Source organism: Brevibacillus sp. DP1.3A, from assembly GCF_013284245.2.
In the GTDB taxonomy this organism is placed as follows: Bacteria; Bacillota; Bacilli; order Brevibacillales; family Brevibacillaceae; genus Brevibacillus.
The window spans coordinates 6432501-6490171 of the sequence record NZ_CP085876.1 but is presented as its reverse complement, the minus strand read 5'-3'; the positions used below and the strand labels follow the sequence as shown (position 1 = coordinate 6490171).

The following is a 57671-nucleotide window of genomic DNA, read 5'->3' as shown; positions in this document are numbered from 1 at the left end:
CTTCGGCGAGTTTCTCGACAAACGCCGGGTAAAAATGGCCCGAGCAATGTTGGATGAAACAGCTCTGTCCATTCAGGAGGTAGCTGAGCGAGTCGGTCTTCCTGACGCGAAATACTTCAGCAAATGGTTTAAAAAGTGGACAGGGATGACCCCGAGCCACTACCGTTTCAAACAAAAGGAGGAGTCCAGTCGAACAATCGTACACTCCACCGCACAAACCTGAACAAAGCGAAAAAAAGGAAACAAATTCACACACTATTGCGAACAGTTAGCGGTTTCACCGTTTTTTTCCCTTCATTAAAATAAAGAAAAATGAGGGGCAAATCTAGGGGGGATCACAGATGAAAAAGGTTGCGTCAAAATGGATGGCAGCTGGCATGGCACTTCTTTTGGCCGTCGTAGCTGGTTGTTCACAAGCCCAGCCAGCAGGAACAGACGGCACGTCTAGTAACACAGGTGCGACAACGCCAGCATCGTCTGATAAAAAGGAAACGGTTACATTGCGTTTCGCGACATGGGATACGGACCAAATGCTGAAGATCCAACAAGATATCGCGAAACAATTCGAACAGAAAAATCCGGGTGTGAAGGTACAAGTCGAGGCATATGCAGATGGTTTTGATCAGAAGCTGGTAGCGGCATTCGGAGCGAAAAACCCGCCAGATGTCATGTACATGTGGGATTTCCCGACGTACAACGCTTCGCTCGAGCCATTGGATGAGTACGTAAAGAAGGACCCCTCAGTGGCAATCGACGACTTTTACCAAGGCCTCTTAAACTATAATCGATTCGATGGAAAATTGTTTGGTCTCCCAGCGGGCTTCTCGACGCGGGTCGTCTTCTACAATAAAAAGCTGTTTAACGAAGCAAATGTACCGCTTCCGACAGACGACTGGACGTGGGAGGATTTCAAATCAGCAGCCAAACAGCTGACCGTTCGCGAGAAGAAGCAGTACGGCTTCGCTGTTCGTTCGGAGCCGGATACGTACGATTTGCAGCAGTTCGTGTGGAGCAATGGGAGCAGCTTCATCAGCCCTGACGGAAAAACCATCGAAGGCTACATGAACAGCAAGGAAACAGCAGAGGCCCTGCAAATTTTCAGTGATTTGGCGAAGGACAAGAGCGCTTTGCTCGTCGGTGGCAAAAACCAGCAGAGCGGAAACGACTTGTTCAAAGCAAGCAAGCTCGCGATGTATGACAACGGGGTATGGTCGCTCGAGTCGTACAAGAAGGCGAATGTCGACTTTGGTACGGTCGTAATGCCGCAATTCCCTGGCAAGCCTGGTAAGGGTGTCATTGCAACCTCCTCTGTATCGATCGCCAAGGATTCCAAAAACAAAGAACTGGCTTGGGAGTTTTTGAAGTTCTTCGTTTCCAGTGATGCGATCAAGATGCGTACATCTGACTTACCTGTGCGTATTAGTGTCGTACAAGAGAAGAAGCTCGATCAGGACCCGCTCTACGCGCCGTTCTATAAGACATTGGAGCAATCGACTGACACACCAGCATTCCTGTTGAATCCACACTGGAACGAAATCAATCGGAACCTTTCCGCAGCGGTCAATGCGATCATGATGGGACAAAATGCCGAGGAATTACTGAACAAGGCAGTCAAAGACTCCCAGAAGTTTTTAGAAAAATAACGGGAAGGGGTCAGGGAATTGAATACAGAGAGTGTCGTGACACATAAACAGCCTGCCATGACCGTTCAACCGAAAAAACTCAAGGGAAGGGCGTTTCTTACGCCCTATCTTTTTATCTTGCCTTGGATTCTCGGCTTTCTCGCTTTTACGCTGGGACCGATGTTATTTTCGCTCGTCATGAGCTTTTTTGATTGGCCTGTCGTTGGTGAGGTTACGTTCGTCGGCTTGGACAACTACGTTAATATGTTTACGGACGATCCATTGTTTTGGCAATCGCTCTGGGTCACGATTAAGTTTGCGCTGTTGTTTGTACCGTTGAATCTGTTCATCGCGTTGTTTTTGGCCATGATGCTGAATCAGAAGGTAAAAGGCAGCGGCTTTTTCCGCACAGTGTTTTACTTACCGAGCGTGATTTCCGGTGTGGCGCTGGCGATGATTTGGGCGTGGGTATACGATGGGGAATACGGTATTTTCAACTATTTGCTCAGTCTAATTGGGATTACAGGTCCAGATTGGCTAAACGATACGACGTGGGCGCTCATAGCAATGGTCATCGCCAGTCTGTGGGGGCAAGGCTCCATGGTATTGATTTTCCTGGCGGGGCTCAAAAGCATCCCGGAGAGCTTGTATGAAGCGGCTTCGATTGATGGGGCAGGGGCGGTACAAAAGTTTTTCCGCATTACACTGCCGATGGTGAGTCCTACGATTTTGTTTAACCTGATTATGACGATCATTAGTGCGTTCCAGCAGCTGAGTCTAGCACTCTTGCTCACAGGAGGCGGACCGTTGCAGTCTACGTATTTTTATGCCATGTACGCATATGACAACGCCTTCAAATACTTCAAGATGGGATATGCTTCGGCGAACTCCTGGTTTATGTTTGCGATCATTTTGGTATTGACCTTCATCGTATTTAAAACGTCCGGCAAATGGGTGTACTACGAAAGCGACAACCGCAGGGGAGGGGAAGAGGCTTGATACGCAAAACAATCGCTTATGCGAGCTTGATCTTTTTCTCTTTCCTGTTTCTCGCACCGTTTTACTGGATGATCTCTACTGCGCTCAAGTCAGATGCTGAGATTTTGCAGTATCCACCAAAATGGATTCCGGATGTGCTGCATTGGGAGAACTTCGGGAATGCGTGGATGTCGCAGCCGTTTAATCTGTATTTGGAAAACTCGTTGACGGTGACGATCCTGACCACGATTGGCCAGTTGATATCGTCTTCGCTGGTTGCGTACGGCTTTGCCCGGTTTACGTTTAAAGGGAGAGACTTTCTGTTCATGGTCGTTCTGGCCACGATGATGATTCCGTGGGAAGTGACGATGATCCCGCTGTACATGGAATTCAACTACCTGGGCTGGATAAACACGCTCAAGCCGTTGATTGTGCCATCGTTCTTCGGGTCAGCGTTTTACATTTTCCTCATGCGACAGTTTATTTTGACCATTCCTCGTGAGCTGGATGAAGCGGCGCGTATTGATGGTGCCGGTTCGTTTCAGATTTACGCACGGATTATTATGCCGCTGATGATGCCTGCTCTGATTTTGGTGAGTGTATTCAACATCTTGGGCACATGGAATGATTATTTGGGTCCACTCATTTTCTTGAATGACCAAAGTCAGTACACGCTGACGCTGGGACTGGCGCAATTTAAAGGGATGTATGAAGTAGAGGCTACCGGGCTGATGGCGGTAACGTTATTGATCTCGCTTCCGCCGTTACTCCTCTTTTTCCTCGCACAACGATATATCGTAGACAATTCAGCTGGCGTTGCTATCAAGTAAGGAGGGAGCTACAGTGGGGAATCGGGCGAAGTGGGAAGGCTGGGCATGGTCATTTCATCAATTTGGTGAGCGATTGTTGCGGATGGCGGCAGCGCATCTCATGTGGGTGGTGTGCACGCTCTTGGGAGGCATCGTCTTTGGAATCTTCCCAGCGACAGCTGCTCTGTACGACGTACTTAGCGGTAAGTGGAATGACCGTGGGCTTCCGTCCGCCTTCTGGGATGCTTTTCGACACTACTTCTGGAGGAGCCAATGGCTTGGCTGGGGAACGGTGCTAACAGGGGCAATCCTGTGGGTTGATGTGGTGTTTTTCCTTCGCATGGGCTCCCTGTGGGGGCTATCGATTGCGGCCGTTTTTGCGGGGATTGGATTCTTGCATGCGGCTACCTCTTGCTATGCTTTTTCCCTGCTTGTTCGGGAGGAGGATGCAGACGTGAAGAGGACACTCAAGCAATCGTTTTGGCTGGTCGCGGCCTTTCCGTTGCATTCGCTCCTCACGATGGGAGGCTTGCTCCTTCTCTTGATTCTCTTGCTGGCAATTCCCGCTTTGCCGATCTTGTTGGGAGCGAGCCTGCCTGTCAGGTGGATGAATGCCAGAATGAGCCGTCTGCTGGAAAAGCGCGATCGTAAACGATCGACAACGCAACCTCGAGGTGAGACATATGCAGTTTGATTTAGGAATCGTTCCTTTTAGCAGATACGGGTCATATCTCGTACTCTCGCGACTGGGTAACGCCAAGCGAGCAGAAGGGCTGTATTTGCGCAATATTCGTGGAGGAGACAACCACGATGGCGCAATTTTTCGAATCGAATTGGTAGCCGATGGTGTGGCGATTCCATTTGAGACGGAGGCTACGCCAACCTTGCTGCGTCTTTACGGGGATAAAGGCGAAGTGAAGCTGTGCATGAGCGAGCCGCAGCTAGTGCAGGTACGTGGTCAAGGCGTTGGTTTGCGACTGGTGCTGGAATCGACGGCAGCAGACTACGCGATTCAAGCAGGAGCTGGATGCTGGGAAATCAATCACTTTTCCACGGAAATTCGCTTGCGAGTGACTCCGCTTGCTGGAGCGCTGGTGGTCAACCCTACGAAGGCATCGCGTGATCAGCAAGTGGGCGTAACCTTTCTTCCCGACGAGGAAACTGGTGTACTGGAAGGCGTATTGGAGGAGTTCCACACGGTATGGAAGGAGCGCAGCTACCCTGCCTTTGCCGATGGATGGGCACAGGTAAAAAAAGAGTACGACGAGTGGCTGGAACGGACGCTCTCTGTATCTGAGGAGCATCGCGAAGGCTTGAATGAAGCACGAGAACTCGCGGCGTACATCACCTGGTCTTGTGTGGTGAGACCTGAAGGTTATCTGCCACGGTCCGCGATGTACATGTCCAAAAACTGGATGACGAATATCTGGAGCTGGGATCATTGTTTCAATGCGATGGCACTGACGCGAGCAAACTTGCCGCTGGCGTGGGATCAACTCATGATTTTTATCGACAGGCAGGACGAAAGTGGTGTCTTCCCCGATTTTATCAATGATCGGTATGCGTTGTGGAATTGCTGTAAGCCTCCGATTCACGGCTGGACGCTGCGCTGGATGCTGGATCGAAACGACGCGATTACAAACGAGATGCTGGATGAGGTGTACGAGCCGCTTTGTCGCTGGACAGATTGGTGGTTCCGTTACCGCGATGATGATCAGGACGGGATTCCGCAGTACAATCACGGCTACGATTGCGGCTGGGACAACAGCACGATTTTCCTCGATGGGGCGCCAATCGAAAGCCCGGATTTGCCTGCGTATTTGATTCTGCAAATGGATGTGCTGGCGGATTTGGCAAAGAGGCTGAGCCGTTCTGAAGAGGCAGCGAAGTGGCAGGAAAAGGCCGAAATGACGCTGCAACGGCTCATGGAGAAGCATTGGAACGGTGAAAACTTTTTCGCGACCCACTCTGGAAGCGATCAGCCTACCCAAGGAGACAGCTTGATTCGCTATATGCCTCTGGTGCTTGGCGAAAAGCTGCCACAGGACATCCGGGCCAAGCTGATTGCGGACTTGCAGGAGCGGTTTTTGACCGAGAATGGATTGGCTACGGAGAGTCCAACTAGTTCCTTCTACCGCTCGGATGGCTATTGGCTAGGTCCGATCTGGGCACCAGTGACGATGCTGTTGGTAGATGGATTGCGGCGAGCAGGCGAAGTGGCGTTTTCTCAGGAGATTGCCAGACGTTTTTGCCGAATGGCAGCAAGCAGTGGAATGGCGGAAAATTTCGATGCGCTAACAGGGGACGGACTGAGGGATCGGGCATTTACTTGGACGTCCAGCGTGTTTTTGATGCTGGCTAATGAATATGTATAGGAGAAGTTCATAGAGGGGTACCGCCAGCAAAACGCAGTTAACTTAACTAGTGAGAATGGGTGACTTTACAGTATTCAATGTAGAGTTGCCCATTCTTTTTATTTCATCAAATACTAGATATCTATATTCAATTTTAGAGTATTCATAGTACATTGAGTTAGTTGTTTTGACCTGGAGGCATTAAGCTAACGTGCAGGATAGTTCAAAATAATGTGGATATGGTAAGTAAACTAATCTAAACACGCGAGGTGCGCTTTGAACTTAATACAAACGATCATAAGAAGATTTAACCTTAATGTTTTAAGTATAGATAATGTTCCTGAGTCTTTTAGTTCACAAGTATACAAACTGAATCTTACTAGTGGCGAAACTGTATATGCGAAGATCCCTTATAATAGGGATAAACTGTTTCGTGAATATCGTATGCTTGAATTGTTGTGCGAGGTAATACCGGTTCCAAAAGTATTAGATTTCTGGGGTGGGGATGACTTTATTTCTGGTGCCTTACTTCTATCTCAGATTCAAGGAATACCGTGTGCAGGTACAATTGACGATGAACTGTCATTTCAAATTGGGCTGTATCATGCCAAGCTGCATGACGTGAAAATGCCGGGGTATGGTGTTGAAGGTGTAGACGGTTATCAGTTTCTTAATGAAAATAATTGGAGACTATACATAAAAAATAACTTTGAAAAGTTGAAAGAACCTTGTAAGGAAGTCCTTGAGAGAGGACTTTTCGAAAAATGTATTAATCACTTTGAGAGTGCCTTCTCAGCATTACCTCATCCTGATAGACCCTGCGTTGTTCATATGGATTTCCGACCAGGAAATATATTAACAAATAATAATGAGGTCGTTGGAATTATTGACTTTGAAAGTGCACGGGGAGGATCTTCAGAAATAGATTTTACAAAAATTAATCGATATGTTTGGGAAGTAAATCCTCAAAGAAGAGTTTCGTATATAGAGGGATATTCAACAATTCGTCCCATAATGGAATTGGAGACAATACTTCCCTTTTATGATTTTTACGATGCTTTTAGTGCTGTTGTCTGGTGTAAAAACAGGGGAATTGAAAAAAATAAAGCGTTCCTCAAGGAAAGTATTTCTGTATTGCAGAAATCCGTTGGTTGTTGAGCTAGCGGGTATCGATAGTGTCATAAACCAAAAAACAGTCTAACACTTTATTTTGTGTTCTTGACTGGTTCTTGGTTTATAAAGATCGATTAGCCTAACTCTTTTCCTCGAACAGAGATAATTAAACAACTTAAAGCTACTTTGAATACATGTAAACAATGTGACAACCTTTGAATTAACAGTGATTGTCACATTGGAGTTAAGATAAACGCAGTTTGCTGGCGGTACCCCATAGGGAAAAACAAACGGGCATGATGGATGACGAATCGATCATGCCCGTTGCTTGTTTTGTTTTACAACACTTTACTGAGAAACGCCTTGGTTCTCTCTTGCTGAGGATTGTCAAAAATCTCGGCAGGCTTGCCTTCCTCTACGATATATCCGCCATCCATGAAAATCACGCGATCGGCTACTTCACGGGCAAAGCCCATCTCATGCGTAACCACGACCATCGTCATTCCTTCTTTGGCCAAATCTTTCATCACCTGAAGAACTTCCCCTACCATTTCCGGGTCGAGTGCAGAGGTAGGCTCGTCGAAGAGCATGATGTGAGGGTCCATGGCGAGTGCACGGGTGATTGCAACGCGCTGTTGTTGACCGCCTGACAGCCGATCTGGATACACGTCTCGCTTGTCCGACAAATCTACTTTTTTCAGCAATTGTATAGCTTTCTGCTCATTTTGCTGACGCTCTGAACTTTTGACGTGCTTAGGTGCGAGCATAATGTTTTCCAATACAGTGAGGTGCGGGAATAGATTGAACCGCTGAAACACCATGCCGACACGCTCTCGCAGCTTATTAATGTCCACTTTGGGGGAAGTAACCTCCACACCCTCAATGGTGATTTTGCCAGATGTCACCTCTTCCAACTGGTTCAGGCAGCGCAGAAACGTACTTTTTCCCGAGCCGGAGGGACCGATGACACAGACAACTTCGCGCTCTTTAATCGTAGTCGAGATGTCTTTTAAGACTTCCAACGAGCCAAAGCTCTTTTTCAAGTTCTCTACATGAATCATTTCGCGAACCTCCTCTCAAGGGAACGAGATAGCAGACTGAGGATGTAAATCATCAGGAAATAGAAGACCGCTACTACTGCCCAAATTTCAAACGAGCGGAAGTTGCCAGAGATGATAATCTCACCACTGTTCATCAGTTCACGGATACCAATGACCGTTAAGAGAGAGGTGTCTTTTAACGTCACGATAAATTGGTTGACGAAAGCAGGAATCATGCGGCGAACAGCCTGGGGCAAGATAACTAGGCGCATAGCTTTTCCGTGCGTGAGTCCCAGGGAGCGAGCAGCTTCCATCTGTCCTTTATCGATGGAGAGAATCCCTCCTCGGAAAATTTCAGCCAGGTACGCTCCGGCATTGAGGCTGAGCGCAAGAATACCTGCGGTTGTCTCTGGAATTTTGATATCAAGGACAGGCGGCAATCCAAAATAAATAAAGAAGATTTGAACCAACAGCGGTGTGCCACGGAGAAAGTCAACGTAAGCGGTTGCAATGCCGCGAAGCACTTTGGACCGACTTGTGCTCATCAAGCCAAAAAGCAATCCGATTAAGAGAGCGAAAAACAGGGAAATGACCGTTATTTTTAACGTGACCACAGAGCCTTGGGCCAAGACAGGAAGCGCATCGACAATGACATCCCAACTACTGCTCATTTGGACAACTCCATTCTTTCTAAGGTGAAAAAAAGGCGCGTCTTGCGCCTTTTATTTTTTCGTGCTCAAGTAGGTGTTGATGATTTCGTCGTATTTCCCGTTCTCTTTCAGCTTCTTTAGACCGGAGTTGAGTTTGTCTTGCAGCTCTTTGTTGCCTTTTAAAACCGCGATGCCGTAGTGGTCACCATTGAGACGGTCGCCTACAATTTTTAGCTTGGAAGCAGGGTCTACCGTAATCTTATAAGAGATAACCGGATAGTCCTCGATGGTCACATCAGCGTTGCCGTTTTGAACTTCTTGGAACATGGAAGGGCTATCGTCGAAGTATTTGACAGTCGCTCCGTATTTTTTCCCGAGCTCATCAGCAAAGGTCGCGCCAGTAGTTCCTTTTTTGATAGCAATCGTTTTGCCAGCCAAATCTGCCTCTCCATTGATCGTTGTGTTGTCCTCACGTACGACCAGGGAAAGACCTGCTTGATAGTAAGGTTCAGAGAAATCTAAAATTTCCTTGCGCTTATCTGTGATGCTGATCCCTGCAATGGCACCGTCCAATTGCTTCGCTTGAACAGCCGGAATGATTCCTTTGAAGTCCATCGGCTTAATTTCTACCTCAAAGCCTTCTTCTTTGGCGATCGCATTGATCAGGTCGATGTCAATTCCCACGTATTTTCCGTCTTTTTCAAACTCAAAGGGTGGGTATGTTGCATCTGTACCAATAACGTACTTTTTTGCACCGGATTGTCCAGATGTTGTGGAAGCTTGATCCGTGCCACTGCCACATGCACTTACCGTGAGTGCCAACAAACTAGAAACAACAGCAAACATTAGTTTTTTCATAAATTACCCCCAAGTATATTTATGATAGATATGATATGGACATGAATATATTAATATAGAAAAGTCGGTAAAGTCAAAACAAACTGAAAGTAATTATTATCCATAATTGTATGAACGATATCATGGTGCGATAACAGAAAAGTTTTTTCATACCTGCTATAATGGTAGCAAATGTATAAAAGGGATGGGAAAAACGATGAAGCAGGTCACCATATTGATCGCCGACGATGAAGCGGAGATTGCTGAGCTCGTTGCCTTGCATGTGAAAAAAGAAGGTTACCACACAATTATCGCAGCGGATGGAAGGGAAGCACTCCAAGCCGTGCAGACGCATCCGATTGATTTGGCGATCCTCGATATTATGATGCCTGGGCTGGACGGCTATGAGGTAACCCGTCTCATACGTGAACAGCACAATATGCCGATTATCTTTTTGAGTGCCAAGACGTCCGATCTGGATAAAATTTCGGGATTGGTGATGGGCGCAGATGATTATATGACCAAGCCATTCAATCCAATGGAATTGGTCGCCCGTGTGAATGCCCAGCTGCGACGCTTTAAGCAGCTGAATCAATCAGCAGTAACAGTAGCGAGTAACAAGATCTTAGAGGTAGGTGGACTTGTCATTTATCCTGAGCAGCGAACTGTGAGCCTGTACGGAGAAACGATTGAGTTAACACCGAAAGAGTTTGATATTCTCTACCTGCTGGCCAGCTATCCAAAGAAGGTGTTTAGTGCGGATAATATTTTCCAGCAGGTGTGGGGCGAAGCGTACTATGAAGGCTGCAATACAGTCATGGTGCACATTCGCACCTTGCGAAAGAAGCTGGGAGAAGAAAAAACCAAGAACAAGTGGATCAAAACGGTCTGGGGAGTAGGGTATTCCTTTCATGGCTAAGATGATACGGAGCTTTCGGTTCCAAATGGTCAAGCTACTGGGCCTAAGTCTGCTTCTATCTGGTGCGGTTACCTATGTGATCTTTAAAACGCTACAGTTTTACTATCGAACACAGGTAAGGTTTGAAAGCTTGTTAACGCCGATTCGCTATTTTATGCGAGAAATAGGGGACATTTACTTCTTTCTGATTATTTTTGTTCCACTAGCCATACTGTTTTTCTTCTTGCTAACTAAACGGTATGCCACCTATTTTCAGGAGATTTCTAGAGGGATTCATCATCTTGCGAATGGTGACTTTACCCATCATGTTCAAATACCGTCGAACGATGAGTTTGGAGATATTGCCAAGGACATCAATCTAGCGGGTGAAAAATTGCAGGAAGCTGTACAAAGAGGAGATTTTGCCGAAAGCAGCAAGGATCAGTTGGTTTTGAACCTGGCGCATGACCTGCGGACGCCGCTGACTTCTGTTTTAGGGTATTTGGACATCATTTTGCGGGACGAGCAGTTAACGGTGGAACAATCCCGACATTACACGAATATTGCTTTTACCAAGTCGCAGCGTTTGGAAAAGCTGATCGATGAGCTCTTCGAAATTACGAGAATGAACTACGGCATGCTCACCATCCAACAGAACTTGATTGACCTGAGTGAATTACTCATGCAGTTAAACGAGGAGCTATATCCTTCCTTGGAGAAAAATCACCTGGAAACTAGAATGAATGTGGCATCACGATTGACGGTTTGCGGGGATGGCGAGCTCTTGGCACGCGTTTTCGAGAACATCATGACGAATGCCATCCGTTACGGGCACGATGGTCAGTTTGTTGATATCAACGGTTTTCTTGCGGGTGACGAGGTCGTTGTGCAGATTATCAATTATGGAAACGAGATTCCCCCGGAAGATCTGCCGCATCTTTTCGAGGTGTTTTACACAGGTGACAAGGCCCGAAGTCATCAAAACGGAAGCACAGGTCTCGGGCTATTTATCGCCAAAAATATTGTCGAGCGCCATGAAGGGACGATTTCTGCAGAGAGCAATTTGATTCGGACGATTTTTGAAGTACGCTTACCTTACGAATAGACTCCCTCACTTTAAAAAAATTTAAGTTTTACCCCACTTTTTCTTTTAACAGTTTTTCTTATCCTGATCGGGTGACGAGCCAGGGTGGAACCTGTAATAGAAAAAGTGGGGTTTTTTGATTGGCTAAGAATGATCGGGGTTTAAAGTTTTTGGGGAGGTAAGGAATATGAAAAAACGTTTGTGGATCTGGCTGGGTGTGGGCGTGCTTGTGGCCGGGTTCGGCGGCTATGCAGCTTCTTCGGGCGAAAAGAAGAATGGCATTCCTGTCACGTTATCAACGGTGGTAACGGCCGATTTGGAAAGCACCATTTTGACGTCGGGCATGGTCAGAGTACGAAATGAACACACATTGTTCGCCAACTATGCAGGCGATCTGCGGAATTTCTCCATCAAGGAGGGCGACAAAGTGACGAAAGGGCAGGTGATCGGCAATATCGACATGTCCGATGTCAGCAATGAAATCATGGATATCGAGGCGCAAATCACCATTCAGGAAGCGAATATCGCAAGGCTCTCCAAAGGTGTGGAGCCTGAGGAAGTCACGAAAATGCAGGAGCAGCTTGCCCAGCATGAACGCGAGTACCAAACAGCATTAAAAGATTACCAGCGAACGCAATCGCTGTTTACCGCAGGCGTGTCTACCCAACAGGCTGTAGAGGAGGCGAAGCAAAAGCTGCAAACAGCGGAATCAAGCGTGAAGGTCGCAAGGCAAGATTTACTCTTGAAGCAAAAAGGGCCAGACAAGGCAGAGATTCGCTCCTACGAGGCGCAAATTCAAAAGCTGAATTTGGAAAAAGCGAAATATGAAAAGCAACGTGTGCAAAGCAGCATCGTGTCTCCGATTGACGGGACGGTGCTCTCGATGAAGGTGAAAGAAGGGAAGTACCTGAGTAAAGGCGAGGAAATTCTCACGGTTGGAGATACCAATGATGTTATGGTCGAAGCAGGAGTCGGAGAATCTGATTTGCGTAAAATCAAAATCGGACAGGATGCGGTCGTCTCAGGCATTTCCTTAGGCGGAGAACAGTTGCAAGGTAAGGTGTCGCGCATATCTCCTATGGCTGTAACCAGCAAAGAGCGGGATGGAGAGAGTACGAGAGTGCCGGTCGCTGTCAATCTGAATGAGACGAGGGAGTATTTGAAGCCAGGTTTTCACGTGGATGTGAACATCGTCCTGCAAAAAGCAGCAAACGCCATGCAAGTCCCCATTGAGGCAGTCGTGACGGACCAAGATGGATCTTCTTTTGTCTGGGTAGCGGAAAATGGCAAGGCCAAGAAGAAAAAAGTGACGACTGGAATTGAAAGTGAATTGTTTATCCAAATTGAAAGTGGATTGGATGGCAGTGAAGAATTGGTAGCGAATCCACCGGAAACCTTGCAAGAAAATGAAGTGATCTTCCAAGCATCTCCCGAAGAGTTTGCGGGGTAAAGGAGGATACATATGCTGAACATTGAGGGGTTAACCAAACAATACAAGACGGATGAGCTGGAATTGTTCGCTTTGCAAAATATCAATATCCACGTGGCTCAAGGTGAATTCGTGGCGATCGTGGGACCTTCTGGTTCCGGAAAATCGACGTTTATGAACATGCTGGGTTGTCTGGATCGGCCAACCTCCGGATCGTATGTCTTGGATGGAATTGATGTTACGCAGTTGAAGGATAGTGGGCTGGCGCAGGTACGCAATCAAAAAATCGGCTTTGTCTTTCAATCGTTTCATCTGTTGCCACGTGCTACTTCGCTGCGAAACGTAGAGTTGCCGATGATGTATGCGGGCGTCGGCATGACAGAACGCAAAAAAAGAGCGAAAGCGGCGTTGCAGCGTGTCGGACTCGGTCAGCGGATGGATCATAAACCAACGCAGCTGTCCGGCGGTCAAAGACAGCGGGTAGCCATTGCCAGAGCTTTGGTTAACCAGCCAGCCATTTTACTTGCTGACGAGCCGACAGGGAATCTGGACAGTCGTTCCAGCATCGAGATCATGGCGATTTTTCAGGAGCTACATGCGCAAGGGGTAACGATTCTACTCGTCACGCACGAGGCTGATATCGCCCAGCATGCCGAGCGCGTCATTACGTTTCGAGATGGTCATATCATCCGAGATGAGCGAGTGGAGAAGCGCTTGTTTGCTACTGCGTCCGAGGAGGTGATCCTCACGTGAATTTACTCGAAAGCTTTCGTACGGCTCTGGAAGGGATTGGGACAAATAAGCTGCGTGCTACCTTGACGATGTCTGGGATCATTATCGGAATCATGTCTGTTATTGCTGTGATTACACTAGGAAACGGCAGTCAACAGGCCTATACCGATCAGTTGGAGAAGCTAGGTGCTACTAATTTCAACGTTTATTTTGGGTGGGACCAAGGAAGCAAGCTTACTGATTTGACAGTGGAGGATGCTTATGCACTTCCCCAACAATCGCCCTACATTGAAGCGGCCGTGCCGTTCGCCTCTTATTATGGAACGATTCGTGGACCGAAAAAGGGGCAGGACGCAAATATACAAGGAACAAATGAGGATTTGTTAAAGGTTCAACCCAACTTGAAAATAGTTGCAGGCAGATATTTTACTACGAGGGAAGTAAGAGAGGGGAAGCCCGTTATCGTTTTAACCGAAAAGTTAGCGGCAGGGCTTTTCGGACGTGAAGACCCGATTGGCAAGCGTTTGACTTACGAAGCAGCATCAGTCGTCGTTATTGGCGTGGTAAGGGAAGCCAAGCTGATGGTTGACAATGGTCGAGCCGAGGGTGCCTATACGCCGATTACCTTTCTGCACAATAAAGACGGGTTGAAGATGGTTCATACGGTAACCGTAAAAGCCAAGTCGAAGGAAACGATGGAAGCAGCCAAGAGGCATACGGAGAAGTACTTAAACCGCAGACACGATCGCGAAAACTACTACCAAATCGATAGTATAGAGAACGCACTGGGGGAGATGGATTCCTTTTCCGGCACGCTCACCACGATTTTTAGTGTCGCAGCTGGGATTGCGTTATTTGTCGGTGGGATTGGCGTCATGAACATCATGCTCGTATCTGTCACGGAGCGGACGCGTGAAATCGGCATTCGCAAAGCGTTAGGGGCGCGTTACGGAGATATTATGCTGCAGTTTTTGATCGAATCGATGATCGTCTGCCTGATTGGTGGAACGATTGGGGTGCTGCTCGGCATCGGGACAGCTATGTTTGCCTCGCAATATGTCAAAGTGCCGCCGCTACTATCGTGGGAAAGTATCGTAATCGCCTTCGGGTTTTCCAGTGCCATCGGTATTTTCTTTGGGCTCTATCCGGCTCATAAGGCGGCGAGGCTCCATCCGATTGACGCGTTGCGATATGAGTGAGGAACGAAAAAGAAATGACTAGCAGATATCACTGCTAGTCATTTTCTATTAATCTCGAACTGATTTTAATGCCGTTGACCAACTAATCACCTGATTTAACATGTCGTTTACATGTGGGGTGTGCAATTCGGATGGTTTAAAGACCGTGTAATTTTCAAAATCCGTAAACAGATTGAATGCAGGTTGTGTACGAACGTCGGCAACCTGCAATTCCCCCAGGATTCCACGTAAGTGCTCTGCTGCACGAGTTCCCCCTGATGAACCATAGCTGACGATACCAGCCGCTTTGTTGTACCATTCCTTGCGGGCGAGGTCGAGTGCGTTTTTTAATACCCCTGTGATGCTGTGGTTGTATTCGGCGGTAACGAATACGAATCCATCCAGGCTGGATAGCTTTGCCGCCCATGCTGCTACTTGTTGCTCACCACTTGGATCGCCAAAGAACGGTAAGTGAAAGTCCGCAATATCAACGATTTCATACGCTGCATCTCCTCGTTGATCGGCTACTCCTTTGAGCCACGCACCTACTTGGGGACTGACTCGGCCTGGGCGAGAGCTGCCCAGAATAATCCCGATTTTTAAGCTTGAAGTACTCATGGTTCGTTCCTCCTTATGCGGCTTAGTTTAATGGTAGTTCTTTGGATCAAACATTATGCTTAAAAAAATGCCGCAACTGTAAAGCTCAGCTGCGGCCTCGGAGTCTTATGAGTAATGAATCGAAAGTAAGTTCCAGTAAAATAAATAGCCAGTATACAGGATGGAGAGTACCGCTGCTGCGCTATTCGCTACCTTCCAGCGAGCGCGCTCCTTGGCTGTTCTGATTCGCAGGAGCAAATAAGCGGCGAGTGCCAACGAAACAATCGGTAGGGATGCAACAACGACTTGGTAGAAGGCCGGGTAGCCATAGACAAGCTCTGCGTTTGCATAGGTGAATTGGATGATAAAAAACAAGCTATGAAGCAGAGCCATAATCGGAACAATCTTCGAAATGGCGTACGATTGTTTGCGCCATTTGCGCAGCCCGAAACGAGCGAGCCAGGCAAGCGAAAGAAGGATGAACACGATTCCGGGAATCACATACAGAGCCAGTAGAACAGACGGACTTTCGATGAAGGCGATGCGAGGGAGCGAAAAGTTCATCGGTCCTGTCATATAAAATTTCCCTTGTTCCTCGTGAAAATATAGCTGTTCCTCACCATCGATCTCTTGAAAGAAATGATCGTCTACCTGCGCAAACTTTTTCTCAAGGGATTGTTGTCCTTCATTCTGGAACAAACCAGTCACGGATATCGTCTGCGCGTCCAATGCCTTCACTGTGTAAGGGTAGCTACTGAGTAGACGAAGCCCTTTGCCCCAGCCATTCTCGGGCGTCAGGGTAAGCAGATATTGACCTTCCAGTTTTTTCATTTCGTCTATGGTGCCATCAACAGGAGTTAGGGGCTTGCGTACTTGCTCTGTCAGTAGCTTGTCGGTAAACGCGTTCACGACCTTGCCGTGCAGCTCCAAGCCCGGATGCGTGGCGTTCACCGTAACAAAGATGCCGATTGATTCTGAGGGAATCAGCACCATTTTCGAGATAAAGCCATCAATCCCACCGTTTGCCCATAGGGTAGGAATGCCGTTTTTCGTCTCTCCTTTAAAAAAGCCGTAGCCGATCCCGTACATGCGTTTATGGGCCGCGAATTGTTGGGCATGCATAAGCTGGACAGTTTCTGGTTTGAGCAGAGATGTGCCGTTATAGCTGCCGCCAGAAAGATGGGCGATCATATAGGGGGCGAAATCGACTGGTGTCATATTAGCGGCACCACTCCCTGGGAAAATAATCCCCGAGTAAGGAATCGTTTGATAGGCGTTTCCGTCGTAATAATAGCTTTTAGCCAGATTGCTCTTGTCCTCTGGGAGATACAATTCGGCGGAATCCATACCTAGCGGGCGGAAGATATTCTCCCGCATATAGTCATGCAAAGATTGACCGGAAGCTTGTTCGATTACACTTCCTAATAATCCGGTGCCCGCATTACTGTATTGAAATTTGCTGCCTGGCGTGAAAATCGTCTCCTGCATCTGAAGCGTTTCATTTACGGGCTCGGTCGAGAATTCCGGTATCACACTCGCGCGGTTGTCTCTTTTATAAATTTTTTCATCTATACCGGCTGTATGTGTGAGCAGGTGGTGGAGTGTGATCGGGCCGTAACGATTATTGGTAATTTTGTAGTCTTTTAGGACGGTATTCAAATCTTCGCGTAAGGAAAGCTTGCCTTTTTCCACGAGCTGCATCGCTGCAGTAGCAGTAAACGACTTGGTCACGGAACCGATTCGAAACACCGTACGCTCAGGATCAACTGGGATTTGTTTTTCGACGTCGGCAATACCATAGCCTTTTTTAAAAATGATGCGATCTCCCTGGGTAATGACAATGGCTGCGCCAGGGATATGCAAGTTGTTCATTTCATTTTTTATGACGGGATCAACTACTTGTTCGATGGTAAGAGCAGTAAGAGGCGAGCGAGCATTGACCACAGATAGGGGCTGTATCAGCATGAGGCAGGATAGGAGCAGAACGGCAAACCATTTTCGTAGAGCAAATAATGTCATGTTTCATCACCTTTCGCGTTTTGCGTCAGTCAATTGTTGTAAGCCAGCGACAGGGATGAGTATAGGCCGATGAGTGTCACGGTGAGAAGTAACAGAATGTCATTGTTTATCGTGATAGTAGCTGGTCGTCATCTGATAATATAATGGAGAAAAAGTTTGGGTGTAGATGAGGTGTGCCAATTGCTTGCGTTTGTTAAACGATGGTTATGGGTCGACTGGATGATCTTCACCATCCACTTTATGTGGGGGTTGACGATTATTCTCGGTTTTGTCCGCCATCACGATCAATTGCCTTATCCGATAGTGATTACATTGATCGTTTCGTTCTTAGTGCTTGTCGTCCCCAGTTGTTTACGTCGATACTCTCGTAACCTATATTTGTTCGCTGAGATTATTTTGAGTGGAGGCTTGTGCATTGCCTTGAACCTCTTTTTTGAAGGAGTAAGGTGGCAGTTTATCCCCATCGCTTTTCTCATCGGATATCACAGTGTGGATCGATCTTATCGCTGGACGGGACCATTGGCGATTTTGGCGATCCCGTTTCTTGTGGGGGAGGCAATTGGCTTTGATTTCGAGCCTATTGTCGTAAGCGACCTAATTGTGTACCATTTCGCGGCATATGCGCTTGGTTTTGCCTTTCAATTGCTTAGCCGTATGCACAAGCAGAGCCTGATTATTCAAAGCCAGAACCACATATTGGAGCAATACGCTTCCCAGGTGGAGGAAATCACGCTACTGGAAGAACGGAACAAAATGTCCAGAGAGCTGCATGACACGATCGGACACACGATGACATCACTCATTATGGGTATGGAGATGCTTCGGTCTAAAATACCAGATGCGGAGGCTAGTCGACTGGACATGCTTTTGCAGATGGCCCGACAAGGTTTGGATGAGTCCAGAGGGATTTTCCACAAATGGGCTCATAATGGCTATGAATCTGCTACGACCATGGAGTCTGCCTTCGTTGAATTGATCGGGCAATTTCAAGTGGCTACAGGGGTGTCCGTCAAGCTGCGTATGTACGGCGCTGAGTATACGTTGAGCCGTTCCATAAAGCTAACTTTGTACCGCTGCTTACAAGAAACACTGACCAATGCTGTGCGACACGGGAAAGCATCACAAATTCAAGTGGGGCTTTACTTTGAAGAAGCCCAGATCCGATTGCAGGTCGAAGATAATGGGGAAGGAAATGGGACGATCGAATTCGGATTTGGTTTGCAATCGATGAAGGAAAGGCTGGAAGCACTTCAGGGACGATTATCGATCCATTGTATGGACGAAGGAGGTGTGACGGTCATTTGTAGTCTGCCAGCTATGCAGGCTGTACCACGTGCAGGCATACGTATCCTGATCGTCGATGATCAGCCCGTTGTGAGGGAAAGTTTGCAGCTCGTTTTACAGAATCAGCAAGATTTACAAGTGGTCGGGGTCGCTGAGAACGGCTTGATGGCACTGGACATTATTCCAACAGAAAAGCCCGATGTCGTACTTTTGGACGTTCAAATGCCTGTCATGGACGGGGCGAAGACACTACAAGAGATACGTGAGCGGTGGCCGGATATGCGTGTCATTATGTTGACGACCTTCGAAGAAACAGCCCTTGCGGCAGAAACGCTAGGGAGAGGCGCGAATGCCTACTTGTTGAAATCGGTTAGTCCAATCGAGCTGGTAGAGGCGATACGGGTTGTTCATCAGGGTGAAGCGTTGATTAACCATAAGATTGCGGATGTCCTTTTCAAAGAAATGCGCTTGCAGCAAGAAGAGCTGAATGGACTTCGCCAAAAGCAAGGGCGCGAGTGTCCCTATGGGTTGACGGAACGGGAAAGAGGCATATTGGCCTCGTTAGTAGAGGGGCTTCGCATGAAAACAATCGCGGAGAAAATCTTTCTTTCTGAAGGAACAGTACGCAATTGCACCACAGTGATTTATGCAAAACTGGGTGTTAAGAATCGCGAAGAGGCAGTTAAAAAAGCACGGGACGAAGGGCTTACTGGGTAGGTGGCCAGGTTTTCATGCTAGTTTATGATAGAATGGACAGTATCGAATGGAGGTTATATCAAAGATGAGTCAATTGCCAAATTGCCCAAAATGTCATTCAGAATACACGTACGAAGATGGAAGCTCCTTGGTATGCCCGGAATGCAGCCATGAGTGGACGCTCCAAGCAGGCAACGATAATGGTGAAGATAACAAGGTCATCAAGGATGCGAATGGAAACGTCTTGAATGATGGCGACACGGTAACCGTCATTAAAGACCTCAAAGTAAAAGGGACTTCATTGGTTGTGAAAATCGGGACAAAAGTAAAAAACATTCGCCTGATTGATGGGGACCATGATATTGATTGTAAAATCGATGGTTTTGGCGCGATGAAGTTAAAATCGGAGTTTGTGAAAAAGGTGTAAGCTGGGGAATGTGATGGACAAGAAAAAGCTGACTGCATGGTAGATTGCAGTCAGCTTTTTTCGTAAAGGCAAGGTTTTGTTAGGTGAGACGATGAATGGACCAGACGATGCCTTCGCCCCCTCCACCTAAATTGAGGTTGATGGTCAATCCATTGGCAACATAGAACAAACCAAGTGTATCACCTGCATAGAGTTGAACGTCACCCGCGAGCGTGACAGTTCCTGTCCCCAGAATGGCTCTTAATGTGAGTACGAGCGCAATGTTTATGTTGAGAACAGGGAAATCACCGATAATGAGATTTGTTGCAGTAGGGGTGATTCTCTGGACTTCAAATGCAGGGGTGATTCCAGGGCCTAAATTAACGGTAATGGCCGCGGTCGTTTCATAGTTAATGGTTGCTTTTATGGCGTAAGTTCCGGTTGCAGGTACTGTGTAAGTGCCAGTTACAGGATTAAAACTTGGGCTGCCATAATAGGGGCTCGCTGTTGACCAGTTAACTAATTGGGAAGATGCGTTAAGGGTCACAGTTGATAAGAAGCCAGAGAAGTTTTCAGTGGTGAAAGCAGGTCCAGTAGCGCCAGTGGCTCCGGTAGCGCCAGTTTCTCCGGTGGCACCCGTCGCCCCAGTCGCCCCAGTCGGTCCAGTAATCCCCGTCGCACCTGTTTCCCCGGTAGCACCCGTCACACTAATGCCTGTGGCCCCTGTCGTGCCCGTAGCTCCAGTAATACCAACGCCAGTCGATCCTGTAGCCCCCGTTATGCCACCTGTGCTGTTGGATGGAACAGACAGGATGTTGTCCAGTTTCGATTGCAAGAGCATATCTTTTTTTGCAACGTCTTGCAAGGTTTGGCGAACGCTTGCATTCACCAGAAGGAGATCGCTTACCGAAGCAGGAACAGTCAAGCCTGGTAGTGTACCAATGGCATATTGCAATTTTTCTGCTTCTGCATAAATAATATGCCCGAGGCTGAGCTCTTCGATGGCGATGGAAGTAAGGAGGAGATTGATAGCATCGTCTCTCGTTACAGTAATGGTGGGAGTAATATTGGGAATATTGGCTTGAGACATGGCATTCATCCTTCCTGTTACATTCAAAAACTCATCACTATGCTATGAGGCTTTATCTGTGCGCGTGCCTGGCTGTCTCCAGATTGACTTTTGGGTTAACCGGCAAGCACCGTGCTCATCAAAAAATAGACCACCATTGCTTATGGCATTTGTACATTCACCCACAGGGTGGGTAACTTTTTCATGATCACGAGGGGTGTCAGGTCAGAGATTCAAAATACTTTTTGTTGTAGAGGATGCTAGGGTGGGTTGGGTTGTATAAGTAGGCAACATCATTGTGGTGACGTGATTTCTCGTTATCCCCCATTTGGGAATAGCACAAGCAGAGTTGCAGATGAGGTAGCCACGTCCAGGAAACGTGGTCGATGTGTGCGAGCTTTTCAGCAGGTCGCTCTACTTTTGTTGCGAGATCATACCAAAAAATGGCGAGCGGCCAATTTTTATCTTCGACATGAAAGGCTCCGATCTGGCAGCACGCTTCAGCCCGTGGGCGACCGTAGTTGAACGTACGATATAGCGACGACAAAACATTTTGTCTCTCATAGAGGTGGGAATAGCAACTCGCCAACTTCAAGCAAGCGTTAATGTTGTCTTCTACCCAGCCTTGTTGGGTGTTCAGGAATTTCGTGTAAAAAGTAATGGCCTCTTCATGATACTGATTGTCGCGTAATTCATTCGCATAATAGTACAAGTCCCGTGGCGAGAATTCTTCCCCTTTAGCATCCCTGCGGCGATAGATTTGCAGATTGCGGTCTGTGTATTCCTTTTGCTTGTTATGCGTGATGGATATGTCACTGTTGATGACGTTTCCGCTTACTTCCAAATACTCATGGACGGGTCCAATCCAGCGAAAACCGCGGTCGCGTTTTACGAGGCGATTACGGCGAATGCTGTATGCCACATTCCCATTGCTGTCTACAGAAAGGTTGTAGTTCATCGTGATACTGTCGATGCAGTAATTCAACGTAAACTTCAACTCGCGGAAGAGCTGACGGTCTTTTTCCAGAAGGATATCGTCTGCATCTAGCCACAAAATATAGGGGCATGTTGCCTTGCTGAACGCATAGTTGCGTGCGGCTGAAAAATCATCAATCCACTCGAAATCATAAATGGTGCAGCCATAGTTGGACGCAATTTCTTTCGTGCGGTCTGTTGAACCCGTGTCGACGATAATGATTTCATCGACGAGATCCACAACGGTGGAGAGGCAACGCTCCAGAGCGTCTTCTTCATTTTTGACGATTATGCATAAACTGATTGAAATCTGATTCGTTTTCCCCGCTGTCATGCCATTTTTTTTGCGATACTCACTCACTCCTGCCAGATCCGACTGACGGTAGATGTGATACCCAGGAAGGTGCGTATCTACATGCAAAGAAAAGCCCATAGCTACAGCCCGAACGCAAAAATGCCGATCTTCTCCCCAGAACGACAAGTTCGCTATTCGTTTAAAGCTGACGCCTGCCTCCAAGACCTTTCGATGGATTAACGTGCATGCACCGAGGCCTCCTACCTCATAGACACCCGGTTTACGCAGCATCTCTAAAAAGCTCTGGTTCTCCGCTGATTCGGACGCGCCTTCGCGTGTCAACGTGTATTGATCCATCAGCCAAACTTGAGGAAGCTCAATTGAATCAGGCTGCCAACGTGTCCAGTAGATGTTGGAGATAATATCTTTATTGGCTTGAAGCAGCTGTTGCAGGGTGTGAGGGTGTAAAACGAGATCGGAATCGATCAAAAATAAGTAATCGAAACCCTCTTTGAGCGCATAGGAGATAATCGTATCTTTCATTTGCGCTACTTTCCAAATATTTCGTTCCGTCCAATAATGGGTCATTTCATTTCGGACATACGTATCATCGTCTGTGTTTTTGAGGATGACGGTTCGTTTGTTCTCCTGCTGGAAATCAGCCAAGAGTGTACTGGATAGGGGGTCTTTGTTATCGTCAATGAACATGTAATGAACCAGTTCATTTTTGGTAGTCAGCGCCGTGAGGGATTGAAGGAATTCCTCCAAAATGATCGGGAATTGCTGAATGGGACTCCCGATTAAAATACGGTTTTTACCCATGGTACACCCCCAGATATAGCCTTTGTTTAAGTGGTTGCCGCAGGTTTGCTGAATAGCAGTAAACCATTGTCCACTTTTGCGACAATGCGGTTCTCTTGCTGTAACTCTTTTAAGTAAGAGCGGGTAATCGAAGTAGTCAAACTGTAGCGATGCAAGTCATCTTCAAACTCATACTTTTTTATGACTTTTTGGACTAATTGTTCCAAAGTGCTTGGCTGCTCATGAATCAATGCTTCAAGAAAAGCGGAGGTGTCTTTCATAAGGGTGAGATGCTTGTTAATTAAACCTGTGACTGTCTTATAGGGTCCGCCATGGTAAAGCACATAAGCGTTTAATTTCATCTTCGAGAGCTTCTTGAAGCTTCTTCTGGCAGCCTTCAGATCATTAAAAAAAAGGAGATCCTGCTTGTTCAATGTTTTGGAACCAAACAAGGCATCGCCGCAGTAAAGGACATGATCAGGGGTAATAATGCCGACCATTCCCGGCGAATGTCCAGGTAAGGAGACGATTTTGAATGGAATGGTATCGACGTGAAAGATACCATCGGTGGATGGAAGATAATCCGTTACGAGCGCACGTGTATTCTCTTTGTTTTCATCAGGCTTCGTATCAGACCCTCCACCTGCGTCGAAAACCAAAGGCTCGAGATGCGGATTTTCGATGATATAGGATGCCAGATGTGTCGCATAGATGCGAAGGTTGGGGAACCTTTTTTTCAAATAGGGATTGCCACCGTGGTTAACAGCGTGACCATGTGTATGAACAACGGCAAGGATTTGATACCCTCGATCGCTGATTCTCGTGCATACTTTCTCGATGACCGTGGCATTCGGTCCGCTATCAATGCAAACAGCGGTTTTGCTGGATCTATCCAAATAGACTCCGATCCCGTATTTACCGGAGACCACATAACTGTTGCCGGCCACTTCGATCAATTCCAAACGATCCATATCCCTTACTCCTTCATTAGATTCAGGTTCATATGTGGATGACCTTGGTGACATTGCCGATACGTACCTTTACGGAGTTCGGTACAAAGGGAGGCTTTGTAGGTGCAGACACTCGCTTAGCGAGCATTTTTTTCTGGCTACGCACTTTTACCACGTTTGTTACAGGCTTGGGACGCTTGGATTTGCTTTTGTTTTTATCAGGAGTAGGGACGGAGGCGGCCTGTGCTAATAATGGGGGGGTTGGACGTACTGATTTCCGATTGTTGGCTGTATCGATGCGTGCGTTGTTTGCGAGCAATGGAGGGGTTGGGGCAGGCATAGGTGGAACTAGCTGTACAGGTTCGTCATCTGGAAAATCTCCTTCTAGCTCCAATTGCATTGGCTCGTCGTAGGGGGAATCCTCTTCCGGTTCTATCGGGTAAAAAGCTAGTAATTGCCGCAGATGATTTTCTATCAACGTGGCGATTTGTTTATGTGGAAACCTCCATGTCTTTACCAATTCCGATAACTGGGCAATCGCAGCAAGGACATGTGTGTACATTTCACTAGTGGGATGGAGGGGGTTATGCGATTCAAAAAGGAAGCTGTGAGCAATTTGCTTATTATGTATGTGGGTATGCAGTCTGACGAGCAGGTTGATCATCGTTGATATTTGGTAGCCAAACAGCGTCAGTTCGTAATCTTTGGCATGATGAAAGCGGGATTCCAATCCTTTGACCAACTGGACGATGGAATAGGTCAGCTTTAGAACGGTTTGGTCATCGATACCTCTGTTCTTCATGGCAATTGACCTCGAATTCCTGAAATGATCAATCGTTAATAGTCGATGGTGAAGTCGTCATCCAATTCATCCCCGAAATCGGCTTCTTTCATCTCAAAATTTGATTTAAGCGCCACAGGGTACATATGGATGGCCGCATCCAGCTTTTTTAACAACAGCCACTCAGCCATCAGCACTGAATCCAGAATCGAAATGACTGTACGATTAAAGGTGATGATCTCATCATTAGACGGGGTGTTGGGGAAGTCCAGATTTTTACCAACGAAAGCAAGGGCTTTGTCAGCTTCAGCATTTAACAATCTGGACAAGGCTTCTTCCTCTAGGGCAATCGATTGCAGCAAATGACTCAAAGCTTCTTCGCGCGTAGGCACATCATTTGATGGAACTTTATCCCGTAAGGTCATCATCATCCCTCTTCAATAAAATTATGATCCTATGAAAAGCAGTGTAAGGAGTGAGGGCTATTCTTCAAAGGCATGGAAGGTCGGGTAAGTCAGGTAAGTCATTGTGCTGATGATCATAATTATTATGCATCTGCTCCAGCTTGATAATATCCTCCAGCCTGAATTGTAGGAGCATCTCGGTCTTGATGACATTACGCAGCATTCGTTCTACGCTGTTGTTTAAGGCAAGCGCATCATTGAGCGAGAGGCATTGCTCCTTCACGATCTTTTGGATCTTTTCCCCCTCTGTATTAATAATGTGAGAAAGTCCGATTTCCTCCAGCGCAATGGAGGTGAGAAGCAGATTTAATACTTCGTTGCGTTTCAATATGATTTCCGGTGTTATATTGGGGATCGTGGGCATTGACATCGTTAACCACATCCTTTGTTTGTATGACTTTGTATACAAAATAAGACTTGCCCGAAATAGAAGGCGATCTGCTTCCCTTTATTTGCACAGAACGCCTTCAGGCAAGCTTCTTACAACGTACTTAAAAACGATAGGATCGTCACAGGATCGCGTTACTGATAGTGAATAAATGGAAACTTCCTCGCAGTACATGTTATGTAACCGCGATCTTAATATGACAACTTAATCGTATTCATTCGATAAGGAAGTAGAGGTGCTCGGGATAATGCTAACCAGATTTTCCAACTTGAATTGCAAGAGCATTTCTTTTTTGATGACATCTTGCAGCGTTCTGCGAACACTGTTGTGAACGGCAAGAATGTCAGAGATGGTGGGAACGACCTCAGGTGTAATCCCCGATGTACCTACCACAAACTGGAGTTTTTCTGCCTCTGCATTCATAATATTCACCAAAGCCAATTCTTCCAGAGCAATAGATGTCAGCAGTAAAGATACCGATTGCTCAATCGTAACGGAAATCGTTGGGGTAATGTTAGGGATGGTAGGTTGAGACATGAGATCACCTCTTTGAAGTAATGGGTAACTAGTTTACTCGTTTGGCCTATCGCTTACTTCTAAACGTGTGATCGCTAGCAAATCCCCCCTTCGTTTTAACTACGGTAAGTGTATGCATAGGTGTGTGTCCCACTGAACTGTTTATTTGTACACATGCGCATAGGAGCGGGGAAAAGGAAAAGCCCGGATCGATTGACCCGAGTCAGTGGTATTGTGATAGTTTCCATACGAATGAGGCCTATTTAACACGAAGGAATCTATGGAAGAAGATTATCCACGATATTTTCCAATTTGAATTGCAGAAGCATTTCTTTTTTGATGACATCTTGTATCGTTTGACGAACGCTTGCATTGACGAGAAGGATGTCGGAGAGTGTTGCGGCTGGTTGAAGCCCTGGATCAAGGGTACCTAAAACAAATTGGATCTTTTCAGCCTCGGCGTTCAGAATGTGAGCCAAAGCCAGTTCTTCTAAAGCGATGGATGCAAGCAATAGCGAAGTGGTTTGGCCTAGGGTAATCGAGATAACCGGCGTAATATTAGGGATCGATGCTTGAGACATGATCATCACCTCATGGATTTAGTGATATTTTTGGTTCCCTGGAGCCTTACCAATACCCAGCGACGATTTCCGGCAATCTCTCGAAAAAGTTCTTCATAGTGATAGATTTTTCCGAGATGAGCCAGAAAGGGATAGTGATCAAAATCATCTACGAGAATAAGCGCATCTGGTTTGAGAGTGGCAACAAATAGTGGATAGGCAAGAGAGCGACCGTTGCCATGCGGACCGTCTACAACCATGACATCTACTGAATGACCGGAAAGCGATAGTTGGTCCAAATCGGCGTAAAAGGCATTTTGAATAGAAAAATGATCAAATTGATTCTCAGGAACACGCTGTCCGATGGCGGGCCACAAGCTCCTGCTCTCTGCTGGATTGTCGAAGACCTTGTTCCATTCCTCTTCGGATAGTTGCTTCAAAGAGCTAGTCACCAATGCGACATGCGGTACATCACCTAGACTCTCCGTGATTTCCTTTGCACGAATCGGATGATGCTCCACAATGGTTGCTTGGACCCGGAGCAGCTCAAGCTCGCCAAGTGCTTTCCAAAACAGAGCGGAGTCACCTCCACCGAACTGAAGCACCTGGCACTCCTCATTTTCATGTTTGATATGACGGCATGCATGTACGAGGGCCTGTTTGCTCAACGTGAGTGAGTTGTATCGCCAGTGATTACAATTGGGCTGCTGCAAAGCCTTTTCGATATCGCGAATGATCATCCTCATTCCACCCATTCCAACAGATTGGGATGTTGATCCAAGATCGATTCATACTGTTCCTTCCAGCCATATCGGGCGTCGGGGTCGAGGAGCTGATAGCGGTTGTATTTGTTTTGTCTGTCTTCGAGTCGGGCCCAGCCAAAATGTTTCACGCGTGATGGATGGCACAGGTAAGGGAACTGGTTGATCGAGAGAGGGAATCTGCCGCAATGCTGTGGGGTTTCCCTCCATACATATGGGAAGTCAGGGCGGTATTTGATCATAAAAGGACGGTAGTAATGATGGGCTTTCCAATACACTTCTTCGCGATAATGCGTCTCGCTCCACATATCGTACAAACGAAAGTAGATCGCCTCGTGTGTCTGTTGTTCCAAAATCTCGGAAACTTTTGAGGGGAAGGAGCTATCCATGATTTCATCGGCGTCCAGATTCAAAATCCATCCCGGATCAGTCTGGATCGTTTCTTGCCATTGTTGTTTGCGCAAGGCGACCTCGTTGGAAAACTGAGAGGTAGCGTTTTGAACCAGATGAAGAGGAATGCCCTTGAGAACCTCTCTACAGAGATCCACGGTATGATCGATACTGCCATCGTCGATGATGACGGCTGCGTCAATAAAGTCTTTATGTGCTTCCAACACTCGTCTCAAATACCGATTGCCTTCATTTTTCACAATCATAGAAAGAGTCAGTTTGGCTCTGGTCATCTACGTACTGCACCTCCTGCCTATTCGAAATTTTGTTACGGATGGCAGGTTAGGCTTGTCGTGTGGCAATGCAGAAGATTTCATGGCCTTGGAAGGTCGACTGGAGGTTCACGGCTAGCTTCATGATGTCCTGGATCGGTAAAGGTGTTTGCGTGGTCTTGCGCAGATGGTTTTCCAAGCGGTTCGTTTCTTCTCGAGAAAAGATGGAGAGAACCTCCCAGCCACCTTGATGAAGCAGTGAGATCAGATTGTCACGGGAGTAATGAAAGAGGTGGTCATTCTCGGTATACAGCGGGGAATACACCCCAAACAATTTATTGGTGAACGAGTTTTTGTTCGGCACGCTAAAAATGATCTTTCCTCCTGGTTTAAGAAACCCCTTCAATTCTTCAAGGTATTGCTTCGGATGCGAAATATGCTCAAAGACGTGACAAAAAACAATGGCATCAAACGTACCAATGTGTTCGGGGGCGAGAACGGAGGAGTTCCATAACGAATGAACCAGTTGTAGCCCATACCGGTCTTGGGCGTATGCGCATGATTGGTGCGACGGCTCCACCCCAACAACCTCCCACCCAGCCTCACGAGCAAGGAATAACAACTCTCCTGTTCCTGGACCAATTTCGAGCAACTTCCCTTTTTCCGAAAACCACATATCGAGCAGCAATGTATGGAAGATCGCATGTTCCGTAAATGTATTTTTGGCGTATTGATCACGCATGGAAACCCAACTCGCATCATAAATGTTTGCAACCAGCTGTGTCACGTTGACCTGATCGAGGTGAGGTTGAAAAACGAGATCACAATCTTTGCACGTAAGTAGCGAGAAGGTAGTGTACTGGTGGAAAAGCGCAACCTGAGCGCTGTTGCACAAAGGGCATGAGTCATGCATGGATACGATCCCTGCTTTCTTTGTGATATCTGCCTACAACTACCTATGCGCTGCTCCAGCAAATAGTTCGAAAACCAAGGAAATGGCGCCGTTCTGAAAGGAGCAGTCCGCTCATAGAGTAAAGGGGGGATAGACTACGATCTCATTGATGTGTGTAAAAGGAGATGAGTAGCATGTCTGAGGCGCCCAAAATTTCCTTATGTATGATTGTAAAAAACGAAGAAGAGTGCCTTCACAAGTGCTTGGAAAGCGTGAAAGATCTTGTGGATGAAATGATTATCGTAGACACGGGAAGTACCGACAAAACGGTAGAGATAGGCAAGTCATTCGGAGCGGTCGTGCACTCGTATGAGTGGCAGGATAACTTCGCAGAAGCACGAAACTTTGGACTGGAAAAGGCAACGGGCGACTGGATTTTGTGGATGGATGCCGATGAGGAAATGAATAAGGAAGACAGCACGAAATTGAAAGAACTGCTTCGCAGTCAAGAAGATTCTCTTTTTTATATTCATCTAATAAATTACATTGGAGATGAAATAAATGAAGACGATGCTTTTCATATCGCTCACTCACGTTTGTTTCGCAATGGCATCGGTTTTCGCTTCCATTTTCCCATCCATGAAACGCTCAACGTAGAAGAGGTCCTTCCCAATCTGACCGAAGATCTCCACATTCAAATCTTGCCTGTACGGATATACCATTACGGCTACATGAATGAATTTACTGGCAGAAAGAACAAATTCGAGCGCAATATTGGGCTACTCATGAAGGAATTGGAAAAAGAGGACCACTCTCCATGGATTGAGTATCATCTTGCCAGTGAATTCTCACGTATCCAGGAGCATGAGAAAACGTTCAAGTTCGTGAATCTGTCTATTATCGGGTTTCTCGAAAACCATATGATGCCTCCTTCGCTTCTTTATAAGCTCAAGTACTCTACGTTGATCTCGATCGGCAGTGCTGAGGGAGCGTGGCCAGGAATTGAAAAGGCAATCGAGATTTATCCTGACTACGTTGATTTGCATTTGTACAAAGGGATCATTCAGTATTTGAAAAACGACTATAAACGAGCATTGATGACGTTCGATCACTGTTTGGAGCTAGGAGAGAGCAACATTCGTCATCTGACCTTGAAGGGATCGGGAAGTTTTCACGCCTGGTATTACAAAGGGCTTTGCTACGAAGGCTTGGGTCACGTGGATGAGGCTGTGGCAGCTTATCAGACGGCGTTGGAGATGGCGGAGAATCATGCGCTTGCCAAGGAAGCATTAGAGAAGCTGAGCTCGGCGACTGAAGTAAGTCATACGCCAAACAACAAATAGCATCGTGGCGAAAAGCCGTTTACGTCGATAGTTCAGGCGTAACGGCTTTTTTTCGTAATGGCAGAGCATGAACAAAATGACGTTAATCACGTTTATTGCGCTAAAAGGTTTAATAAGCACAATGTTTCATTTGCGGCTGCGGATTGTTACAATAAAAAACGCAATTAATCGGTAATAATAATCATTATCAATTACATCAAGTGAGGGACAAAAGATGAAGCGAACAAACGGAATGAAACGTCTCGGTCATATGCTTTGGACGCTTGCACTGGCAGGTACGGTATTACTGACCGGGTGCGGCAGCGCAGAGCAAAAACAGCCAGCAGCAGGTCAAGATAGTGCGCAAACCGCACAAAAGCGCATCGTGAAACACGAGCTGGGCGAAACGGAAATTACCGGAGACCCGAAAAGAGTCGTCGCGTTGGAGTACTCCTTTGTAGACGGACTATGGGAGCTGGGAGTGACGCCTGTAGGAATCGCGCAGGAGAAGGATAAGGACGTAGAAGGACTGATCGGCAAAAAAATCGAGTATACTCCTGTTGGGACACGCCAGCAGCCGAGTCTGGAAGTCATCAGCTCGTTGCAGCCAGATTTGATTATCGGTGATTTGAATCGCCACAAGGACATATACAAGGATTTGCAAAAAATCGCACCGACGATCATTTTGAAAAGCCGCAACTCGACGTATCAGGAAAACTTGAGCTCGTTTGCCACGATTGGGGAAGCGCTGAACAAGCAAAAAGAAGCAGAACAACGCCTGATCAAGCACAAGGAGATCATCGCAGAGTTTAAGAAGAGGGTACCGGCTGGGGATTCCCGCAATGTCATGCTGGGAGTATTCCGCGCAGATTCGCTGTCTGCACATGGTTCGAAATCGTTTGATGGCGAATTGCTCGAAATGATTGGAATCAAAAATGCGATTCAGGATGCGGCAGAACCAACGGTAAAAATCAGTCTGGAGCAAATGGTGCAGTGGGACCCAGATGTGATTTTCCTGGCGGAAGCCGACGACGCGCTGTTGAACGAGTGGAAGCAAAATCCGCTCTGGAACAATATCACCGCAGTCAAAAATCAGGAAGTACACAAAGTAAATCGTGACCTCTGGACGCGCTATCGCGGATTGAAATCTGCGGAACGCATTGTGGAAGAGGCAGTAAATCTCTTGTATAGCAAGGAAAAATAACATACGGTGCAAATTCTGGAAAGACCGATCGCTGATCTGGTCTTTTCGGTGTTCCTGCACGTGGTAGTTGATCGAGGTGCTTGTATTGCAGAAAACAACGACACGACAACGAAAAGGTACCTTTGTCCTCATAGTGATCGGCTTAGCAATCCTCTTGTTTATAGGTTTGTTGCTGAGCTTGTTTACCGGAGTAGCTTCGCTGCAAATTCGATCATTAGTGACGCATTGGCTATCGGGTGAATACTCCAAGGAGCTCTTGATTTTCCAAACCATCCGCGTTCCGAGAGCAGTGCTGGGAGCCATTATCGGGGCGAATTTGGCTGTGGCAGGTGCCGTGATGCAGGCCGTTACTCGCAATCCGCTCGCATCCCCGCAAGTATTTGGCGTGAATGCGGGGGCTTGTCTGGTGGTCGTACTCGCGATTGTGTTTTTACCGGATATCGGGAAAGCCAATCTCATCTATTTTGCATTTGCTGGAGCGATTCTTGGAGGACTTGTTGTCTTTGGATTCGCAGCTTCCCGCGGGATGACCAATCTCAAGATCGCTTTGGTAGGAATGGCCATCCACCTGCTGCTCACCTCCATTACGAAGGGAATCATCATCTTTAACGAACAAATCTCGAATGTATTGTACTGGTTGTCTGGCTCCATTAGCGGAGCAGCTTGGACGGATGTGCAATTGATTTTGCCATGGTCGATGGCGGGACTCCTTCTGGCGATCTGGCTGTCCAGCTCTTTGTCAGTGTTTCGACTGGGGGAGGAAGTCGCGATGGGGTTGGGACAAAAAATCGCCCGCGTCCGACTGCTGTCTTATGTTGTGGTCGTTATTTTGGCAGGCGCCTCTGTTGCTGTCGCCGGGGCTGTTGGTTTCGTTGGACTGATGGTTCCACATATCGCAAGGAGGCTCGTGGGTACGGACTATCGGGTCGTTATCCCTGTGTCTGCGCTTGGTGGAGCTGTCTTGGTCACAATCTCCGATGTACTGGCTCGCTTGATTTCCTATCCGTTTGAGTCTCCTGTAGGAATTGTAACGGCTCTCCTGGGAACCCCGTTCTTTCTGTACTTGGCGAGAAAAAAGGGGAGGGAAATGGTATGACTTCGCGAAAAAACACCCTGCTCCTGGTTGGCCTCGGCGCCTTAGTCTTAGCGGCAGCATTGCTTAGCATGGGGATCGGCCCGATCTTTATCGGCCCTGATCAAATCATTCGAGTGATTATGGGAGAATCTTCGTCGCTTACGTTTATGATTGAAAACTATCGATTGCCGCGGGCGTTGCTCGCGATTCTTGCTGGAGCGGGCTTCGCGATCGCTGGTGTGATTTTGCAAGGAATGATCCGTAATCCGCTGGCATCTCCGGATGTCGTAGGGGTAACCAAAGGCGCGGGCTTGTTCGCGGTTGTTGTCATCATTCTGTTTCCGACCGCTTCACCGCTTCTTCTCCCGATTGTCGCGTTTTTGGGAGCACTGGCGGTAGCGATTGCCCTCATCTATTTCGCTCGGAAAAGCGGTGCACAGCCAACTACATTTGCCTTGGTCGGCATGGGAGTAGGGGCGATCTGCCAAGCGTTGACGGAATTCATTATGGTGAAGTATCCGATGCAAGCCAATGATTCTCTTGTCTGGCTGGCTGGGAGCTTGTGGGGGAAAGGCTGGGATGAAATTTACGCTTTGCTGCCGTGGCTGCTCGTATTCATTCCCATTAGCTTTGCCCTGCACCGAAAGCTGGACATTATCAGTCTGGATGAAGGGAGCTCTACGGGGCTCGGACTGAATGTCGTGCGAACACGCTATATGCTCTTGCTGCTCGCGCTTGCATTGGCAGGCGCAAGTGTAGCGGCGATTGGCTCGATCGGATTTGTGGGATTGATTGCACCACATATGGCGAGAAAGCTGTTCGGTCATCAGCATCGTTATCTATTGCCAGGTGCGGCGGTTTTGGGCGCGTTGATTCTCGTCATTGCAGATGCATTGGGGAGGGGACTGAATCCTCCGATCGAGATTCCCGCGGGTATTGTGACGGCGGTCATCGGTGTTCCATACTTCTTGTATTTGGTGCGTCAAGAGAAGAAAAAGTAAAAAGAAAAGCCATCTTTTCCTCTAGCTTTGGAGAGAAAGATGGCTTTTTTCTATTCGGGCTCTTCTTCGAAAAAATCACCTTGTTCCAAGGTATACACAAAATTTTGCAACCATTCGTAATACTTTTTTGCATGTCTGAGCTTGTGCAAATCTTGGAGGGCGAGCTTTCGTTCCTCATCAGAGGTACTTTCCAAAAGGATCAGCTCGGTTAATTCAGGCAGTGCCTGGTCGATGGCACCGGTCATTACATCGACTTCACGCTGCAGCTTGAATGTGAAGAAGTTTTGAAACGCTGTGTAGAAGTTGGTCTCCGCCGCATACAACTCTTTTCGTTCCTGCTTTTCCTCGAGTTTTTTGACCATGCGAGATTCCATTAAGGATCTCACTGCATAGCTCATGTTGCTTTTGCTCATGTTCATCTGTGTTTTCATCTCGTCGAGCGTCATCGGACGATTCTCGAAGAACATGACACCGTAAAGCTGACCAGAGGAATGAGTAGCGCCATACAAGTCCATCGTTTCCGCTATGGCTTCGATCATTTGTTTACGAATATGGAGGCGTTTTTCTTCTCGTACATTTTCCTCGTTCAAAGACATGCGAATATTCACTTCCCTCTCGTGCCACCGTCATCAATTATTTCGTTCAATGCTTTTTGTATGATACTTCCATTATAGCAAAAAATTTTTCTACACAGTGATAAAGCTATTGTTATGAGCATTTACGTAATCTTAATGCTCAATTAACAGTGGTTTCATGGGCGAAACACAATGCGAGTGTACAATAATTTTTGAACGAAGATGGTTTTTATCCGATACTTTCTTTCAGAAAAGGAGAATCACCGTGAAAATCAAGTGGAATGTGATGGCAGCAACGTTGGTCGTTACGAGTTTGTTGGCAGGCTGTGGAGCACCGAAGACAGAGGGAACAGCATCGAGCAGTGGGCAAACCGGTTCGGAGGCTGCTGTGTCTAACGCATCTGGAGAAATCAATGTGTACACGGCAATTGAAGATGAACAGATCAAGACGTATCTGACTTCTTTCAAAGAGCAGTATCCGGATATCAAAGTAAACATCGTTCGTGACTCCACTGGCATCATGACAGCCAAGCTGATTGCCGAGAAGGACAACCCGCAGGCTGATGTGATCTGGGGACTGGCTGCTACGAGTCTCTTGGTGATGGATGATAGGCAAATGCTTGAGCCATATGCTCCCAAAGGAGTAGATCGTGTACTGCCTGAATTCAAGGATAAGGCCAACCCGCCGAAATGGGTAGGCATGGATATTTGGGAGACAGCCATTATTGTCAACAAAGCAGAGATGGAAAAACGCAATCTGGCCATCCCACAGTCGTACGAAGATTTGGTCAAACCAGAATACAAAGGCTTGATCGCGATGCCTCACCCTGCTTCTTCTGGAACAGGCTACTTGACCGTCAACGCCCTGCATCAGTTGTACGGCAAGGACAAGGCTTGGGCATACATGGACAAGTTGCATGAAAACATGATGGTCTACACGCACTCTGGCTCCAAGCCAGCAAAGATGGCGTCCGCTGGTGAAGCGCCAATCGGTATCTCTTATGGATACAGCGGCATTAACGAACAGAAAAAAGGAGCGCCAGTCGAAGTCGTGTTCCCGAAAGAAGGCTCGGGCTGGGATATGGAAGCAAGCGCGCTCGTAAAGAAAAAAGACATCAAGCCAGAAGCAAAATTGTTCCTCGACTGGGCGATCAGCGATGAGCCGATGAAGGAATACAACAAGAACTACGCGATTTTGAGCATCAAGCAAGAAGGAAGTCAAATTCCGGAAGGCTACAAACAAGACCCTGTATCGCAGTTGACCAAGCTGGACTTGTATCAAGCAGCAAGAGACCGCGAAGGCATTTTGAAAGAGTGGGAGCAGAAGTACGGCTCCAAGGCTGAACCGAAAAAGTAAAAAATAAAGGGGCATTTGTGATGGAGCAAGGCTATTTGTCATTACGCAATCTCGCCAAGCGATTCGGGAAGCACACAGCGCTTCAGGACATTCAACTGGACATTGCCAAGAATGAATTCATCTGTCTGCTCGGACCGAGTGGCTGCGGAAAAACAACGTTGTTGCGCATCCTCGCAGGACTGGAAAAAGCGGATCAAGGGAGCGTTGTCATTGCCGGGAAAGACATTACCTCGCTGCCAGCAGGGAAACGGAATTTTGGCATGATGTTTCAATCGTACGCGTTGTTTCCGAATTTGACGGTCAGTGAAAACATTGCTTACGGATTGCGTAATCGCTTCTCCAAGGCACAAATTGCTGATCGGGTAGAGGAAATGCTTCAACTGGTTGAGCTGGGAGAACACCGCAACAAAGTCCCGACTCAATTATCAGGAGGGCAGCAGCAACGGGTAGCACTGGCGAGGGCCTTGGCGTTTTCGCCGGACTGCTTGCTCTTGGACGAGCCATTATCTGCGCTGGACGCCAAGGTTCGTGCCAAACTCAGGAACGAAATTCGTCGGCTCCATCATCAATTCGGGATGACGACGATTATGGTGACGCACGATCAGGAGGAAGCATTGACGATGGCGGATCGCATCGTGGTCATGAACCAGTCGCGCATCATTCAGGTCGGTACGCCAAAAGAAGTGTACGAGCGTCCCAAAACGCCATTTGTCGCTGATTTTATCGGAGCTATTAGCTTTATCCAGTCGGATAAGCACTCGGATCAGGCTATGCTCGCCATCCGTCCGGAGCATGTCCAGTTGCTGCGTGACGGTCATGAAAAAGGCAGACAAGGAATCGTGCGCGAGTTGGAATATCGCGGTACGCATTATCGGATTGTGGCAGAGTTGATCGGTCCACAAGGTACTTTGTTGCAACAGTTTGTCACGATTGATGTCCCGGCACATGCTATGGTGTCTCATCATGTTTGGCCGGATCAAAAAATTGCCTTCACCCTGCCGCCAGAGCATGTCATTCGTTTTGATGATACGGCAGACCTGGCTGTTGGCTAAGGAGCGTACACGATATGGACACCTGGTTAAAACGAATACGCCCTGATGCCAACAAATGGAGCCAAAATGCGATCATCGTTTGCATGACCATCGCGCTGTTGTTCGCCATACTGCTGCCGCTTGGTGAGCTGGTGATCAAGGCAGTTACAGATCAGGACGGGAATTTTATCGGGCTCATGCATTTTGCCAATTACTTCTCTACGCCGGCTCTCGTGATGTCATTGTGGAATTCCATTAAGGTGTCGACGGTAACGACGATCATTGCCGTTACGTTAGGCTTCGGATTTGCTTACGCACTGGAGAGAAGCGCGATCCGCGGCAAATGGTTTTATCGGTCTGTTGCGCTCTTGCCGCTATTCGCACCCTCTATGCTGCACGGCTTGGCGCTCACCTACTTGTTTGGCAATCAAGGGCTGATTTCTACCGGATTTTTTGGTCTGTTGCCGGAATTCCGCATTGAGCTCTACGGGCCCATCGGGATTGTGATGGCGGAAGTACTCTATACGTTTCCGCAGGCGTTTCTGATGCTGTCGGTGGCACTCGCAAGTGCAGATTACCGGATGTATGAAGCGGCAGAGACGCTTGGGGCGTCCAAGTGGCGCAGATTTTGGACGGTCACGGTACCGGGAACGAGGTTTGCGCTGATCAGTGCCATTTTTGTCTGCTTCGTCTTGACCTTTACCGACTTCGGGGCTCCCAAAGTGGTCGGCGGGCAGTACAACGTGCTAGCGACAGATTTGTACAAGCAGGTTATCGGGCAACAAAATATGCAAATGGGTGCGGCCGTTGGGGTGCTGCTGTTGATACCAGCTGTGATTTCTTTCGTGATCGATCGCATCTCCCAGCGTAAACAGAGCGGTTGGTTGAGCGCGAAGTCCATCCCTTACCGAATTGAACGCAACAAACTGCGGGATGGGTTGTTTTACGTGCTTTGCTCCGCCGTGTCCGCTGTGATTATTAGCATTATCCTGGTTGCTATTTACGGCTCTCTCGTAAAAGTGTGGCCGTACAATCTGTCCATTTCCTTTGCGCACTACGAAGACTTTTTGGATGGCAAAGGACCGTTTGTGACGAGCTTGCTTATCGCGTTTGCCACGGCTTTGATTGGCACAGTCGCTACTTTTTTGTTCGCGTATCTCATCGAGAAGTCACGGGGGCATCGTCTGCTGCGTCAGTCAGCGTATTTTCTGTCCATGCTGCCGCTTGCATTGCCAGGACTCGTGCTCGGTTTGATCTACGTATTCTTTTTCAACAATCCGAATCAACCATTGCACGGCATTTACGGCACGATTTGGATCGTCATTTTGTGTAACATCGTTCACTTCTACTCGGTTTCTTTCCTGACGATGACGTCTGGTCTGAAGAAGCTAGATAGCGAGTTCGAGGCTGCATCAGAATCGATGAATGTGCCTTGGTATCGGACATTGCTGCGGGTTACGGTTCCGCTGTCATTGCCGACGATTTTGGAAGTGTTCCTCTACTATTTCATCAACAGCATGGTGACGGTCTCGGCCATTATCTTTTTGTATGCACCAGACCTGAAACCGGCTGCGGTTGCGATTGTGAATAAGGAGGACTCAGGCGATATCGCGCAAGCTGCTGCGATGTCCACGTTAATCATCGTGGCGAATCTGTTGGTACGTACCGCGATCATGTGGACTTCAGTCAAGATTCAGAAAAGAACGGATGCGCTTCTCGTCAGGACGAAAGAGTAAAGCCAAGTCCGATTCAAAATGGAATGCAGGTGGAAAAGATGCCCGACTTACTTGTTAACAACAAGAGATATACGGTCAAAGCGATTTTGTTCGATAAGGATGGTACTTTGCTGGAGTTTGTGCGGCTCTGGGGGTACTGGAGCGAATCCGTACATCGTCATTTTGCCAGCCAGCTTCCGCAGCCGGCTGAGATCGCTCCTCTCGCAGAGCTGTGGGGGACTGTTCACGACGAAGACGGGCAGGTATGCGACTACAGCATCAATGGTCCGTTAGCGATGGGCTCGACTAGCGATTTGCTTGCGATCCTGGCATGGCAGGGATATCGTCAGGGACTATCGTGGGGAGAATCAATGCGACTGGCGAGAGAGTGCAAAGAGCGAGCTTATCAGGATATGGAGCAGACTCGTCCTGCCTATCCCATTCCGGGGCTGATCCCGTTCCTCGAACAATGTCGCGACCACGGAATGTTTATGGGGATTGTAACCGCAGACGAAACAGAGGAAGCGATCAAGCATATGGAATGGATGGGCATTCGCTCTTATTTTCCAGTCATTATCGGGAATGATCAGGTAGAGCGTGGCAAGCCTTATCCGGACATGGTGGTAAAAGCTTGTACCCAATTGGGCTTGAAGCCGAGAGAAGTCGCTGTCATCGGCGATACGAGCGGCGACATACGCATGGGGAAAAGTGCAGGTGTCTCGGTGACCATTGGCATTGTGAGCAAGGAAGACTTTTCTGATCGGATACAAATCCTGGAGGAAGCAGAAGCGGTGATTTCCTCCTATACGCAACTGAAGGTGGAGGCATCACGGCATGAATGAGGGGATCGGGTGGGGATGGATTCTCCTCACATTCGCTATTCTGTTGGAGCTAGCAGGTACGACTTCGATGAAACTATCTGCGGGCTTTACCAAGCTGTGGCCATCCATTCTGATGTTTCTGTTGTACGGTGCGAGCTTTACTCTGCTTAATTTCGCACTCAGCTATATACAGGTCGGAGTCGCTTATGCGATCTGGTCTGGTGTCGGGATTGTTTTAATTACATTCGTCGGTATTTTCTTATTCAAAGAAATGATCAATCTTCAGCAAATGCTTTGGATGTCACTCATTGTGATTGGTGTCATTGGTCTGAAAGTCAGCAGCAAGGTCGTGTAAAAATCATCAGTCGGACTCTATCAATCTGATCGAAATGAGGTGCGCGTTTATTATGAAAGTGATAAACAAAACGATGTCAATGGTACTGGGTGTTACGGTTGCCTTCATGGGAATGACTCAACCTTTTATGATCCAAGGCGTTCAGGCAGCAGGAGAGCAAACCGTCACGATGGACAAGCAAACCTATTTGTATGGTCAACCGATGTCCTTGTCGTATACAGGAGCTTCCCTGAAGGATTGGATCGGACTGTATAAAGCAGGTGCCATTCCACAGGGCAGTAACCCTTCTCTCACTTGGCTATACACGAGTGCAGCCGGTCAGCCAAACGGTACGATGAACTTTACGAAGTCATTGCCAGCAGGTGAGTATGAGGCGCTGTACATGCAAAATGACGGCTACAACATTTTTCAGCGTGCTCCTTTTTCGATCATTACCTTGAATCCTCCATCGGGCATTACTTTTGTCGATACGGATGACGATGCAGACCAGATCGCAGGCGATGTGAAAATCAAAATCCCTGCTGATCCTGCGAATGTGACTCATTACAATCTGTACTGGGGAAATGATGTGGGAAAGCTGCTAGGAGAGCCGATCATCGCACAAGTGCAGCCTCCAACTACGCCAGGTGAAACGTATGCGACCTATACAATCCCAGCTAACACGGTCATTCCAAAGGGCGCGACGAAGCTCCTCGCTTACTCGGATTCAACTGCGGGTGAAACGACAGCGAGCGCAGAGTTTACGATCCCAGGGATGGTGAAAGAGAAGCCATTGGTCAGTTTCGAAGTCATCACTGACATGCATGTGCAAACCAGCAAGGATCACGTTCATAATAAAAACCTCGAAGATGCCCTCAAGGATATGGTTGCGCTGAATCCGGACAGTGACGGACTCATGACCACTGGTGACATTACCGAGAATGGAACCGAAGCGCAATATATGGAGATGGCCCGGATTTTTAACATGTACAAGGACCAACTCCCGGAAACGTATTTTGTGCAAGGGAACCACGATGTTCGCTGGGGGGACTGGACGCAGTTTTCGGAGCTGTTCCACAAGTACACCAACATGAAGTCCAGCTACTACAATGTGTGGATTAACGGCTACCAGTTCATTTTCCTTGGCACGGAAAAAGGGCTGAAAGACTACTCCTACTTATCGGAAACGCAGTTGAAATGGCTGGACGAGAAGCTGGCTGAGTCTGGGGGCAAGCCGACGTTCATTTTCCATCACCAGCCGCTGAAGAACACAGTAGCCGGTGCCAATGATGGCTATCTCAAAAGCAATTACTGGTACGGTGTCAGACAAGATACGGAAATGAAAACGATTCTGGCGAAGCATCCTGGAGCTTTCCTGTTCAGTGGACATACACACTGGGAGTTGGGTGCGAAGGATACGATGTACAACGCCAAATACGCCACGATGTTTAATGCGGGCGCTACCTCCTATTTGTGGACAGACGCCAACACAGGCAAGGACGGAAGCCAAGGCTTTTTCGTGGAAGTTTACGGCGACAAAGTCCTGGTAAAAGGCAGAGATTTTAAAAACGACACGTGGATCGCCAATGCACAGTATGAAATCGATCTATCTGAGAAAATTCCAGTGGTAGACCCTTCTTCCGATCCAGATTTGACCCTGAGCAATCCTACGGTTCAGATGGTGAAAGAGAAGTACCTGTCGTCAGATGCGATTGAGGTGGCTTACACGAGCTCGGTAAGAGAAGACTGGATCGGTATTTTCCCTACAGGTACGAAGTTGGGCAAAAATGTAAAAGCAATCGCCCAACAAAAAACGAGCGGCGTGAAGCAACCAAACGGAACGGTCTCATTCAAGGATTTGAAGCTCGCTCCGGGCAAATACGATGCGATTTATGTCGGGGAAGCCGAATATCGCTCAGATAACGACAATATTGAACTCGGTAGAGTTACCTTTACCATTGTCGATGAGACGCTGGCACAAGCACCACAGGCGGTATCCTTTACCGATGCGGACACGAACAAGGGTGTGATTGGCGGGAACGTCACGATCACTCCTGCGGCAAATGAAGCGAACATTGACGAGTATGTACTCTACTGGGGGAACGACGAAGGCAAGCTGTCCGGTCAGTCAGCGATCGCATCTGTAGCCAAGACAGGAGATAAGGTCATCTACGCGATCCCGAATGGAACGGCAATTCCGGATGGCGCGACGAAAATTCTCGCTTTCTCCAAGCAAAAGGACACAGAGTCTGAGGACTTTGCTCAAGCAGCACTGAAGGATGCATTTACCGAAGTACCACCAGTCACACCACCGGTAGATCCGCCTGTACTCACGCCAGATGAGCAGTTGCGCCAAGCCAATCGCGCTGCTGCTGAGGTAATTAAGAACGCTACAGATGAGGATGTAGTAGAGAAGCAAGCAGAGAATGCGATCAAGCAATTGTCCAAGCTGATCAAGGACGACAAGCTCAGTGATTCTACGCATCTTGCTTTGGTTTCCGATGCAACGGATACCGTTTTGGCAGCGATGGTTTCCAAGTGGAAAGAGGATATCGTCGATGAGGATCAAGTGTTAGAACAGACCTACTCGCTGTTGAAGGATGCTTTCTTGCCAGTTGTTGATGAGATCGAGAAAAACGATCAAGAACAATGGGAGCAAGCAGTAAAAGTCATGGCTCATGTAGCAGAGACGACGATTGCCAAACTGGATAAAGACGATCTCTCTGAAAAATGGGTGAAAAAGCTGAAAGAACCGATCGCGGAGCTTTTGACACAAGTCAGCACGATCGAAGCAGACGATAGCGAAAATACGGAGAAGGTAGTCGCTCAGATCGAACGCTTTGCCCAAGCAGTAGAGGCCATCGAGACAGCGCTGGACAAGCAAGCACCGCTGTTTGCCTTGGAGAAGACAATCGAGATTCGCATGGGCGGCACTCGTCATGAAGTGCGCGCAGCGAAAAAATCGAAGGAAGAAGAAAAATCTTCGATGACACTAAGTGGTGATATCGTAGATGCATTGGCACAAAAGCAAATCAATGTGGCCCTGGTGAACAAGGAAGACGCAGGTGTATGGCTGTCCAGCGAGCTTCTCAAAGAGCATGACGGTGCGGATATCCACGTCGAGCTCTCGAAGCCGGACGACATCAAAAAGCCTTCGAAATCGGGCAATGCCAGCGATATGTACGAAGTTCGCCTAGAAGCAGACAACCAGGAATTGAAGAGTTTTGACAGCAGGACTGTCCGCATGATTCTGCCGTACGAGCACAAGGAAAAATATTTGACGGCTCAGTACTATGATGAATCGAAGCGAGTATGGAACGTCCTCAAGACCTCCAAAGGCAAAACAGTCGATGTCATCAAAACGGGTGACCGCGCAAGCTTCGAAATCGAGGAGCCGGGCATCTACATGGTAGCAAATACAGGTCTGCAAAGAGTGAACGTTACACCAAGTAGGGCATCCCTGTTGCCGGGTGAGAGTCTCCAGCTCGAGGTGACCGGATGGTTCTCGAACCGTACCGAGCAGGATTTGACTGACGGAGAGAGCGGAACCGTCTATGAATCTGACAACAGCAGCGTCACCGTGGATGAAAACGGCTTGATCGAGATTTCCGAGGATGCGCGACCTGGTAAAAAAGTTACCATCAAGGTGAGCAACGGAGAAAAATCGACCAAAGTGACGTTCACGATTGCAGAGGTCAAGAGTATCAACCTGTCCGCCAAAAAGAGTACAGTAAAGCCTGGTAGTACGGTTCAAATGAGCGTATCGGCTACCATGACGGATCGCAGCCGACGCGATATGACCAAGGAAAGCACAGGAACCACTTACAGTGTCGTGGAAGCGGAATATGCTGAGATTAGCGAAGATGGTCTGGTAACCGTCCATGAGGATACGCCGGACAAAGCCACCGTGACGATTGTTGCCGAAAACGATGGTCATACAAGCGAGTACACGTTGAAAGTGAGAAAATAGTTTTACCGATTTACTAGGAAGAGCCTGACCAGTGATGGTTGGGCTTTTTTCATCATAATTTAGCGTGCAGCGGCTCATGCTACTAGTGGCAGACTCATTCCCGATCATTTCCTTCCATGGTAAACTGTCATGTGAGTGTAAAGATTCATCCATTCTTTCCTACTAGGTGGTACATACATGCGGTCTATATGGAAGATTTACAAAACGGACTGGATTAACATTTTCAAGGTTCCGACTGGGATTTTTCTGATCATCGCCATCATTCTCCTTCCTTGTTTATACGATTGGATCAACATCAAATCAGTATGGGACCCTTACGCCAATACGCAAGGTGTCAAGGTGGCGGTGACGAGCGAGGATCAGGGAGCCACGGTTGGCGATCAAAAGGTCAACATCGGAGACGAGCTCGTAAAGAGCTTGCATAACAACCAGAAACTAGGGTGGACCTTTGTGGACAAAGAAGAGGCCAGACGGGGCGTGGAGAGGGGCGATTATTATGCCAGCATCCTTATTCCAGCTGATTTTTCCACAAAAATCACGGGAATTGTCCATGGCAACCTGAACAAGCCTGAAGTGATTTATACGGTCAATGAAAAAGTGAACGCCGTCGCACCCAAAATCACCTCGTCAGGTGTTTCAGCGATTGCCAAGCAGATCAACGAGAGTTTTACAGAAAGCGTCAGTGAAGCCTTGCTGACGAAGCTTACGGAGATCGGCATTAAAATTGAAGAGCAATTGCCGACCATCCGCAAAATCGAGAGCGGCGTTTTCCAACTGGAAAAAAGCTTGCCTGAGATTCGTGCCGCAGGGCAAAAGGTGTTGGAGATTGAGAAGAAACTTCCCGAGATTCACGAGAAAGCGCAGATCATTCTGGAAGTGGAAAAAAGAATCCCCGAAATCAATCAAGCAGGGCAGGCCGTGCTCAAAATCCAGCAAAACTGGCCGAAAATCAATGAGGCGGCGTCGGTCATTATCGCGATGGAAGACAAGCTGCCAGTGATTGAGCAAGCCGTTGGACGAATTGAAGAGCTCGATCAAAATTTTGATAAAGTCGCAAACGCAGTGACTACGGCCACAGAAAAAGCGAGTCAGGCTATTGAGATCGTTTCGGCTGCTCAAGATGCGTTGCCGCGTATCGCTGATCTGACTGATAAGGGTGCGGCTGTGGCAGATCAGCTCAATGACTTTTTTACGAAGCATGACGGTGCTTTTGAAACGATTGCACCACTGATCAAGCAAAATCTCATCTTAGCCCAGCAAGCATCGGATGCGCTCACACAACTTACAGACAGACTGTTGCAAATCAATCCGGATCGCCTGCCTACTGCCAGTGAGGTAAATGCCGTGAAAGACAGGTTATCTAGAGCCGTGAATGTTTTGGGGCATACCGCATCGCTTGTAGAGAAAGTAAACAGTTATATTCCTGGACAGCCATTGAGTCATTTCGCAGAGAGGCTGCGCACGATTGAGAACAGAATGAACCGGCAAATCGAGATTCTCGGCACGATTGCAAGCGCGCTGGAAAAAGGCAAGCAGCCTGCGAAAGATTTGGTGGAGAGCTTGAATCAGCTCTCGAAAAACACCAGCGCGGAATTGGGAGACATCCTGTCCCGTTACGATAGCGAAATCGTTCCGAAAATATCCGAGGGCATTGAAAGGCTGAAGGTGATCACAGGAGAATCTGCTGATCTACTGCATAAGGCCCAAGAAAAACTTCCGGATATCGAATCGATTCTTCAAGAGACAAAGACGGGCTTGGAACTGGGATTGGCAGAATTGAAGCGAATCCAGCAGGAGATGCCGCAAATACGGGCGCAGGTCCACCAGCTGGCCCAAACGCTCAGAAGTAAGTCGGATGCTTTTGCAAATGCCATTCGCGTAGCAGCTCCGTTCTTGAAGGGGAATCTTCCTACTATCGGGAAGAAGCTCGACGAGGCAGCGGCATTCGTCCAGAACGATCTGCCTAAAGCGGAGGCGAATTTGACCAAGCTGGCTGATTTTGTGCGCTACAAGCTCCCGGAGGTGGAGGCAGGAGTCCACAGAGTTGCTGCATTGGTTCGCGACGATCTGCCTAAGCTGGAGAGTGCCATTGGGCAGGCCGCCGACAAGCTGAGAGAAGTCGAGGCGAACAACAACTTCGCCGATCTTGCCAAGCTATTGCGCGGCGACATTAAAAAAGAGAGCGAATTCCTCGCAAGTCCCGTGCAGATCAAGGAAAACCGCCTCTACCCGATACCGAATTATGGTTCGGCCATGTCACCATTTTACGGTGTGTTGTCTCTCTGGGTAGGTGCGACCTTGTTGATTTCCCTGTTGAAGCCGAATGCGGAAAATCCGGGCGGAGTGTACAAGCCGTATCAGCTGTACCTGGGCCGCTTGGGGACGTTTGTGACAATTGGGCTGTTTCAGGCGTTGTTCGTCACGCTCGGTGATATTTACATCCTGGGGGCCTATGTTGCGGATAAAGCTCCGTTTGTGTTATTCGGTATGCTGGTCAGCCTGGTTTTTGTCACGATTACGTACACGCTGGTGTCCGTTTTCGGCAACGTGGGCAAAGGCATTGCGATTATCTTCATGGTGTTTCAATTCTCTAGCTCGGGCGGTACGTTCCCGATCAGTATGACCTCACCGTTTTTCCAAGCGCTGAACCCATACATGCCTTTCACGTATGCAATCAGCCTGTTACGTGAAGGGGTGGGCGGCATCCTCTGGGAAACGGCGATCCGGGATATACTCGTATTATTCGGCTTTATTGGTATCAGCCTGTTTGTGGCGCTCGCGCTGAAGCGTCCGTTGAGCGGAATCATTGAAAAGTCGATGGAGAATGCGAAGAAGACTAAGATTATTGGGTAAAAGGACACTTTTTTAAGGTGTCCTTTTTTCTTGAACAGGTACCGAACGTGTTGTCAGTCGGGCAGCAGATGCCAGCCCCAGTATAACGATGAACGTCTGAAGGAGGAGGGAAACGGTAATACCAACAGAAAGTGAAAACTCAAAGGCAGTCATCACAGACACGATGGCTCCTCCTACCCCAATGACAATCGCTGGTGTGAACGTATCGGCGATAGATATTTCAGCAGATACTTTTCCTTCTTCACCAGGTTTTGCAAGAGAAAACGCCATAGCGCCACTTGTCGGGTGAGCCAAACCGATTCCGAAGCCCATAATGATCTGGCTAAAAATCGCGACCACGATACCGAAAAGGTCTTGTTGAATCAATGTCAGGGGTACTGTGCCAGCGACTCCGATGAGCATAATAACGAGGCCTGTGATAATTCGTTTTTTTCGACCGGCTCCTTGGTCTCTTTTGTCCAGCTTTGCTTGTACATTGGCTGCCAGCGACCAACTGATTGCTGCAGAGGCAACAGCTAAACCAGCTTTGTCGGCGGTTAATCCTAAAATCGAAGTGAGTCCAAGGACGAGATACGTTTGTGTGCCGTAATAGGCAGCGACAAAAAGACCCCGAGACGCGATGACAGCAGGTAAGCCTGAGCGTGCGACGAGCGTTCCTTTAGGCATCAGCTTATATAATGGGACACTGAGGGTGAGCAAACCCGCGACGGATAGCAGGAAACCGTAAATGGAAGGAATTTTGCCCATACCAAAAAGTAAGGCACCAGTCCCTAGGGCCAAGAAAAAAGGCAGAAGAAGACTACGATTGTTTGCCGCGCTTGCTTTTGGCGGCTGTAAGCCTCGGAAAGAGGGGGTGGTTAAGAGTGCAGACAGAAAGATAAAGGGAAGGATCAACCAGAAGACATATCTCCACGACATCTGTTCAGCAATAATCCCGGCGACATACGGTCCGAACAGGCCAGGAAGAATATAAGCGCTAGAGAAGACAGCAAGAATCTGAGGGCGAAGGGAATCGGGGTAACGCAAAGTAATCATGGTATACACGCAATTGACCAAGGCACCAGCTCCGAATCCTTGCATGACTCGCCCAAGCAGTAAAGTAAGCATATCTGGCGCGATTGCAGCCACTACAATGCCAACAGCAAAGAGCACGATAGTGACAATGAAAGGCTGGGCAGGCCCTTTCCTGTCGACAAATTGACCTGTGACCACGGTTCCAATCAACTGAGCCAACAAATAAGCACTGAATACCCATCCATAAAGATCCTCACCCTGTAGCTCTCGGGAAAGACCGGGGGCGATTGTCGTGACAGCCAAGCCTTCAAATGCTGTAGCAGTCACCACAAGAATAATACCAATCGTCAACGCTCGGTAATGCGTGCTCCAAATCCCTTCTGTGCTCATCATGTTCACTCCTTTTTTGTATATATTCCGCCTTGGAAGTTGTTATAAAAACTGTTGCTACAACAACTAATTATATACAAAAAATGACATCCTGCAATATGTTTTGTTTTTACAAGTTTTTCACGTTCTCATAAATGATATTGAGTGTTCTTCGAAATTGGTTCACTTCTTCTTCGGTCAATCCTGCAATGGTTTTTTCGTACGCTTCAATGGAGGGTGGAAGGACCTCGTCTTTTAAAAGTCGCCCTTTTTCAGTCAGATAGACATGAAGCGAACGCCGATCCTTTTTATCCGTCACGCGATGAATGAACCCTCTTTCTTCCATGAGAAAGAGCATCCGCGCGATATTCGTTTTATCCTTGTAGGTGCGTTCTGCCAACTCGTTCTGGGTCAAACCCTCTTCTTCCCACAACACGACAAAAATCATCCACTGATCGATGGTGATGTTGTACGGATTGCATACTTTTTGATAATAGTTGTTCAGTTTTAAATCTGTACGTTTCACGATGACGCCGATATACTCATCTAATTTCATTGCGAAACCTCCTAGGTTAGGCAGTCAAGTCAACTGTTGATAAGACAACTATAAGGATGCCTCGGACAAGTGTCAATTTGCAGGGCTGATATGTTGAACGCATGAAAAAGCCAAATTTGCTCAAAATAACAGCGGATTCACTACATACCAAAAAAGGAGAAGGACTAAATGACTCCAATACTCAGGAAAGTAACACTGTTGATGATTTGCCTAGCTTTGTTTGGTGTACCGGCGATGGTTGTAGCCAAGGAAGCACAAAGAAACGGCCAGCAACAGGAATGCATAAAGCCGAAAGAAGTTAAGTTGCAGGGGGATATGAGGAAGCTCTGGGTCGACCATATGATATGGACAAGAGGCTATCTGATCAGTGCATTAGCAGGGCTGGAAGATCAAGAAAAGGTATTGGCACGGCTTTTGAAAAACCAGGTGGATATCGGAAATGCAATCAAACCGTATTATGGGGAGGAAGCAGGCAAAAAGCTGGCTGAGCTGTTATCCGAGCATATTGTGATCGCTGGCAAAATCATCGACGCAGCTAAGAAGGGCGATCAGGCAACTCTTGAAAAGCTCAACAAGGAGTGGTTTCGGAATGCAGATGATATCGCCAAGTTTTTAAGCAGTGCGAACCCTAATTGGCCCGAAAAAGATGTAAAAGAGATGATGTATACGCATTTGAAGCTGCTCTCCGATAATCTTCAGGCGAGGTTGAAAAAGGACTGGGATGCAGACATTGCTGCGTTTGATAAAGGCGAGGAGCACATTATCTCAATGGCTGATGTACTGACAGCAGGCATCATTAAGCAGTTCCCGAATCAGTTCTAAAAGAATCTTTCCCAACGAAAAGAACGCCAGCACTTGTCGTATTCCGTGCTGGCGTTTCTTTCTTTTTAACCTTGTGCCGTCTTTTTCAAATAAGCTCTCCATGTGATGCACCATTGATCAGGATCATCGAGCACGGACTCTAGGACACGGTGACCTGTACTATTGTGCGGCGCTGTTTTGACGATCTCCGGATTCTCATAAGCTTCCTGTGAGATATGGGCCAGTGCCGCGACGTATTCGTCGAGCTCTGCCATGGAATAGGACTCCGTCGGTTCCAGCGTAAACGGCTCCGGCACAACGTACGGGTGGTGACTGGTCCAGTAATGGTGGGCAAAGTCGACCATGCGGCGCTGAACATCGTATGTCGTGACCCCCGTGTCTTCTTTTAACTGCTGCCAGCTATAGCGAACCTGCTCCAGGCGGCGGCCTTGTATATAGGGCGCGCTCGCGCCGCGGATTTGCAGGATTTTGTGATAGAGATAGTTGTTGTTGAGGCAAGCGATTTCGGCAACTTCTTTCAAGCCGTCAGCACCAAGTGCACGGACCCAAGCGTAGGAGCGCAGGACAGCAGGGGGTACGCCGTAAAAGCTGCGGACTTTCCCGATGCTATTTTTCAAATCACGCTTATAGAAGTAACGCTCTCCGTCGAAATCTACGATCGGTCCTGGCAGGAATGGCGCAAGCTCGGCAGTGACACCGATGGCACCTGTTGCAGGTCCGCCGCAAGCGTGTGGGACGGAGAAGGTTTTGTGCAGGTTGAAGAAGCACATGTCAAAGCCTGCTTCCAGCGCGCGGGTAATGCCGAGCAAGCCGTTGGCGTTTGCTTGGTCATAGCAGCACAGCCCCCCTGCGGCGTGGACGACGTCTGTGAACTCCTTGATGCGGGAGTTGTAAATGCCTGTATCCTCTGGATTCGCTACGGCAAAGGCAGCGGTTCGCTCCGAGACGAGGCCCTTTAGCGCTTCTAGATCAGGGTAGCCGTTTTCGTCGGCAGGTACATAAATGATTTTGAAACCTTTGACTGCTGCCGTTGCGGCTTGGGACGGGTGGGAAAAATGGGTGGTAATAAACTCGTTGCGCTGCTCCCCTTCGCCGCGAGATTCGTGGTATTTGCGCACGATAGAGGCTTGGGTAAACAATGCCTGTGTGCCGCTGCCTGGTTGGAACGAGAATTTGTCCATTCCCGAAATCTCGCGCAGGTACAGATCGAGGCGATACGTCATCTCCAGCATCCCTTGGACAGTGGACTCGTCTTGCAGCGGATGCAGCTCCGCCATTTTCGGTGAGCGCACGAAGCGTTCATTGATTTTCGGGGAGTATTTCATCGTGCAGGTGCCTTGCCCGATCTCTACGTTGAAATCCGACCCTAGAACCTCCTGCGAAATGCGGGAGTAATGACGGATCACGCGGTACTGACTGATCTCGGGAAGATTCGGCCGTTTTTTCCGGCGCAAGCTGTCTGGCAGCGAAGAGATGCCATCGCCAACGGTCTCCACGATTAGTGGCTCGACGGGTGGTACCTCGACGCCACGCTCACCGGGCTGGCTCAGCTCGAAAATGACAGGCTCATCCCACTTTGCTTGGTGGAAGCGGCGTACCTTATGGTCTCTCGGAATCCGTTTCATTTTGTCGATTGTTCCTTCGGATGTTTTCATGGTCGGTTTCCTCCTTTTTCGTTTTTACAAAATGCTTGTGATGGCAGTGACGAGCGTATCAATATCCTCCTGGGTATGAACCTCCGTGACGCAGTAGAGCGCACATTGACCCAATTCGGGGTAGTGTTCGGTCAAATCAACTCCGCCGAAAATTCCTTTGGCGAGAAGTGCAGCGTTGATGTCTTTGACGGTTTTGCCTGTTTGCGAGAAGTCGATCACGAACTCCTTGAAGAAAGGAGCGGCGAATTTGGCCTCGACCCCGGGAATGGAAGAGAGCTGCTTGGCTGCGTATTGGGAGCGCTGCATGATGCCTTGCCCGACTTCTTCCATGCCCACAGGGCCCATTGTCGCCAAGTACACGCCTGCGGTAATGCCCCATAGCGCGGTTTGTGTTCCGACGGACTCCTTGCCTTTTTCACGTTTGGCAAAAGAGGTGCGGTCGTACGCGACGTCTCCGAAGCCGTATTCGCCTTCGACCTCTGTCGGTGCGATTCCGAACAAGCGGGACGGATATTCCATGACGAAGGTCGGATCGTCATGCGTCGCGATAAAGCCGGATTGGCCGCCGCCGTAATGCATGTGTACGCCAAGCGGCTGCAAATCTCCGCACACGATGTCCGCGCCGTAATTCGCTGGAGCTTCCATCACGCCGAGAGAGATGGGATCGATGCCGACTACGCAAATGGCACCGGCTGCATGAGCCAAGTCCGCAATCATCTGTCCGTTTACTTCCACGGAGCCGAGGAAGGTCGGGTTTTCGAAGTAAACCGCTGCTGTATCTACACTGAGCTTTGCTTTTAGATCATGCAGGTCAAGTCTGCCTGTTTCGTTCTCAAAATCGATCAAGGTGACAGTAAGATCAGGAGACGTATAGTTTTTGATGATCAAGAGCTTGTCGGGATGGATATTTTTCGAGATCAGGAGCTCTGTGCGTTTTGTGATACGTGCTGCCATGCGCAGAGCAGTAGAAGCAGCCTGTGCCCAGTCAAAGGTCGGAACGTTCACGACATCCATATCGACCAGCTCAGCTACGAGGCTTTGGTACTCGAACAACGCCTGAAAGCGCCCCTTGTCTTCGTAAGGCTCACCAGCATACGCCGTCAAAAACTCCGCGCGGGAGTTGATTTCATCACAGACAGCCGGAACAAAATGGGGCCAGCAGCCTGCGCCGAGGAAGCTGATATTTTCTTTCGTCGTTTTGTTTTTGTTCATCAGCTGGTTGACGTGGCGCTCCAGCTCGTATTCAGTCAAAGCTTTCGGGATGTTCATTTTTTCTTTTAGGCGCAGCTCCCCGGGAATGTCGGCATAGATATCCTCGATGCTGGAAAAGCCGATTTCGGTAAGCATTTTCTCTTTGACTTCAGGTGCAGAATTCGGAATATACGGGTGGGCATAACGCTGTACGCTCATCTCATGGTTCCTCCATCTCTTCGTTGGAATATTCAGTCGGGGTAACGATCAATTAAGCCAAACCGCCGCCGTCGACGACCAGTACGGAACCCGTCACCCAGGATGACAGATCGCTGGCAAAGAACAGGACAGCATTGGCAATATCTTGCGGAGAACCGAGACGCTCCAGCGGGCGTCCTTGGGCGGAGGAGACGAGGAATGCTCCTTCTTCCTTTTCCAGCTGGCGCGCTTCTTCACGCAACAGAGGTGTGTCGGTATCGCCGGGTGACACGCAATTCACACGGATGTTTTCTGGACCGTGGTCAATCGCCATTGCCCGCGTCAGGTTGACGACGCCTGCTTTTGCCGCGCAGTAGGCCGCCGCCTTGTCACCGCCCTTGAGGCCCCAGCCAGAGCCTGTGTTAATAATGCTGCCGCCGCCTGTTTTCGCCATGACAGGAATGACGAACTTGGAGAGGTTGTAAGCACCCTTCAAGGAGACGTCGACGACCAGATCCCAATCGTCCTCTTCCAGCTCGACGACCGTCTTTCTTCTGATCACGCCTGCATTGTTGAATAAAATATCGATGCGACCGTACGCTTCCTCGATCGCTTGCGTTACCTCACGACAATCCTGTTGGGAAACTACATTGCATGTAAAATAACGGGCTGACCCGCCCTCGGCTACGATTTCTTGTGCCGCCTTTTTTCCGAGCTCCTCGTTGATATCAAGCAGCATGACGTTTACTCCGAATTGGGCCAGTCGTTTCGCTGTTGCAAGTCCGATACCGGAAGCAGCACCTGTCACCAAGGCTACCTTTCCTTGCAAATGGAATACCTCATTCGTGTTTACCATGGTTGATCACTCCCCCTAGTTGAAAAGTTTATATTGCAATCACTGTGCCAAGTGCGGAGTGAATCCCGCCGGGTAACATGTTCCTTGCTGGATCGCAAGAAAAGTTGATTTTACGAGGTTCCGACTGTGTCTCGTACCGTCATGGCGGTGACAAAAGTGGCAATGAGTTGTCATTGTTGGCAAACATCAGTGGTAAAATGTTTGTGAACTATCTAAATATTTCATAAAATAGAGAGCAAGGACAATAAGCAGGGAGGATATCCATGGTTTCGTTGGATCTGTGCAAACCAGCCATCGAAAAGGTCATTACAAGTATTTCAGATATATTGAACGTGGATGCTGCGGTGATTAACGAGCGCGGCCTCTTGGTCGTGAGTACGGAGCGCTACTTGAAACAAAAAGGCGAAAATGTGCATGTGCCCTCGATTGAATTCGTGCTGGCAAAAGGGCAGTATGTGGTAGACAAACCTGGCTCCATGGAAATGTGCAAAGGATGCCGTTTTCTCGACAGCTGCCCCGCCAAAGTCGAGCTGCTCTCTTCTATTAAAGTAGCCAATCATGCAATCGGGGTCGTTTCCCTCACATCCTTTACGAAGGAAGGTCAAAATCGCCTATCCAAGCATACAGAGAGATACCAGCAAATCCTGACAGAAGTCAGCGAGATGATTACGGCGATTGTACAGTCCCATGCGGTGAGACAGATCGAATCGTCTGATGACTCTATGCGGCTGTTGGAGGGAGCGCTCGATACCGTTACCGATGCGTATTTCACATTTGACCGAAGTGGCAATGTCATTCACACGAACGCCAGCGCACGTAGATTGCTGTCCCAGCATGAGCTGCTGCCAGCGGAGGTTTCACGGATGCTACTGCCGTCATTATCCGGGCTGGCCGCACATTCTTTGCCGATCGCCAATTGTCTCGTTGACAAGCTGGATGCTCCGACCGAGGCCACGCCGATCATCGTCAACAATCAGCTCATTGGCGGCGTGCTCCGCGTGCAGAGGGGATCGCTATCCGTTCCGCGTTTGATGGATCATCAAGGGAGCCGTTCGTCTGGCAAAGAGGATAGCCTTGCTCAAATCGTAGGAAACAGCTCAGCCATCAAGCAGGTCAAAGAAATGGCGATGAAAATCGGTAACAGCAGCTCCACGGTACTGATTACTGGCGAAACAGGAACAGGCAAAGGACATCTGGCAAAAGCGATTCACGAGGCAAGCACGCGCGCTTACTACCCGTTTGTCGCCATCAATTGTGCCAGCATTCCGGAAAATTTGTTCGAAAGCGAATTGTTCGGTTACGAGGACGGTGCGTTTACTGGAGCCAAAAAGGGAGGAAAGCCAGGACGGTTCGAAATGGCAGAGGGAGGTACGCTGTTTCTGGATGAAATCGGCGATATGCCGCTCTCGTTGCAAGTAAAGCTGCTGCGCGTCTTGCAGGAAAAGGTCGTGGAACGCATCGGCGGCACACGGTCGTTTCCCATCAATGTACGAATCATCGCGGCGACGAACCAGAATCTGGAGGAGCTCGTGGAGAAAAAAGCGTTTCGTGCCGACTTGTACTATCGGTTGAACGTCATTCCAATGCACGTCCCGTCTCTCGCAGAGCGCAAGGAAGACATTGAGCTCTTGGCCGTTTCATTTATGGAGAAGTACGGAGAGCAAGCAGGACGCACCTTCTTCGGAATAGCACGAGAGGCGATCAACCTGCTCACGCACTATCACTGGCCGGGCAATGTGCGGGAGCTGGAAAACGCCATCGAGTACGCCATGAACATGGAGCAAGACGCGGTTCTGACTGCGGACAGCTTGCCTCCGCGCCTTCGCGCTCGTCCTCCAGTGGCTCCATTACATTCAGGTCCAGCTATCAAAGCGAGGGTCGCCGATGCACAAGCAGACGCCATTCGCGCTTCGCTGCAAAAGCACGGCAGTGATTTGAAAGGAAAGCAGCGGGTAGCAGAAGAACTCGGGATTGGGCTACGCACCTTGTATCGGAAGCTAAAGCTGCTCGGTATTTAAGGAATTCAGGCAGGAGCTTGGTGTAAACTTGTGGGAGAAACGATGTGGGGGGAAGAAGCGTGAGTGAACTGAATTCCTTATTTCGGAAAAGAATCGGCATGCCAGAAAATGAAACGATTACGTTCGATACATTGGATCGCCTCCTTGATCTGACAGCATTGGCGATTCCTTTTGAAAACCTGTGCATTGTGGAAGAGCGAACGAGCGTAATCTCCAGACAGTCCGTTATGGAGAAGATACTGCTCAGAAACGAAGGCGGTCTTTGCTACGAGCTCAATCTGATGCTGTATTTCTTCTTGCTAGAAAATGGCTTTGATGCTCATCTGATTCGTGGAGTTGTTTACAGGCATGACGTTGGCGAGTATTACACGATTGGTCGAACACATGCCACGATTTTACTTACACATGAGGGACAAACGTATTTGCTCGATACGGGGTTTGGTTCGAATCTGCCGTTGAAGCCTGTTCCGTTAACCGGAGAGACCGTCTCTTCACGTAATGGTGAGTTTCGGATCAAGAAAGAGCAGACGGAGTATGGTGATTATGTACTCGAAATGAAGCTGCGGCACAAGGATACGGACTGGCGGATCGGTTATACGTTTGATTCGCAGAAGCTGGTGACGGATGAAATGGAATTAAACGAGATTCAGACGATTATCGCTGACCATGAACAGTCACCCTTCAACAAAAGCCCTTTGCTTACGCAGCTTACAGAGAGAGGCAATGTTACGTTGACGAATACGTCCTTTACGCAATGGGTGGATGGAATTGTTACCAAAGAGGAAATCGACAAAGCGAGATTCAAAGAGCTGGCGAAACAGTACTTTGGGTTGTAACAAAGCATGAATAACGTATGGCTGCTTAGCTTTGTCAGTTTTTTCACAGACATGGGTACATACATGGTTACCCCGTTAATTCCGATCTTTCTTGCCTCCTCGGGTCCTATGATTATTGGCATCATCGATGGGGTTTCCGAGGCTCTGACCAGTTTGCTCAAGTTCGTTTCAGGTTATGTTTCCGATCGTTCCAAGAAACGAAAATCGTTAGCCATACTGGGATATGGACTATCCGGGATCGGCAGGATATTCCTCGTAATAGCCAGTTCATGGGTAGGTGTTTTTGTCTGGAAGCTGATCGATCGTACTGGTAAGGGAATACGAACGGCTCCGCGCGATGCGATCATATCGGAAGCAGGAGGAAAACGAAAGCAAGGACGCTCATTTGGCTTGCATCAAATGATGGATATGCTCGGGGCGGCGATTGGAATCGGCATCGCATATCTCCTATTAACGATGGATGGAAATAAAGATTTCCAGAGTGTTTTCTTGTATTCAATGATTCCGGTCGGCATTGGCTTCTGCCTGCTCTTTGCCGTCAAGGAGAAGCGGGAAAATACGAAGGTGATTTCGCGTGAACCGAAAGCAAAACCGAGCTGGAAGAAGTTAAATCACGACACCAAGCAATTGCTTCTGATCATTATGCTGTTTACTGTTGCCAATTCGTCCAATTCATTTTTATTGCTGAGAGCAACTGATCTCGGGATTTCTGCTACGAGTGTATTGTTGCTGTATTTAGTCCTTCATTTGGTTGCTTCGATGTTTTCATACACATCAGGTGCCATTTCCGATCGATTCGGTCACAAAGTCATTCTAACCGTTGGCTATATCTTATATGGATTCGTATATATTGGATTCGGAATGGTGAGTTCGATAACAGGCTTATGGTTGCTATTCATTCTGTATGGTTTTTATATCGCGTTGACGAAGGGAATAGAAAAGTCATTGGTTGCGTCCTCCGCACCGAAAGATTTGAAAGCAACATCACTGGGCATGTACTCGATGGTTACAGGAATTGGTTTGTTGCCCGCATCCCTTCTTACCGGTTGGATATGGCAAGAGTTTGGTGCGGCGACCTCTTTTTATTTGAACGGTTGTATTGCCTTGGTGACTGCACTTATCCTGTACAAGGTGCTTTCAGGTAACAAACAAGATTTGTCTACGAATCAATAAGCGTAACAAGTTAGGCCACAGATATTTTTTCTGTGGCCTTTCGTCTTTATTCTTTAGCTTCTATCTCTACCAACAACTTCATCGGATCAACGGGTATACCATTTTCGAGAACCTGGAAAGCAAGATGCGGTCCCGTGCTGCGTCCCGTACTTCCCAACAGACCAATGAGCTGGCCTTGGGTCACAGTAGTGCCAGCGGTGACTTCTAGCTTTTCTAAATGAGAGTAAACGGTTTGATACCCGTCTTCATGCTCCAGAATGATCTGGTTGCCTTTCCCTGTTTTTGTATCGTACTCAGCCTTGAGTACCTTACCGGCCGCGGCTGCCTGAACTGGCGTATTCAAGTCGTTTAAGATTCTCAAGCCTATTGTTTGATCAATAGGGCTTTTGATTGTTCCTTCTGCGGGGATGACGAAGCTCTGCTCGTTCCCCAGCACTTTTTTTTCATCGGTCAAAGTAAAGATGCCTAAAGCCAAGACGACCACGATACCAGATAGGGTCCACGTATAAGCCCGTTTTTGAAAGTGACGAATCATCTCTATTCTCCTTTTCACCTGTTTTTTGGAGCTGGAGAACCCGGCTGTGAAGCGAATCTGTTTGGGACAGGCATACAGCTCGAGTATTTTGATCATGGTGTATCCGTAGCGAGGTACCTCTGTCTCCTGCAAATAAGTCAAAACCAAAGCATCACAAGCCATTTCCTGATCCTGACGCATACGGGAAGCAGCGTACCATAACAGCGGGTTGAACCAGTTGAGGATCAGCAGCACGCTCATGATGCTGTTCACAGGAATATCTCGTCTTTTCCAATGCGCCAGCTCATGCAAAAAGATGTGGCGCAGCTCATGCTCGTTGAGCTTGTCCAAAAGATTTTCCGGCAGCCAGA

The 57671-nt window shown here is 48.1% G+C and carries 52 protein-coding genes (2 of these 52 cut by a window edge); 29 read left to right on the top strand and 23 right to left on the bottom strand.

The window, feature by feature from the left end; translation table 11 throughout:
- The 7 genes from HP399_RS30010 to HP399_RS29980 all read left to right on the top strand — a co-directional run.
- A protein-coding gene (locus HP399_RS30010) for a response regulator (protein ID WP_173620429.1) crosses the window boundary here: on the top strand, positions 1–223 show its final stretch. The gene continues 974 nt to the left of window position 1, outside the view; the window shows 223 of its 1197 coding nt (coding positions 975–1197); its start codon lies off the left edge, out of view; the stop codon is at positions 221–223.
- A 118-nt stretch (positions 224–341) separates the two neighbouring features.
- A complete protein-coding gene (locus tag HP399_RS30005; RefSeq protein ID WP_173620430.1) occupies positions 342–1643 on the top strand; it encodes an ABC transporter substrate-binding protein in 1302 nt (433 codons plus the stop codon).
- 57 nt (positions 1644–1700) lie between these two features.
- On the top strand, positions 1701–2621 hold the full coding sequence (locus HP399_RS30000; RefSeq protein ID WP_173620479.1) for a carbohydrate ABC transporter permease: 921 nt from the start codon (positions 1701–1703) through the stop codon (positions 2619–2621).
- Positions 2618–3430 (top strand): carbohydrate ABC transporter permease, encoded by an 813-nt coding sequence (locus tag HP399_RS29995; protein ID WP_081437287.1) that lies wholly within the window; start codon positions 2618–2620, stop codon positions 3428–3430. Before HP399_RS30000 ends, HP399_RS29995 begins: the two co-directional genes overlap by 4 nt.
- Positions 3431–3443: 13 nt before the next feature.
- Entirely contained in the window at positions 3444–4103 is a 660-nt protein-coding gene (locus tag HP399_RS29990) for a YesL family protein (RefSeq protein WP_173620432.1), read from the top strand.
- Complete coding sequence (locus tag HP399_RS29985) at positions 4093–5784, top strand: amylo-alpha-1,6-glucosidase (protein WP_173620433.1); 1692 nt, start codon at positions 4093–4095, stop codon at positions 5782–5784. The genes HP399_RS29990 and HP399_RS29985 overlap by 11 nt, the downstream gene beginning before the upstream one ends.
- 255 nt (positions 5785–6039) lie before the next feature.
- Positions 6040–6921 carry an aminoglycoside phosphotransferase family protein gene (locus tag HP399_RS29980; RefSeq protein ID WP_173620434.1) on the top strand — a complete coding sequence of 294 codons (882 nt, stop codon included), beginning with the start codon at positions 6040–6042 and terminating at the stop codon, positions 6919–6921.
- A gap of 293 nt (positions 6922–7214) precedes the next feature.
- Here HP399_RS29980 and HP399_RS29975 read toward each other — a convergent pair whose 3' ends face one another.
- From HP399_RS29975 to HP399_RS29965, 3 genes are read right to left on the bottom strand one after another with little or no spacing between them, the layout of a single operon-like run.
- Entirely contained in the window at positions 7215–7937 is a 723-nt protein-coding gene (locus HP399_RS29975; protein WP_173620435.1) for an amino acid ABC transporter ATP-binding protein, read from the bottom strand.
- The gene (locus HP399_RS29970) at positions 7934–8587 is read right to left on the bottom strand and encodes an amino acid ABC transporter permease (RefSeq protein ID WP_017246731.1); all 654 of its coding nucleotides are present in this window, start codon (positions 8585–8587) and stop codon (positions 7934–7936) included. The genes HP399_RS29975 and HP399_RS29970 overlap by 4 nt, the downstream gene beginning before the upstream one ends.
- A gap of 51 nt (positions 8588–8638) precedes the next feature.
- On the bottom strand, positions 8639–9424 hold the full coding sequence (locus HP399_RS29965) for a transporter substrate-binding domain-containing protein (RefSeq protein ID WP_173620436.1): 786 nt from the start codon (positions 9422–9424) through the stop codon (positions 8639–8641).
- Positions 9425–9620: 196 nt separating this feature from the next.
- On the opposite strand from HP399_RS29965, the gene HP399_RS29960 reads away from it, so the two are divergent.
- From HP399_RS29960 to HP399_RS29940, 5 genes are all read left to right on the top strand, one after another.
- Complete coding sequence (locus HP399_RS29960; RefSeq protein WP_173620437.1) at positions 9621–10322, top strand: response regulator transcription factor; 702 nt, start codon at positions 9621–9623, stop codon at positions 10320–10322.
- Entirely contained in the window at positions 10315–11406 is a 1092-nt protein-coding gene (locus tag HP399_RS29955; RefSeq protein ID WP_173620438.1) for a sensor histidine kinase, read from the top strand. The genes HP399_RS29960 and HP399_RS29955 overlap by 8 nt, the downstream gene beginning before the upstream one ends.
- Positions 11407–11572: 166 nt before the next feature.
- Positions 11573–12835 carry an efflux RND transporter periplasmic adaptor subunit gene (locus HP399_RS29950; protein WP_173620439.1) on the top strand — a complete coding sequence of 421 codons (1263 nt, stop codon included), beginning with the start codon at positions 11573–11575 and terminating at the stop codon, positions 12833–12835.
- Between the two features lie 12 nt (positions 12836–12847).
- Positions 12848–13567 carry an ABC transporter ATP-binding protein gene (locus tag HP399_RS29945; RefSeq protein WP_173620440.1) on the top strand — a complete coding sequence of 240 codons (720 nt, stop codon included), beginning with the start codon at positions 12848–12850 and terminating at the stop codon, positions 13565–13567.
- Positions 13564–14745 (top strand): ABC transporter permease, encoded by a 1182-nt coding sequence (locus HP399_RS29940; protein ID WP_173620441.1) that lies wholly within the window; start codon positions 13564–13566, stop codon positions 14743–14745. The genes HP399_RS29945 and HP399_RS29940 overlap by 4 nt, the downstream gene beginning before the upstream one ends.
- A gap of 48 nt (positions 14746–14793) precedes the next feature.
- Here the strand turns inward: HP399_RS29940 and HP399_RS29935 are convergent, their stop codons facing one another.
- Together HP399_RS29935 and HP399_RS29930 are read right to left on the bottom strand one after the other, a co-directional pair.
- Complete coding sequence (locus tag HP399_RS29935; RefSeq protein WP_173611728.1) at positions 14794–15342, bottom strand: NADPH-dependent FMN reductase; 549 nt, start codon at positions 15340–15342, stop codon at positions 14794–14796.
- A 105-nt stretch (positions 15343–15447) separates the two neighbouring features.
- The gene (locus HP399_RS29930) at positions 15448–17340 is read right to left on the bottom strand and encodes a serine hydrolase domain-containing protein (RefSeq protein WP_173620442.1); all 1893 of its coding nucleotides are present in this window, start codon (positions 17338–17340) and stop codon (positions 15448–15450) included.
- Positions 17341–17496: 156 nt separating this feature from the next.
- On the opposite strand from HP399_RS29930, the gene HP399_RS29925 reads away from it, so the two are divergent.
- Complete coding sequence (locus HP399_RS29925) at positions 17497–19341, top strand: hybrid sensor histidine kinase/response regulator transcription factor (protein ID WP_173620443.1); 1845 nt, start codon at positions 17497–17499, stop codon at positions 19339–19341.
- 64 nt (positions 19342–19405) lie between these two features.
- Positions 19406–19747, top strand: a complete 342-nt coding sequence (locus HP399_RS29920) for a zinc ribbon domain-containing protein YjdM (protein WP_007720328.1) — start codon at positions 19406–19408, stop codon at positions 19745–19747.
- A 79-nt stretch (positions 19748–19826) separates the two neighbouring features.
- Here the strand turns inward: HP399_RS29920 and HP399_RS29915 are convergent, their stop codons facing one another.
- The 11 genes from HP399_RS29915 to HP399_RS29865 form a co-directional block, all read right to left on the bottom strand.
- Positions 19827–20816 (bottom strand): alpha-helical endospore appendage domain-containing protein, encoded by a 990-nt coding sequence (locus HP399_RS29915; RefSeq protein WP_173620444.1) that lies wholly within the window; start codon positions 20814–20816, stop codon positions 19827–19829.
- 199 nt (positions 20817–21015) lie between these two features.
- Complete coding sequence (locus tag HP399_RS29910) at positions 21016–22887, bottom strand: glycosyltransferase (protein ID WP_173620445.1); 1872 nt, start codon at positions 22885–22887, stop codon at positions 21016–21018.
- 26 nt (positions 22888–22913) lie between these two features.
- Positions 22914–23837, bottom strand: a complete 924-nt coding sequence (locus HP399_RS29905) for an MBL fold metallo-hydrolase (RefSeq protein WP_173620446.1) — start codon at positions 23835–23837, stop codon at positions 22914–22916.
- A 28-nt stretch (positions 23838–23865) separates the two neighbouring features.
- Complete coding sequence (locus HP399_RS29900) at positions 23866–24618, bottom strand: hypothetical protein (protein WP_173620447.1); 753 nt, start codon at positions 24616–24618, stop codon at positions 23866–23868.
- A gap of 35 nt (positions 24619–24653) precedes the next feature.
- Positions 24654–25022, bottom strand: a complete 369-nt coding sequence (locus HP399_RS29895) for an alpha-helical endospore appendage domain-containing protein (RefSeq protein ID WP_007720338.1) — start codon at positions 25020–25022, stop codon at positions 24654–24656.
- 64 nt (positions 25023–25086) lie between these two features.
- A complete protein-coding gene (locus HP399_RS29890; protein ID WP_173620448.1) occupies positions 25087–25431 on the bottom strand; it encodes an alpha-helical endospore appendage domain-containing protein in 345 nt (114 codons plus the stop codon).
- Positions 25432–25653: 222 nt separating this feature from the next.
- Positions 25654–25986: an alpha-helical endospore appendage domain-containing protein gene (locus tag HP399_RS29885; RefSeq protein ID WP_173620449.1), complete on the bottom strand. Its 333-nt coding sequence runs from the start codon at positions 25984–25986 to the stop codon at positions 25654–25656.
- A gap of 257 nt (positions 25987–26243) precedes the next feature.
- Complete coding sequence (locus tag HP399_RS29880; RefSeq protein ID WP_173620450.1) at positions 26244–26546, bottom strand: alpha-helical endospore appendage domain-containing protein; 303 nt, start codon at positions 26544–26546, stop codon at positions 26244–26246.
- A 5-nt stretch (positions 26547–26551) separates the two neighbouring features.
- Positions 26552–27265, bottom strand: a complete 714-nt coding sequence (locus tag HP399_RS29875) for a hypothetical protein (protein ID WP_173620451.1) — start codon at positions 27263–27265, stop codon at positions 26552–26554.
- Positions 27266–27267: 2 nt separating this feature from the next.
- Complete coding sequence (locus HP399_RS29870) at positions 27268–27969, bottom strand: glycosyltransferase (protein WP_173620452.1); 702 nt, start codon at positions 27967–27969, stop codon at positions 27268–27270.
- A gap of 49 nt (positions 27970–28018) precedes the next feature.
- Entirely contained in the window at positions 28019–28861 is an 843-nt protein-coding gene (locus HP399_RS29865) for a class I SAM-dependent methyltransferase (RefSeq protein ID WP_228088414.1), read from the bottom strand.
- Positions 28862–29034: 173 nt separating this feature from the next.
- On the opposite strand from HP399_RS29865, the gene HP399_RS29860 reads away from it, so the two are divergent.
- The 4 genes from HP399_RS29860 (at position 29035) to HP399_RS29845 (ending at position 33442) form a co-directional block, all read left to right on the top strand.
- Complete coding sequence (locus HP399_RS29860; RefSeq protein WP_173620453.1) at positions 29035–30183, top strand: glycosyltransferase; 1149 nt, start codon at positions 29035–29037, stop codon at positions 30181–30183.
- 214 nt (positions 30184–30397) lie between these two features.
- On the top strand, positions 30398–31366 hold the full coding sequence (locus HP399_RS29855; protein WP_173620454.1) for an ABC transporter substrate-binding protein: 969 nt from the start codon (positions 30398–30400) through the stop codon (positions 31364–31366).
- An 85-nt stretch (positions 31367–31451) separates the two neighbouring features.
- Positions 31452–32462 carry a FecCD family ABC transporter permease gene (locus tag HP399_RS29850; RefSeq protein WP_173620455.1) on the top strand — a complete coding sequence of 337 codons (1011 nt, stop codon included), beginning with the start codon at positions 31452–31454 and terminating at the stop codon, positions 32460–32462.
- Entirely contained in the window at positions 32459–33442 is a 984-nt protein-coding gene (locus tag HP399_RS29845; protein WP_173620456.1) for a FecCD family ABC transporter permease, read from the top strand. Before HP399_RS29850 ends, HP399_RS29845 begins: the two co-directional genes overlap by 4 nt.
- 50 nt (positions 33443–33492) lie before the next feature.
- On the opposite strand, the gene HP399_RS29840 is transcribed toward HP399_RS29845, so the two are convergent.
- Entirely contained in the window at positions 33493–34038 is a 546-nt protein-coding gene (locus tag HP399_RS29840; protein WP_173620457.1) for a GbsR/MarR family transcriptional regulator, read from the bottom strand.
- A 244-nt stretch (positions 34039–34282) separates the two neighbouring features.
- On the opposite strand from HP399_RS29840, the gene HP399_RS29835 reads away from it, so the two are divergent.
- From HP399_RS29835 to HP399_RS29805, 7 genes are all read left to right on the top strand, one after another.
- Positions 34283–35374 carry a putative 2-aminoethylphosphonate ABC transporter substrate-binding protein gene (locus tag HP399_RS29835; RefSeq protein ID WP_173620458.1) on the top strand — a complete coding sequence of 364 codons (1092 nt, stop codon included), beginning with the start codon at positions 34283–34285 and terminating at the stop codon, positions 35372–35374.
- Positions 35375–35394: 20 nt separating this feature from the next.
- On the top strand, positions 35395–36426 hold the full coding sequence (locus tag HP399_RS29830; RefSeq protein WP_173620459.1) for an ABC transporter ATP-binding protein: 1032 nt from the start codon (positions 35395–35397) through the stop codon (positions 36424–36426).
- 14 nt (positions 36427–36440) lie between these two features.
- A complete protein-coding gene (locus tag HP399_RS29825; RefSeq protein ID WP_173620460.1) occupies positions 36441–38141 on the top strand; it encodes a putative 2-aminoethylphosphonate ABC transporter permease subunit in 1701 nt (566 codons plus the stop codon).
- Positions 38142–38179: 38 nt separating this feature from the next.
- A complete protein-coding gene (locus HP399_RS29820) occupies positions 38180–38962 on the top strand; it encodes an HAD family hydrolase (RefSeq protein WP_173620461.1) in 783 nt (260 codons plus the stop codon).
- Positions 38955–39296 carry a DMT family transporter gene (locus HP399_RS29815; protein WP_173620462.1) on the top strand — a complete coding sequence of 114 codons (342 nt, stop codon included), beginning with the start codon at positions 38955–38957 and terminating at the stop codon, positions 39294–39296. Before HP399_RS29820 ends, HP399_RS29815 begins: the two co-directional genes overlap by 8 nt.
- A 52-nt stretch (positions 39297–39348) precedes the next feature.
- The gene (locus HP399_RS29810) at positions 39349–43245 is read left to right on the top strand and encodes a metallophosphoesterase (protein WP_173620463.1); all 3897 of its coding nucleotides are present in this window, start codon (positions 39349–39351) and stop codon (positions 43243–43245) included.
- Between the two features lie 177 nt (positions 43246–43422).
- Entirely contained in the window at positions 43423–46098 is a 2676-nt protein-coding gene (locus HP399_RS29805; protein ID WP_173620464.1) for a YhgE/Pip domain-containing protein, read from the top strand.
- A gap of 12 nt (positions 46099–46110) precedes the next feature.
- Here the strand turns inward: HP399_RS29805 and HP399_RS29800 are convergent, their stop codons facing one another.
- A complete protein-coding gene (locus HP399_RS29800; RefSeq protein ID WP_173620480.1) occupies positions 46111–47502 on the bottom strand; it encodes an MFS transporter in 1392 nt (463 codons plus the stop codon).
- A gap of 109 nt (positions 47503–47611) precedes the next feature.
- On the bottom strand, positions 47612–48037 hold the full coding sequence (locus HP399_RS29795; protein WP_173620465.1) for a MarR family winged helix-turn-helix transcriptional regulator: 426 nt from the start codon (positions 48035–48037) through the stop codon (positions 47612–47614).
- A gap of 168 nt (positions 48038–48205) precedes the next feature.
- Between HP399_RS29795 and HP399_RS29790 the strand changes: the two genes are divergently transcribed.
- Positions 48206–48859 (top strand): glycosyltransferase, encoded by a 654-nt coding sequence (locus HP399_RS29790; RefSeq protein ID WP_173620466.1) that lies wholly within the window; start codon positions 48206–48208, stop codon positions 48857–48859.
- A 65-nt stretch (positions 48860–48924) separates the two neighbouring features.
- Here HP399_RS29790 and gcvPB read toward each other — a convergent pair whose 3' ends face one another.
- From gcvPB to HP399_RS29775, 3 genes are read right to left on the bottom strand one after another with little or no spacing between them, the layout of a single operon-like run.
- Positions 48925–50514 (bottom strand): aminomethyl-transferring glycine dehydrogenase subunit GcvPB, encoded by a 1590-nt coding sequence (gene gcvPB, locus HP399_RS29785; RefSeq protein ID WP_173620467.1) that lies wholly within the window; start codon positions 50512–50514, stop codon positions 48925–48927.
- 24 nt (positions 50515–50538) lie between these two features.
- On the bottom strand, positions 50539–51924 hold the full coding sequence (gene gcvPA / locus HP399_RS29780) for an aminomethyl-transferring glycine dehydrogenase subunit GcvPA (protein WP_173620468.1): 1386 nt from the start codon (positions 51922–51924) through the stop codon (positions 50539–50541).
- A gap of 52 nt (positions 51925–51976) precedes the next feature.
- Positions 51977–52759: an SDR family NAD(P)-dependent oxidoreductase gene (locus HP399_RS29775; protein ID WP_173620469.1), complete on the bottom strand. Its 783-nt coding sequence runs from the start codon at positions 52757–52759 to the stop codon at positions 51977–51979.
- Between the two features lie 263 nt (positions 52760–53022).
- Here HP399_RS29775 and HP399_RS29770 point away from each other — a divergent pair, with 263 nt between their 5' ends.
- The 3 genes from HP399_RS29770 to HP399_RS29760 are packed head-to-tail and all read left to right on the top strand — an operon-like array spanning position 53023 to position 56786.
- Positions 53023–54777, top strand: a complete 1755-nt coding sequence (locus HP399_RS29770) for a sigma-54 interaction domain-containing protein (RefSeq protein ID WP_173620470.1) — start codon at positions 53023–53025, stop codon at positions 54775–54777.
- A gap of 59 nt (positions 54778–54836) precedes the next feature.
- Positions 54837–55613 (top strand): arylamine N-acetyltransferase family protein, encoded by a 777-nt coding sequence (locus HP399_RS29765; RefSeq protein ID WP_173620471.1) that lies wholly within the window; start codon positions 54837–54839, stop codon positions 55611–55613.
- A 6-nt stretch (positions 55614–55619) separates the two neighbouring features.
- The gene (locus tag HP399_RS29760; RefSeq protein ID WP_173620472.1) at positions 55620–56786 is read left to right on the top strand and encodes an MFS transporter; all 1167 of its coding nucleotides are present in this window, start codon (positions 55620–55622) and stop codon (positions 56784–56786) included.
- A 46-nt stretch (positions 56787–56832) separates the two neighbouring features.
- Here HP399_RS29760 and HP399_RS29755 read toward each other — a convergent pair whose 3' ends face one another.
- On the bottom strand, positions 56833–57671 hold the 3' portion of the coding sequence (locus tag HP399_RS29755) for a M23/M56 family metallopeptidase (protein WP_173620473.1). 595 nt of this gene lie beyond the right edge of the window; the window shows 839 of its 1434 coding nt (coding positions 596–1434); its start codon lies off the right edge, out of view; its stop codon occupies positions 56833–56835.

Coding starts and splice junctions, on each gene's coding strand:
- HP399_RS29855 (WP_173620454.1), top strand. CDS start 30,398: ATGAAGCGAACAAACGGAATGAAACGTCTCGGTCATATGCTTTGGACG.
- HP399_RS29955 (WP_173620438.1), top strand. CDS start 10,315: ATGGCTAAGATGATACGGAGCTTTCGGTTCCAAATGGTCAAGCTACTG.
- gcvPB (WP_173620467.1), bottom strand. CDS start 50,514: ATGAAAACATCCGAAGGAACAATCGACAAAATGAAACGGATTCCGAGA.
- HP399_RS29770 (WP_173620470.1), top strand. CDS start 53,023: ATGGTTTCGTTGGATCTGTGCAAACCAGCCATCGAAAAGGTCATTACA.
- HP399_RS29775 (WP_173620469.1), bottom strand. CDS start 52,759: ATGGTAAACACGAATGAGGTATTCCATTTGCAAGGAAAGGTAGCCTTG.
- HP399_RS29910 (WP_173620445.1), bottom strand. CDS start 22,887: ATGGGTAAAAACCGTATTTTAATCGGGAGTCCCATTCAGCAATTCCCG.
- HP399_RS29960 (WP_173620437.1), top strand. CDS start 9,621: ATGAAGCAGGTCACCATATTGATCGCCGACGATGAAGCGGAGATTGCT.
- HP399_RS29920 (WP_007720328.1), top strand. CDS start 19,406: ATGAGTCAATTGCCAAATTGCCCAAAATGTCATTCAGAATACACGTAC.
- HP399_RS29950 (WP_173620439.1), top strand. CDS start 11,573: ATGAAAAAACGTTTGTGGATCTGGCTGGGTGTGGGCGTGCTTGTGGCC.
- HP399_RS30000 (WP_173620479.1), top strand. CDS start 1,701: ATGACCGTTCAACCGAAAAAACTCAAGGGAAGGGCGTTTCTTACGCCC.
- HP399_RS30005 (WP_173620430.1), top strand. CDS start 342: ATGAAAAAGGTTGCGTCAAAATGGATGGCAGCTGGCATGGCACTTCTT.
- HP399_RS29900 (WP_173620447.1), bottom strand. CDS start 24,618: ATGAAGAACAGAGGTATCGATGACCAAACCGTTCTAAAGCTGACCTAT.
- HP399_RS29985 (WP_173620433.1), top strand. CDS start 4,093: ATGCAGTTTGATTTAGGAATCGTTCCTTTTAGCAGATACGGGTCATAT.
- HP399_RS29790 (WP_173620466.1), top strand. CDS start 48,206: ATGACTCCAATACTCAGGAAAGTAACACTGTTGATGATTTGCCTAGCT.
- HP399_RS29845 (WP_173620456.1), top strand. CDS start 32,459: ATGACTTCGCGAAAAAACACCCTGCTCCTGGTTGGCCTCGGCGCCTTA.
- HP399_RS29805 (WP_173620464.1), top strand. CDS start 43,423: ATGCGGTCTATATGGAAGATTTACAAAACGGACTGGATTAACATTTTC.
- HP399_RS29820 (WP_173620461.1), top strand. CDS start 38,180: ATGCCCGACTTACTTGTTAACAACAAGAGATATACGGTCAAAGCGATT.
- HP399_RS29970 (WP_017246731.1), bottom strand. CDS start 8,587: ATGAGCAGTAGTTGGGATGTCATTGTCGATGCGCTTCCTGTCTTGGCC.
- HP399_RS29880 (WP_173620450.1), bottom strand. CDS start 26,546: ATGTCTCAAGCATCGATCCCTAATATTACGCCGGTTATCTCGATTACC.
- HP399_RS29800 (WP_173620480.1), bottom strand. CDS start 47,502: ATGAGCACAGAAGGGATTTGGAGCACGCATTACCGAGCGTTGACGATT.
- HP399_RS29890 (WP_173620448.1), bottom strand. CDS start 25,431: ATGTCAATGCCCACGATCCCCAATATAACACCGGAAATCATATTGAAA.
- HP399_RS29865 (WP_228088414.1), bottom strand. CDS start 28,861: ATGCATGACTCATGCCCTTTGTGCAACAGCGCTCAGGTTGCGCTTTTC.
- HP399_RS29975 (WP_173620435.1), bottom strand. CDS start 7,937: ATGATTCATGTAGAGAACTTGAAAAAGAGCTTTGGCTCGTTGGAAGTC.
- HP399_RS29810 (WP_173620463.1), top strand. CDS start 39,349: ATGAAAGTGATAAACAAAACGATGTCAATGGTACTGGGTGTTACGGTT.
- HP399_RS29830 (WP_173620459.1), top strand. CDS start 35,395: ATGGAGCAAGGCTATTTGTCATTACGCAATCTCGCCAAGCGATTCGGG.
- HP399_RS29860 (WP_173620453.1), top strand. CDS start 29,035: ATGTCTGAGGCGCCCAAAATTTCCTTATGTATGATTGTAAAAAACGAA.
- HP399_RS29870 (WP_173620452.1), bottom strand. CDS start 27,969: ATGACCAGAGCCAAACTGACTCTTTCTATGATTGTGAAAAATGAAGGC.
- HP399_RS29965 (WP_173620436.1), bottom strand. CDS start 9,424: ATGAAAAAACTAATGTTTGCTGTTGTTTCTAGTTTGTTGGCACTCACG.
- HP399_RS29825 (WP_173620460.1), top strand. CDS start 36,441: ATGGACACCTGGTTAAAACGAATACGCCCTGATGCCAACAAATGGAGC.
- HP399_RS29875 (WP_173620451.1), bottom strand. CDS start 27,265: ATGATCATTCGCGATATCGAAAAGGCTTTGCAGCAGCCCAATTGTAAT.
- HP399_RS29915 (WP_173620444.1), bottom strand. CDS start 20,816: ATGTCTCAAGCCAATATTCCCAATATTACTCCCACCATTACTGTAACG.
- HP399_RS29840 (WP_173620457.1), bottom strand. CDS start 34,038: ATGTCTTTGAACGAGGAAAATGTACGAGAAGAAAAACGCCTCCATATT.
- HP399_RS29945 (WP_173620440.1), top strand. CDS start 12,848: ATGCTGAACATTGAGGGGTTAACCAAACAATACAAGACGGATGAGCTG.
- HP399_RS29930 (WP_173620442.1), bottom strand. CDS start 17,340: ATGACATTATTTGCTCTACGAAAATGGTTTGCCGTTCTGCTCCTATCC.
- HP399_RS29815 (WP_173620462.1), top strand. CDS start 38,955: ATGAATGAGGGGATCGGGTGGGGATGGATTCTCCTCACATTCGCTATT.
- HP399_RS29760 (WP_173620472.1), top strand. CDS start 55,620: ATGAATAACGTATGGCTGCTTAGCTTTGTCAGTTTTTTCACAGACATG.
- HP399_RS29935 (WP_173611728.1), bottom strand. CDS start 15,342: ATGAGTACTTCAAGCTTAAAAATCGGGATTATTCTGGGCAGCTCTCGC.
- HP399_RS29795 (WP_173620465.1), bottom strand. CDS start 48,037: ATGAAATTAGATGAGTATATCGGCGTCATCGTGAAACGTACAGATTTA.
- HP399_RS29905 (WP_173620446.1), bottom strand. CDS start 23,837: ATGGATCGTTTGGAATTGATCGAAGTGGCCGGCAACAGTTATGTGGTC.
- HP399_RS29895 (WP_007720338.1), bottom strand. CDS start 25,022: ATGACCTTACGGGATAAAGTTCCATCAAATGATGTGCCTACGCGCGAA.
- HP399_RS29885 (WP_173620449.1), bottom strand. CDS start 25,986: ATGTCTCAACCTACCATCCCTAACATTACCCCAACGATTTCCGTTACG.
- gcvPA (WP_173620468.1), bottom strand. CDS start 51,924: ATGAGCGTACAGCGTTATGCCCACCCGTATATTCCGAATTCTGCACCT.